Annotated in this window: 51 protein-coding genes (2 of these 51 cut by a window edge); 29 read left to right on the top strand and 22 right to left on the bottom strand. The window is 66.8% G+C overall.

Going from position 1 to position 57671, the window contains the following annotated elements; translation table 11 throughout:
* Positions 1 to 645, bottom strand: the 5' portion of a protein-coding gene (efeO, locus tag ACFVTM_RS07480) for an iron uptake system protein EfeO (protein ID WP_390202755.1). 546 nt of this gene lie to the left of the window's left edge; only the first 645 of its 1191 coding nucleotides appear in the window; its start codon is at positions 643 to 645; its stop codon lies beyond the left edge, outside the window.
* Positions 646 to 822: 177 nt separating this feature from the next.
* On the opposite strand from efeO, the gene ACFVTM_RS07475 reads away from it, so the two are divergent.
* The gene (locus tag ACFVTM_RS07475; protein ID WP_390202754.1) at positions 823 to 3399 is read left to right on the top strand and encodes an AMP-binding protein; all 2577 of its coding nucleotides are present in this window, start codon (positions 823 to 825) and stop codon (positions 3397 to 3399) included.
* A gap of 174 nt (positions 3400 to 3573) precedes the next feature.
* Entirely contained in the window at positions 3574 to 4362 is a 789-nt protein-coding gene (locus ACFVTM_RS07470; protein ID WP_390202753.1) for a GNAT family N-acetyltransferase, read from the top strand.
* 61 nt (positions 4363 to 4423) lie between these two features.
* Here ACFVTM_RS07470 and ACFVTM_RS07465 read toward each other — a convergent pair whose 3' ends face one another.
* Complete coding sequence (locus tag ACFVTM_RS07465) at positions 4424 to 5881, bottom strand: AAA family ATPase (RefSeq protein WP_390202752.1); 1458 nt, start codon at positions 5879 to 5881, stop codon at positions 4424 to 4426.
* Between the two features lie 58 nt (positions 5882 to 5939).
* A complete protein-coding gene (locus ACFVTM_RS07460; protein ID WP_390202751.1) occupies positions 5940 to 6572 on the bottom strand; it encodes a VOC family protein in 633 nt (210 codons plus the stop codon).
* Positions 6573 to 7320: 748 nt separating this feature from the next.
* On the opposite strand from ACFVTM_RS07460, the gene ACFVTM_RS07455 reads away from it, so the two are divergent.
* Positions 7321 to 7509, top strand: a complete 189-nt coding sequence (locus ACFVTM_RS07455; RefSeq protein WP_390202750.1) for a hypothetical protein — start codon at positions 7321 to 7323, stop codon at positions 7507 to 7509.
* A 375-nt stretch (positions 7510 to 7884) separates the two neighbouring features.
* Here the strand turns inward: ACFVTM_RS07455 and ACFVTM_RS07450 are convergent, their stop codons facing one another.
* Positions 7885 to 8202 (bottom strand): hypothetical protein, encoded by a 318-nt coding sequence (locus ACFVTM_RS07450; RefSeq protein WP_390202749.1) that lies wholly within the window; start codon positions 8200 to 8202, stop codon positions 7885 to 7887.
* On the opposite strand from ACFVTM_RS07450, the gene ACFVTM_RS07445 reads away from it, so the two are divergent.
* Positions 8201 to 8593: an ANTAR domain-containing protein gene (locus tag ACFVTM_RS07445; protein WP_390202748.1), complete on the top strand. Its 393-nt coding sequence runs from the start codon at positions 8201 to 8203 to the stop codon at positions 8591 to 8593. The genes ACFVTM_RS07450 and ACFVTM_RS07445 overlap by 2 nt on opposite strands.
* 37 nt (positions 8594 to 8630) lie before the next feature.
* Here the strand turns inward: ACFVTM_RS07445 and ACFVTM_RS07440 are convergent, their stop codons facing one another.
* On the bottom strand, positions 8631 to 9131 hold the full coding sequence (locus ACFVTM_RS07440; protein WP_390202747.1) for a DinB family protein: 501 nt from the start codon (positions 9129 to 9131) through the stop codon (positions 8631 to 8633).
* Between the two features lie 130 nt (positions 9132 to 9261).
* Complete coding sequence (locus ACFVTM_RS07435; RefSeq protein WP_011692168.1) at positions 9262 to 9519, bottom strand: mycoredoxin; 258 nt, start codon at positions 9517 to 9519, stop codon at positions 9262 to 9264.
* Between the two features lie 164 nt (positions 9520 to 9683).
* On the opposite strand from ACFVTM_RS07435, the gene ACFVTM_RS07430 reads away from it, so the two are divergent.
* On the top strand, positions 9684 to 10430 hold the full coding sequence (locus ACFVTM_RS07430) for an SOS response-associated peptidase (RefSeq protein ID WP_390202746.1): 747 nt from the start codon (positions 9684 to 9686) through the stop codon (positions 10428 to 10430).
* A 66-nt stretch (positions 10431 to 10496) separates the two neighbouring features.
* On the opposite strand, the gene ACFVTM_RS07425 is transcribed toward ACFVTM_RS07430, so the two are convergent.
* A complete protein-coding gene (locus ACFVTM_RS07425) occupies positions 10497 to 10919 on the bottom strand; it encodes a VOC family protein (protein WP_390202745.1) in 423 nt (140 codons plus the stop codon).
* 14 nt (positions 10920 to 10933) lie between these two features.
* Here ACFVTM_RS07425 and ACFVTM_RS07420 point away from each other — a divergent pair, with 14 nt between their 5' ends.
* Positions 10934 to 11260 carry a chorismate mutase gene (locus ACFVTM_RS07420; RefSeq protein ID WP_390202744.1) on the top strand — a complete coding sequence of 109 codons (327 nt, stop codon included), beginning with the start codon at positions 10934 to 10936 and terminating at the stop codon, positions 11258 to 11260.
* A gap of 23 nt (positions 11261 to 11283) precedes the next feature.
* Here the strand turns inward: ACFVTM_RS07420 and ACFVTM_RS07415 are convergent, their stop codons facing one another.
* Positions 11284 to 11670, bottom strand: coding sequence for a hypothetical protein (locus ACFVTM_RS07415; RefSeq protein WP_390202743.1), 387 nt, complete (start codon positions 11668 to 11670; stop codon positions 11284 to 11286).
* 202 nt (positions 11671 to 11872) lie between these two features.
* Here ACFVTM_RS07415 and ACFVTM_RS07410 point away from each other — a divergent pair, with 202 nt between their 5' ends.
* The 6 genes from ACFVTM_RS07410 to pdxS all read left to right on the top strand — a co-directional run bounded on the left by ACFVTM_RS07410 (position 11873) and on the right by pdxS (position 20268).
* Complete coding sequence (locus tag ACFVTM_RS07410; RefSeq protein ID WP_390202742.1) at positions 11873 to 12208, top strand: DUF6504 family protein; 336 nt, start codon at positions 11873 to 11875, stop codon at positions 12206 to 12208.
* A complete protein-coding gene (locus ACFVTM_RS07405) occupies positions 12205 to 15705 on the top strand; it encodes a DNA polymerase III subunit alpha (protein WP_390202741.1) in 3501 nt (1166 codons plus the stop codon). Before ACFVTM_RS07410 ends, ACFVTM_RS07405 begins: the two co-directional genes overlap by 4 nt.
* A 147-nt stretch (positions 15706 to 15852) precedes the next feature.
* Positions 15853 to 17862: a threonine--tRNA ligase gene (gene thrS / locus ACFVTM_RS07400; RefSeq protein WP_390202740.1), complete on the top strand. Its 2010-nt coding sequence runs from the start codon at positions 15853 to 15855 to the stop codon at positions 17860 to 17862.
* Between the two features lie 19 nt (positions 17863 to 17881).
* Positions 17882 to 18502, top strand: a complete 621-nt coding sequence (locus ACFVTM_RS07395) for an HIT family protein (RefSeq protein WP_390202739.1) — start codon at positions 17882 to 17884, stop codon at positions 18500 to 18502.
* Positions 18495 to 19133 carry a phosphatidylinositol phosphate synthase gene (gene pgsA / locus ACFVTM_RS07390; protein ID WP_390202738.1) on the top strand — a complete coding sequence of 213 codons (639 nt, stop codon included), beginning with the start codon at positions 18495 to 18497 and terminating at the stop codon, positions 19131 to 19133. The genes ACFVTM_RS07395 and pgsA overlap by 8 nt, the downstream gene beginning before the upstream one ends.
* Positions 19134 to 19341: 208 nt before the next feature.
* Positions 19342 to 20268 carry a pyridoxal 5'-phosphate synthase lyase subunit PdxS gene (gene pdxS, locus ACFVTM_RS07385; RefSeq protein ID WP_390202737.1) on the top strand — a complete coding sequence of 309 codons (927 nt, stop codon included), beginning with the start codon at positions 19342 to 19344 and terminating at the stop codon, positions 20266 to 20268.
* A gap of 133 nt (positions 20269 to 20401) precedes the next feature.
* Here pdxS and ACFVTM_RS07380 read toward each other — a convergent pair whose 3' ends face one another.
* Complete coding sequence (locus tag ACFVTM_RS07380; protein ID WP_390202736.1) at positions 20402 to 22414, bottom strand: M3 family metallopeptidase; 2013 nt, start codon at positions 22412 to 22414, stop codon at positions 20402 to 20404.
* Between the two features lie 131 nt (positions 22415 to 22545).
* On the opposite strand from ACFVTM_RS07380, the gene ACFVTM_RS07375 reads away from it, so the two are divergent.
* Together ACFVTM_RS07375 and ACFVTM_RS07370 are read left to right on the top strand one after the other, a co-directional pair.
* Positions 22546 to 23409 (top strand): alpha/beta fold hydrolase, encoded by an 864-nt coding sequence (locus ACFVTM_RS07375; protein ID WP_390202735.1) that lies wholly within the window; start codon positions 22546 to 22548, stop codon positions 23407 to 23409.
* A gap of 42 nt (positions 23410 to 23451) precedes the next feature.
* Positions 23452 to 24258, top strand: a complete 807-nt coding sequence (locus tag ACFVTM_RS07370; RefSeq protein WP_390202734.1) for an alpha/beta fold hydrolase — start codon at positions 23452 to 23454, stop codon at positions 24256 to 24258.
* 64 nt (positions 24259 to 24322) lie between these two features.
* On the opposite strand, the gene ACFVTM_RS07365 is transcribed toward ACFVTM_RS07370, so the two are convergent.
* The 3 genes from ACFVTM_RS07365 to ACFVTM_RS07355 are packed head-to-tail and all read right to left on the bottom strand — an operon-like array spanning position 24323 to position 26900.
* Positions 24323 to 24811, bottom strand: a complete 489-nt coding sequence (locus tag ACFVTM_RS07365; RefSeq protein ID WP_390202732.1) for a GNAT family N-acetyltransferase — start codon at positions 24809 to 24811, stop codon at positions 24323 to 24325.
* A 5-nt stretch (positions 24812 to 24816) separates the two neighbouring features.
* Positions 24817 to 25614, bottom strand: coding sequence for a type 1 glutamine amidotransferase (locus ACFVTM_RS07360; RefSeq protein ID WP_390202731.1), 798 nt, complete (start codon positions 25612 to 25614; stop codon positions 24817 to 24819).
* Positions 25611 to 26900: a MurT ligase domain-containing protein gene (locus tag ACFVTM_RS07355; RefSeq protein ID WP_390202730.1), complete on the bottom strand. Its 1290-nt coding sequence runs from the start codon at positions 26898 to 26900 to the stop codon at positions 25611 to 25613. Before ACFVTM_RS07355 ends, ACFVTM_RS07360 begins: the two co-directional genes overlap by 4 nt.
* A 103-nt stretch (positions 26901 to 27003) precedes the next feature.
* Here ACFVTM_RS07355 and pdxT point away from each other — a divergent pair, with 103 nt between their 5' ends.
* From pdxT to ACFVTM_RS07310, 9 genes are all read left to right on the top strand, one after another.
* Positions 27004 to 27705, top strand: a complete 702-nt coding sequence (pdxT, locus tag ACFVTM_RS07350) for a pyridoxal 5'-phosphate synthase glutaminase subunit PdxT (RefSeq protein WP_390202729.1) — start codon at positions 27004 to 27006, stop codon at positions 27703 to 27705.
* Between the two features lie 3 nt (positions 27706 to 27708).
* Entirely contained in the window at positions 27709 to 28464 is a 756-nt protein-coding gene (locus ACFVTM_RS07345; protein ID WP_390202728.1) for a YebC/PmpR family DNA-binding transcriptional regulator, read from the top strand.
* Positions 28465 to 28498: 34 nt separating this feature from the next.
* Positions 28499 to 29086, top strand: coding sequence for a crossover junction endodeoxyribonuclease RuvC (gene ruvC / locus ACFVTM_RS07340; protein ID WP_390202727.1), 588 nt, complete (start codon positions 28499 to 28501; stop codon positions 29084 to 29086).
* Positions 29087 to 29179: 93 nt separating this feature from the next.
* Positions 29180 to 29833 (top strand): Holliday junction branch migration protein RuvA, encoded by a 654-nt coding sequence (gene ruvA / locus ACFVTM_RS07335; RefSeq protein WP_390202726.1) that lies wholly within the window; start codon positions 29180 to 29182, stop codon positions 29831 to 29833.
* Positions 29826 to 30950, top strand: coding sequence for a Holliday junction branch migration DNA helicase RuvB (ruvB, locus tag ACFVTM_RS07330; protein ID WP_390202725.1), 1125 nt, complete (start codon positions 29826 to 29828; stop codon positions 30948 to 30950). Before ruvA ends, ruvB begins: the two co-directional genes overlap by 8 nt.
* Before the next feature lie 260 nt (positions 30951 to 31210).
* The gene (yajC, locus tag ACFVTM_RS07325; protein ID WP_390202825.1) at positions 31211 to 31633 is read left to right on the top strand and encodes a preprotein translocase subunit YajC; all 423 of its coding nucleotides are present in this window, start codon (positions 31211 to 31213) and stop codon (positions 31631 to 31633) included.
* Between the two features lie 105 nt (positions 31634 to 31738).
* Positions 31739 to 33514 carry a protein translocase subunit SecD gene (gene secD / locus ACFVTM_RS07320; RefSeq protein WP_390202724.1) on the top strand — a complete coding sequence of 592 codons (1776 nt, stop codon included), beginning with the start codon at positions 31739 to 31741 and terminating at the stop codon, positions 33512 to 33514.
* A complete protein-coding gene (secF, locus tag ACFVTM_RS07315; RefSeq protein WP_390202723.1) occupies positions 33515 to 34534 on the top strand; it encodes a protein translocase subunit SecF in 1020 nt (339 codons plus the stop codon).
* Between the two features lie 272 nt (positions 34535 to 34806).
* Positions 34807 to 37125, top strand: a complete 2319-nt coding sequence (locus ACFVTM_RS07310) for a RelA/SpoT family protein (protein WP_390202824.1) — start codon at positions 34807 to 34809, stop codon at positions 37123 to 37125.
* Positions 37126 to 37153: 28 nt separating this feature from the next.
* Here the strand turns inward: ACFVTM_RS07310 and ACFVTM_RS07305 are convergent, their stop codons facing one another.
* The 3 genes from ACFVTM_RS07305 to ACFVTM_RS07295 form a co-directional block, all read right to left on the bottom strand.
* Positions 37154 to 37792: a hypothetical protein gene (locus tag ACFVTM_RS07305; protein ID WP_390202722.1), complete on the bottom strand. Its 639-nt coding sequence runs from the start codon at positions 37790 to 37792 to the stop codon at positions 37154 to 37156.
* Between the two features lie 102 nt (positions 37793 to 37894).
* Positions 37895 to 39631 carry a DUF349 domain-containing protein gene (locus ACFVTM_RS07300; RefSeq protein WP_390202721.1) on the bottom strand — a complete coding sequence of 579 codons (1737 nt, stop codon included), beginning with the start codon at positions 39629 to 39631 and terminating at the stop codon, positions 37895 to 37897.
* A 61-nt stretch (positions 39632 to 39692) separates the two neighbouring features.
* Positions 39693 to 40499, bottom strand: a complete 807-nt coding sequence (locus tag ACFVTM_RS07295; RefSeq protein ID WP_390202720.1) for a peptidylprolyl isomerase — start codon at positions 40497 to 40499, stop codon at positions 39693 to 39695.
* Between the two features lie 275 nt (positions 40500 to 40774).
* On the opposite strand from ACFVTM_RS07295, the gene hisS reads away from it, so the two are divergent.
* A complete protein-coding gene (hisS, locus tag ACFVTM_RS07290; RefSeq protein ID WP_390202719.1) occupies positions 40775 to 42115 on the top strand; it encodes a histidine--tRNA ligase in 1341 nt (446 codons plus the stop codon).
* Here the strand turns inward: hisS and ACFVTM_RS07285 are convergent, their stop codons facing one another.
* On the bottom strand, positions 42116 to 43450 hold the full coding sequence (locus ACFVTM_RS07285) for an APC family permease (protein WP_390202718.1): 1335 nt from the start codon (positions 43448 to 43450) through the stop codon (positions 42116 to 42118).
* Between the two features lie 120 nt (positions 43451 to 43570).
* On the opposite strand from ACFVTM_RS07285, the gene aspS reads away from it, so the two are divergent.
* Both aspS and ACFVTM_RS07275 read left to right on the top strand, forming a co-directional pair.
* Complete coding sequence (gene aspS, locus ACFVTM_RS07280; protein WP_390202717.1) at positions 43571 to 45355, top strand: aspartate--tRNA ligase; 1785 nt, start codon at positions 43571 to 43573, stop codon at positions 45353 to 45355.
* Positions 45356 to 45531: 176 nt separating this feature from the next.
* Positions 45532 to 46332, top strand: coding sequence for a GNAT family N-acetyltransferase (locus tag ACFVTM_RS07275; protein ID WP_390202823.1), 801 nt, complete (start codon positions 45532 to 45534; stop codon positions 46330 to 46332).
* 20 nt (positions 46333 to 46352) lie between these two features.
* Here the strand turns inward: ACFVTM_RS07275 and ACFVTM_RS07270 are convergent, their stop codons facing one another.
* The 6 genes from ACFVTM_RS07270 to ACFVTM_RS07245 all read right to left on the bottom strand — a co-directional run bounded on the left by ACFVTM_RS07270 (position 46353) and on the right by ACFVTM_RS07245 (position 55034).
* On the bottom strand, positions 46353 to 47573 hold the full coding sequence (locus ACFVTM_RS07270; RefSeq protein ID WP_390202716.1) for a glycosyltransferase: 1221 nt from the start codon (positions 47571 to 47573) through the stop codon (positions 46353 to 46355).
* A gap of 25 nt (positions 47574 to 47598) precedes the next feature.
* On the bottom strand, positions 47599 to 49245 hold the full coding sequence (locus ACFVTM_RS07265) for an ArnT family glycosyltransferase (RefSeq protein ID WP_390202715.1): 1647 nt from the start codon (positions 49243 to 49245) through the stop codon (positions 47599 to 47601).
* A gap of 38 nt (positions 49246 to 49283) precedes the next feature.
* Positions 49284 to 50573, bottom strand: a complete 1290-nt coding sequence (locus ACFVTM_RS07260; RefSeq protein ID WP_390202714.1) for a glycosyltransferase — start codon at positions 50571 to 50573, stop codon at positions 49284 to 49286.
* A gap of 127 nt (positions 50574 to 50700) precedes the next feature.
* Entirely contained in the window at positions 50701 to 51429 is a 729-nt protein-coding gene (locus tag ACFVTM_RS07255) for a hypothetical protein (RefSeq protein ID WP_390202713.1), read from the bottom strand.
* A complete protein-coding gene (locus ACFVTM_RS07250) occupies positions 51426 to 53939 on the bottom strand; it encodes a galactose oxidase-like domain-containing protein (RefSeq protein WP_390202712.1) in 2514 nt (837 codons plus the stop codon). The genes ACFVTM_RS07255 and ACFVTM_RS07250 overlap by 4 nt, the downstream gene beginning before the upstream one ends.
* A 450-nt stretch (positions 53940 to 54389) precedes the next feature.
* The gene (locus ACFVTM_RS07245) at positions 54390 to 55034 is read right to left on the bottom strand and encodes an acVLRF1 family peptidyl-tRNA hydrolase (RefSeq protein WP_390202711.1); all 645 of its coding nucleotides are present in this window, start codon (positions 55032 to 55034) and stop codon (positions 54390 to 54392) included.
* Positions 55035 to 55135: 101 nt separating this feature from the next.
* Here ACFVTM_RS07245 and ACFVTM_RS07240 point away from each other — a divergent pair, with 101 nt between their 5' ends.
* The 3 genes from ACFVTM_RS07240 to rpsD form a co-directional block, all read left to right on the top strand.
* Positions 55136 to 56656 (top strand): replication-associated recombination protein A, encoded by a 1521-nt coding sequence (locus tag ACFVTM_RS07240; RefSeq protein ID WP_390202710.1) that lies wholly within the window; start codon positions 55136 to 55138, stop codon positions 56654 to 56656.
* A 244-nt stretch (positions 56657 to 56900) separates the two neighbouring features.
* Positions 56901 to 57299 carry a cupin gene (locus tag ACFVTM_RS07235; RefSeq protein WP_390202709.1) on the top strand — a complete coding sequence of 133 codons (399 nt, stop codon included), beginning with the start codon at positions 56901 to 56903 and terminating at the stop codon, positions 57297 to 57299.
* 210 nt (positions 57300 to 57509) lie between these two features.
* On the top strand, positions 57510 to 57671 hold the 5' portion of the coding sequence (gene rpsD, locus ACFVTM_RS07230) for a 30S ribosomal protein S4 (protein ID WP_018773157.1). The gene runs 465 nt beyond the window's last position; 162 of the gene's 627 nt are visible here — the first part of the coding sequence; the start codon lies at positions 57510 to 57512; its stop codon lies beyond the right edge, outside the window.

Raw genomic sequence — 57671 nt, 5'->3', positions numbered from 1 at the left:
GGGGTCAAGGTCCCCAAACGACTCGGCCACCGGCTCGATGCGTTCCCAGTGCATGCGGGTGGCGGCGTAGAGTCCGCGGGCCTTCGCCGCGTCGCCGGCGGCGTAGGCCTCCGCGAACGCCTTCGTGCCGTCCACCAGCTGATTGGTCTGGTCCTTCACATACGCGGTGTACTGCCGCGTGCCGGTCTCCAGCAGTTCCTGCAGGCCGGCGTCGACGGCGGGATTCGTTCCGGAGTCGGTGACGTCGAAGCCTGCGCGGATTCCGTCGCCCTGCGTTCCGGGCTTGCAGGCCGTGGTGTACTTGCCGGCAGCCGCCGTGACCACCAGGTTGCGGCTCAGTCCGGGGCCGATGTTCTCCACTTCGCCGATGACCCGCAGCCCGTCCTCGGCCAGGAGATAGAAATCTGTCGCCTGTGTTCCGTCGTTCGTGACGGCGAAGGTCAGGTGGCCGCTGGGGACCTGGCCGGTAGAGATCTTGCATTCGGTCTGGGTGCTGGTGACCTGGATGGTTCCGTCCGCTGCGGCCAGGGTTTTCGCGTTGTCCGTGCAGCCGGCCAGGGCCAGTGGAGCGGCGGTCGCCGCCGCCGCCAGGGCCAGCGCTCTCCGGAATCGCGGAGTGTTTTTGGGCAGGGTGATACTGGGCATGGGGAGTCCTTCGGTCGGTGGGGCGGTTCCGTGGCGGGGTGGATTTCCCCAGCGACGCCGTTGAAGAAACCCTGAGTTAGGGGCACCTAAATAAGGAGAATACTCATTCGGGACGATTACGCAAACATTTCATACCCTAATTTTGATTAGGTAAGCCTAATCTAATAACATGGTCGGGTGACCACGCAGCTTGATTTCAAGCGGGTGCCCTTTGCCGCCGATCTTGCGAGCTACGGGGACAGGCCCGCCATCCTCACGGACACCCATTCACTGACCTACCGGGAGCTGGCAGAGCGCGTCGATGCTTTGGCTCTGCGGCTCGGCACTGAACGGCGCCTCGTCGCGCTGCCCGCGACCAACGACCTCGATTCGATAGTGGCCTACCTGGCTGCCCTGGTGGGCGGACACCCCCTGATTCTCCTGCCCGAGGACAAACCGGCCGCCCTGGAATCCATGGTGGCGGCCTACGACCCCGATGTCGTGATGCGGCCCGGGAACGGGCGGACGGTGCTCGAGGAGCGCCGGGCCGGCACCCGCCATGAGCTGCATCCGGACCTGGCGCTCCTGCTCAGTACGTCCGGATCCACGGGCTCACCCAAGCTCGTTCGCCTCTCGCACACCAACCTGCAGTCCAACGCCCAGTCGATCTCCGAGTACCTGTTGATCGGCCCGGATGACCGCGCCGCGACGACGCTGCCCATGTCCTACTGCTACGGCCTGTCCGTGATCAACAGCTACCTGCTCCGCGGTGCCGGACTGGTGCTCACTGACCTCTCCGTGGTTGATCCATGCTTTTGGGAACTCTTTCGACGCCGTGGGGCCACTTCCCTGGCGGCCGTTCCCTACACCTTTGAACTGCTGGACAGGGTCGGGTTCGCCGAAATGGACCTGCCCAGCCTGCGCTACATCACCCAGGCCGGGGGCCGGCTGGCGCCGGAAGCGGTGAGGAAATACGCCGGGCTGGGCCGCCGCAACGGCTGGGAATTGTTCGTGATGTACGGCCAGACCGAGGCGACAGCCCGCATGGCGTACCTCCCTCCGGAGCTGGCGGCCGAAGCCCCGGGTGCTGTTGGCATTCCGGTGCCCGGCGGTTCGTTCCGCATCGACTCCGTGCCGGGTCTGGAGGACGGCGAGCTCGTCTACACCGGCCCAAACGTCATGCTCGGCTATGCCGAGAGCCCGGCGGACCTTGCCGCGGGCCGGACCATCACCGAACTCCGCACCGGCGACCTTGCCCGGAAGCACCCGGCAGGTGTCTACGAAGTCGTGGGCCGGCGCAGCCGGTTCGTCAAGATCGTGGGACTGCGCGTTGACCTGGGCCAGGTGGAGCGGCTCCTGGCGGACCTCGGTGTGCAGGCGGCCAGCGCGGGGACGGACGACGGCGTCGTTGTCGCCGTTGAAGGGGACCAGGACACGCAGCTGCTGGCCAAGGTTCTCGCCCAGGGCGTGGGCCTGCCGCGCGCGGCCCTTGAGGTACACGCCGTCGAGCATCTCCCGCGTTTGCCCACGGGCAAACTGGACTACCAGGCCGTCCTGGCCCTGTCGGGGCCAAAGCCAGGGCCGGCACCTGAGCCGACGAAGGAAGGCGGCTCTCCTGACAGAGGCACTGAGGACAGCGTCCGGAAGATTTTCGAGGATGCCCTGGAGTGCGCCGAGATTGGGGACGGCGACACCTTCGTCTCCTTGGGCGGGGACTCGTTGTCCTACGTGGCCGCCTCGGTCCGGCTCGAACAGGCCCTGGGCCACCTCCCGCCGGACTGGCACGTGACTCCGGTCCGGGACCTGGAACCGCGGCCCCAGGCTGCCCCGGTCCGGAAGCGGCGGCGGTTCTTTGCGCCGCTTGAAACGAGCATCGTGCTGCGGGCCGTGGGGATCGTCCTGATCGTCAGCACGCACGTCGGCCTGTTCAGCTGGCAGGGTGCTGCGCACGTGCTCATGGCCGTGGCCGGCTACAACTTCGCGCGCTTCCAGCTCGCCGGGAAACGCATCCCGCGGCTGCGGCGGCAGCTGGCCAGCGTGGCAAGGATTGTGGTGCCGAGTATGGCGTTCATCGCGCTGGCTTACCTGGTTACTGACAAGTACACGCCCGTCAATATCCTGCTGCTAAACGCCATCCTCGGGCCCGAGGCGGTGACCACCCAATGGCACTTCTGGTTCATCGAAGTCCTTATCTACCTGCTGGTGGCAGCGACGGCGCTGCTGGCCATTCCGTGGGCGGACCGTGCCGAGCGGCGCTTCCCCTTGCTCTTTCCGCTGGCGCTGACCGGTCTGGGGCTCCTGACACGCTATGAGCTGGTCAACCCCGGAGTGCCGCACACGGCGCCCGCCCTCTGGCTCTTCGCACTCGGGTGGGCAATCGCGCGGTCCCGGACCATTGCCCAGCGTTGCCTGGTCTCGGCCATGGCCGCACTGACCGTTCCGGGATTCTTTGAGAACGCGAGCCGGGAGTGGACGCTCCTGGTCGGAATCCTGCTGCTCATCTGGCTGCCCAGTATCCCGGTGCCGACGGGCTTCCGCCGCCTCACTGTGGTGCTGGCCAGCGCCTCCCTCTACGCATACCTGGTGCACTGGCTGGTCTACCCGCCGCTGGCCGAGATAAGCCCCGCGCTGGCCGTCGCCGTCTCGCTCGCCGTCGGGGTGGCCTACTGGGCGCTGTGCATGCGTGTGGTGGGAACACTCAACCGGCGGCGGGCGCGCTCCAAGGCCGCCGCCGCCGGAGGGTCGCAGCCGGCCTCACGCGAGGTTCCTGCCTAGGAAGGAAATGACCCTCCGGGAGGATGGAACGCCAGGACGCCGCCCGCACCCAGTTCGTCGAAGACCATGCGGTGGTCCGCGCCCGTGCCATGTTTGGGCGACGAGTCAATACGCTCGCAAAACATCTGGCCGCTATCGGCAGGACCGAATCCGGACCCTGTACGGTGGGTTCCGATGACTCTTTCTGAAGAACTTCTCCTTGCCTACGACCAGCAACTCCGCACAGATGCGGAGACTCCCAGTGCCATCGCCGTGGAGCGACTTGGCCCGCTGCGCCTGGTGACCTTCCCCGGGGGCAGGGGCTTCGTGACGTATCAGAACCTCGACGGGGCCAGCGCCCAGACGATCGCGCAGTGGGTGGCCGAGGCGCTCGCCTATTACTGCGACGATCCCGAAATCGTAAGGGTTGAATGGAAAACCCGGGGTCACGACCATGCGCCCGGGCTCCACGAGGCCCTGCTCCAGAGCGGATTCGAGCCTGATGAGTCCGAGTCGATCATGATCGGGCCGGCCACCGCATTGGACGTCGAGGTGCCGCTCCCGCCGGGCATCAGCCTCCGGCGGGTGACCGAAGAACGGGACATCCGCGCCATGAGCGCCATGCAGGACGAGGTCTTCGGTGACTCCGTTTCCGACGGCAATGCCGACGCAATCCTGCGTCGCGTGGCATGCGACGACGGGATGGAACTGTGGGTAGCGGAACATGACGGGTTGATCGTTAGCGCGGGCCGCCTCGAGCCGGTACGGGACACGGAGTTTGCGGGCATTTGGGGCGGGGCAACGCGTGCCGACTGGCGCGGCCGGGGTATCTACCGGGCCGTCACCGCCGCCAGGGCTCGAGCAGCTCTGGCGCTGGGCAAGAAACTCATCCACAGCGATTCCACTGACTACTCGCGGCCGATCCTGGAACGCTACGGGTTGCTGCGGGTGTCAACAACCACCCCGTACCGCTGGCGGCGCTGACGCCTTCCCGCCCGTCAGGTGGGAAAGCTGGCAACCGGCAGGATTTCAGCCGGGTATTGTCCTAGCTCCCGGGATAAAAACCCCCGGGATAGGAAGCTGCTGGCGGCCCGGGGAAGGGTCCTCCATTGTCCCCGGTATCGCCCCCGGTACGGCTGCCGAGGAGGCTTCGGGTGAGGGCGGCACTGTCGGCCATCAGGTCATCCACAGCCTTCACCAGATGATTGTCCGCGACAGGCGCGCTTTCCAATGCGCCGGCAACCACCGCCCGGCGGACGAGTTCGCGTGCGAACGAGGCCGTGGTGCCTTCGGTGCGGACTGCGGCATCTTCAATCGAGTTCGGGCTGAACGGAATACCGCGGGCATACAGTTTGATCAGCGCGACCCGCTCCGACTGAGCCGGCAAGGGAATTTCCACTGCCAGGTCCACACGTCCGGGACGCTGTGCCAGGGCGCGTTCGAGCATGTCAACGCGGTTGGTGGTGAGGACGAACGCCACGTCGGCGTCGCTGGCTAAACCGTCCATGGCGTCCAGCACCTCGAATAGCAGCGGCTGGGGTCCGTGCCCGAAGCTGCGGTCCTCGGCGATGAGATCACAGTCCTCAAGAACGACGATGGAGGGCTGCAGGGCCCGGGCCATGGTGGCGGCTTCTGAGATTCTGGCGAGCGATCCCCCCGAAAGGAGGATCGCTGTGACACCTTCGCTCCGACTCAACAAAAACCGCACCGTGTGAGTTTTGCCGGTCCCCGGCCTGCCATAGAGCAGGACGCCGCGTTTGAGGTGCTGGCCGTACTTGTTGAGGGAGTCCCGGTGCTCGGCGATACCCAAGGTGTGGTCCGACACTCTCTCCAACACACCATCGGGCAGGATGACATCGGACGCGGCAAGGGCCGGACGGGCGTGAAAGGTGACCCCGGCCGCGCTAGGACCATACTCGCCCATCACCAACGAAATGACCTGCCCCTTGAGCACGCTGCGGTGCTGCATCCGCCGGCGGAACTCCGAGAGGAAGCGTGCGGCCTTATCCGTAGCGTCGGCCAAAACTTCAAGGGACGCTGACTGTCGGCCATACCGGGGGTTGGCGTCCCGCTGCAGCACCGCGATTGGGCTGCCTCCGTGGCTGAATAGCCACAGTCCCAGTGCCACGGCCTGCCGCTGTTGGTCCGGGCCGACAGCGAGGTTGGCGTAGTCCGGCTGAGACAGGGGATATTGGGGGAATAACTGGGACTGCTGCAACATGTCGCTCAGCGAATGATGGTGCCTCTGGTCTCCGCCGCCGATGCCCACGAGCCGGAACTCCGGGTCCTCTGCGGCGAGTTCCGCCATCAGGATGTCCGCGTCCACGAAGCGATGCGGCGGAATCTCCTCAACCACCACAGCCACTGATTCCGCCTGGACACCCAGATGGTTGGTGAGCGTGGTCAGCAACTGGGTTCCCCGTTGCACCCGATGCTGCCCGGACTGCGCGAGCTCCACCAAACGCGCGAAATTGTCGATGAACTTCCCCAAAATTTCATCCATGGGCTGACCCTACCAGCACCGCTATCGGGTGTTGACGCCAAGAACAGCAAGGGCAGCCTCATCCCGTGGTTGCGCTCACCGCGATGACTCCACCTTGCGGGTCCCGGATCACGGCGCTGCGGAATCCCGGTGTGTCCATGGGCGCCATCAAGATGCCGCCACCGAGAGCGACGGCGTGCCGGGCGGTGGCGTCCGCGTCGCTTACGGCGAAATTGACGCTCCAATGCGGCGGGACCGCGACGCCGTCCGTGGCCGTCACGGCCGCCACGACGCGGCCGGCGCGCAGCCACAGCGAGAAGGGAGCGTTCGGCACCGATTCGAGTTCCCAATCGAACAGTGCGCCGTAGAATGCCTGGGCCTGTCCCAGATCAGTGGTGTGCAGCGAGCTCATTGCCCAGGAGTTCGGCTCATTGGCCAGCTCTGCGCCGTCGTTCTCGCCTGCCTGCCGCAGGCAGAAAGGGACGCCAGTGGCGTCGGTGAGTACAGCCGTGCGGGCGTCGGAACCGGCGTCGAACGGCTCCAGGCGCTTGCCGCCCGCACGCTCGGCACGAGTCAAGGTTTCCCCGACGTCGTGCACCCGGACGTGGGTGATCCACCCTGGAGGCGATAGCGGCGGCGCCTGTCCGATGCCCGCGACCAGCTTCCCGCGGAGCCGCGCGGTGTAGTAGGAGCCGTCGAGACCGGATGGCATCGGCGTCGCCTCGTCGAAACTCCAGCCGAAGAGGGGACCATGCACCGATTGAAGAGGAGTCCCGCTCTGTCATGGATCAAATCCTTTCGACTGGGCAGGGTTAGGCGGGAACATTGTTTCCCGACCCGGCGCATTCGGGCAAGACCGAACGCGCCGGGCGCATGGCTTTACCGCTCTGGGACAGCTCGCGTTGTTTGCGCGGACGGTGATATGCGGGCTGTCCGACCGTCGGTGATTCCGGCACAGGCTGCAGGGCCGGCGACTCGTCCGCTGCTTCATCCTGGGCCCAGCCGGACAGCAAGGCGACGAATGCACACAACGATTCATCGTCGGCGCGGCGAACGCGCTCAAGAACTAAATGAGTCGTTCGGGATCCGTGGCCATTTCCTCGATGTCAGCGCCGCGACCGATACAGAACTGTATCAACGGGGCATAGCCTGCGACGCGCCTGACCCTTGCCGCGATACCCGACCCTGACCGATAGCGCGATATGCCGTGCGCTGTCGGCGCCGGATATTCGACGGGCGACCCCTCGAACAATCGCTCTCTCGACCCATACCACGATCCTAAGTCGAAGGCCAACCTGTGACCCTGATCCAGCTGGGATAAATTCTGAGCAACGATTTTGGGATTCGGAAAAGTCGCATATGAATTGTTACTCTCTTTTCCTTTGATGCAGCAAGTGCGATTGATAGTCTGAATTTGGTCAGGAAGAGGCCGCTCACTTCGTTGCGGGAGCCCCAGCCTCATGCCTTTCAGAACCGATGTCACCGTCAGCTCCTACGCCGACTCGCTGACGGTTGCGTTCGGCCACCTGACTGCCCGCAGCGCCGTCGCCCCGCTCCCAGCCTCAGGCACCAGTACCCGCACGGCAGACGGCCTGCCCGGCTCCCTGCACGGGCCGTCGTCGATGTCCGGTTGGTGCGGTGCCGCATGATCGGTACAGGATCTCAGCGCCCGATCACCAGGATCTATTACACGTTCCGGCAATGGCCTCAAGTGCCGACCGGCGACCTCCTTCAACTCCGGCAGGCCTTGGCGCAATGCCACGAGCCGGCGGCCGGGGACGCGACGTCCGAGCTCTTGCGGCTCGTCGATGCGGAACTGCGCTGCCGCGGCCGGCGTCGTGAGTGGCGTCTGGGCATGCTCGGTTCGCGATCACGGCGCTGGCGCGCGGGCGGACGCCAGGGCAAGCAGGACAACAGCCCCGATCCGGGGCTCCAATAGACCAGCGCGGATGCGGCCCTGTGAAAACGCATCGGGGGTGGGCCGCATCCGCGCTAAACACGCACCTACGGTGCAAAACGATTAACTACACGGCAAGCGGCCGGCGGCGGAGGCTGGCCGGTCCCCGCGGAGCGACGATGTCACGGGCGCTGGTCCGTTCGGCGCCCTCGTCCGCGGTACCAGTGGCTAACCTGCTGCAGGGGGCTCGCGACGCGGGGGAGTTCAGTGCGTCCAAACGCTCGTTGACAGCGTGGGCCAGGATGTCGCGCTGGAGCTCGAACTCGCCGGCCTGTCCGCCCAAGGTGAAGTACTTCAGCCAAACCTCATCGAGGCTGAGCCCGGTGTAAGGAAGCGAAGCAGCAATCCCACGACGTTGCTCGCTTTCTTCATTGCTCAAGGCCATGGTGCCGCCTTGTAGTTACGAGTCGAACGACGCAGAGAAACGAACCAGGGCCGCTGCAGTCTCATGCAAAGTTTCCCCTGACCGGCGGGACATGGCGATCAGTGTCCGGAAGGCGTCGCCCTCCCCGGTCTCACGGCCCTTGCGCATGGCTTTGCGGATCGGTCGCCTGCAGGAGGCCCGCGACGACCTCGAATCGGCCATGAGATCACGTATGGTTATCGACATCGCAATCGGCGTGGTCATGACCCAGAACAGATGCCGCCCGGACGAGGCATTCACGTTGCTCCGCAAAGCCTCCAACGCCCGCAACACCAAGCTGCGCGAGGTCGGGGGATCCATCGTCGCGGCGATCGCCGGCACAACAGATCTTCGCTCACGCTTCGACCTGTAGGGAACGGGAATTACCGGGAGCCCGCGGTTTGGCGCCGTCAGGAGCGCGCTGCGAGGATTTGCTCGCGCAGAATGTCCGCGTGGCCGCAATGCTGGGCGAGTTCCCGGAGCATGTGCAGGTAGACCCAGCGCAGGGGCAGCGGACCCCGCCGGTTGCCCCTGACAAGGTCGTCCAGATCGAGTGGAGCGGCCCGACGGCGTGAATCCTCGCAGGCCTGGACGTAGGCGGACTGGAGGCCCTCGATGGTGTCGCCCTCTTCGAGGATGAACGATTCATCGGGGGTGGCCGGAATGCCAATCTCCAGCCGCGTCCTGCCCGTGATGGCCTCGTCAAACCAGACCTTTTCCACGACGGTGGCGTGCTTGAGAAGCCCCAGGAGGGTGGTTCGGGAGGGTACGAGGGACGCACGGGCCTCCTGCTCGGTCAGCCCGTCGAGGCAGGCATGCAGATCGGCGCGATGCTCATCGAGGAAGGCATCGAACTGGGTCCGCGTGTCCGCAGTGAAGGTTGCCGGGTCCATGCTGGCGTTTGGTCTCATGGCCCCAAAGCCTAGTACCCTGCGGCTGCGTTTCGAAGGACCCGGACGCGGCTTGCTCGCACAAACGGAACGGCGCGGCCCCTGGGAGGCCGCGCCGTCGTGGTTTGTATCGTTTATGAATTAGGAGAGGCTAGGCCGCGAGCCTGCTCTTGACCTCTGCAGCGGAGGGGTTCGTGGCGGCCGTGCCGTCCGGGAACAGCACCGTGGGGACGGTGCGGTTGCCGCCGTTGAGCTGCTCGACGAGATCGGCTGTGCCTTCGACTTCCTCGATGTTGATCTCGGTATACCCAATGCCCTGCGCGTCCAGTTGCTTCTTCAGCCGGTTGCAGTAGCCGCACCACGTGGTCGAAAACATGGTGATGGTGCCGGATTCGGGGGTGAAGTCCACGAAGTTCTCCTCAAGGTGGTGGTTGGGGCCGACGTCTAGCGCCGGCGCCGACGGGCGTCGTAAGTCACTGCCAACAACCGTACCCCGCGGTCCACTATTCCCGCAGGCATGCGGCTGAACCGGGCGTGGATGACAGGGGATGGGTGCGGTGGCATGCTGGTGCCATGTGTGGACGCTACGTGATGGCCCGGGCCGTCGGAGACCTGCTGGCCGAATTCGATGCCGGACTGGAAGATGAGATCGCGATCCCGCCGTCGTGGAACGTGGCCCCGACGGCGGATGTGCCGATCCTGCTCGAACGGCTGGTGGACGGGGATCCGGTCCGTCAACTGCACATCGCCCGCTGGGGCCTGGTGCCCTCCTGGGCCAAGGACCCGGGCATCGGGTCGAAGATGATTAATGCGCGCAGCGAAACGGTGCTGGAGAAGCCCGCATTCCGGAAAGCCACCCGCTCCCGCCGCTGTGCCGTCCCGGCGGACGGCTACTACGAGTGGAAGGGCGAGGGCCGCGGCAAGCAGCCCTACTATGTGCACCCAAAGGACGGGCGCCCCATTGTCTTCGCAGGTCTCTATGAGTGGTGGAGGGACCCGTCCAAGGCTGAGGGTGACCCGGAGAGATGGATGCTCTCGACCTCGATCATGACCACCGACTCCCCGCCGGAGGGCTACGCCGGGGGAATGCTGGCCGAGTTGACCGCACTGCATGACCGGGTCCCGCTGCCAATGAACCGCGAGACTATGCAGACATGGCTGGACCCGCAGGCCGATGACGCGGCCGGACTCGTGGACCTGGTCCGGGCCGGGGCGCACGACGTCGCCGAAGGCTGGATGATCGACGCCGTCGGCACCGCCGTCGGGAACGTCAGGAATGACTCGCCGGAACTCATCGAGCCGGTGGGGAGCCTGTTCTAGCGTGTCCGGCCGGAAACCGAGCTGGCCTCCAGTGGTGACATCGTCCTGTGGTTCTGCGTCTTAGGGTTACAGCGTCACTTTGCCGCCGCCGTCGACCGCCCAGCCGGGGTTGAATGCGACCTCCCAGCGGTAGCCGTCGGGATCGGCGAAGTAGCCGGTGTAACCGCCCCACGGCTGGGTCTTCGGTGCCGCGACGATGAGGGCCCCTGCGCTCTCGGCTTCGGTCATCACCCAGTCGACTTCCGCCGCGCTGGCCAGATTGTGGCTCAGGGTGATGCAGGGAACGCCCACGGGGGCGTCGGTGGCCGCTTCGGCCTGCATCTGGCCCGCGTCCCAGAGCGAGAGGAGGAGCCCGTGGTTCACCTGGATGAAGAGGACCTCGCCGGGGACTTCCTGGTGCACCGGCCATCCGAGGCCATCAACGTAGAAGCTGCGTGAGGCGTCAACACTGCGGACACCCAGCGAAATTAAGTCGACTCGTGGCTGCATCTTTCGATACTGTCATGGACATGCCCACAAATCACGCAGACGACAAGACCGCCCAGGCCGACCGGGAACAGCTCGCCGCCGTGCGGGTGGCTGTTGACGAGGTGGACGAGCAGATCGTGGCCTTGATCGGGCGTCGCGAACGGCTGATCCGGATCGCCGGGACCCTCAAGGCGGACAGCGCCGAGGTCCGTGCGCCCGGGCGCGTGGAGCGGGTCATCGAACACGTCCGCGCCACCGCGGAACAGAAGGACATCGACGTCGATCTCGTTGAAAAGACCTACCGGGCGATGATCGATGCCTTCATCACGCTCGAGCTGGAAGTGTACAAGTCCACCTCGTAGCAGGTGGCTTCATTGGGCAGGGGCTAGAGAGCCTCTTCGACAGGCACATTGGCCTGGTAGTCCCGGCCGTCACAATCGCTGAACGCCGTCATGAGGTGGCCCTTGGGCAGGCCAAGCACCGTCGCGATGGGGAAGTTGCCGGTGATGGTGTTTCCTGAGTGTTCCACGCCTTTGAGGTCGAAATTCTCTTCCGTGCCGTCATGGTTGAAGAAGTAGAAGGAGACGGCCTCGCCGTTCATGAACTCAATACCCAGTCTGCGCTGATGGGAGTAGTCCGGCTCTGTCGCCAGTAGGCCGACAACGTAGGCGCCTTGCCCCGGGATATTTCCGTCTATATCGAAGGTCGCCACCAAGGTTGAATTCTTGGCGGCGATCTTTACGTGCTTCAGAAGTGCGATATGGGAGCTCATGGCTCAATCCTGCTACCTGTATCTGCGTCCGTCCACCCCCATCTGGGTTTTGTCGCCTCTCCGTCGTAGACTGGTTTTATTCGAAGATATGTTCGAATAAAACAAGTTTGATTAGACACTGAAGCGCTGGAAGCGGAAACACGCGTGGGAAGTCGAAGCGGGGACTGGGCAGGCTCCAGCCCGGACTGGGTCGGGAGGCAATGTGGGCATGTTCAGCGAGTCCGTGGATGTTCTCTGCACGCCCTCAGGCCAGCCCCTGCGCCTTGACTGGGCGGGCCGTCGATACACGGTCTGTGCGGAACCTGTCCGCTGGTTTGAACGCCGCCAGTGGTGGGCGGAGGAAACCCGGGCGCCGCTCGGGAGCGGGCCGGGTCTGGTGGATCACGAGATCTGGCGGGTCCAGGTCCGTGCCGCCGGTGACCATGCCGCTGCCTCCACCCTCACCGTTGACCTGACCCGGCATATTGGCAGCGGCCGCTGGCGGCTCCTGAGGATCCACGACGCCCTGCAGCCCCTCCGGAAGCCGGAGACAGCATGACCTTCACCCATCTGCACGTCTCCACCGCCTTCAGCGCCCACTATGGCGTCTCCTGGCCGGATGAACTGGCCGCCGCGGCCGCCGCCGACGGCGCCACCGCGCTGGCCTGCACGGACCGCGACGGGCTCTACGGAACCGTCAAGCACCTGAAGGCGTGCATGGCCGCGGGCCTGGACGCGATCGTCGGCGTGGACCTCGCGGTCTTTGACGACGACGGCGACCTCCGCACCCAGCTTGGGGGACGCGTCGTCGTGCTGGCGCATGGACACAACCACGGCGCCGGCTACCGGGCGCTGTGCCGGCTGATCTCCGACGCCCATGCCCGCACCACGGGCAAGGCCGGGGGAACGGTGCCGGTGGCCGTCACCCGGGCGGAGCTGGCCTCCCGCACCCTGCACCCGGAAACCCTGCAGCCTGTCCTGACGGTGCTGATCGGCCCGGACTCCGACGTCGGCCGTGCCATGGGCGGCCGGCGGTACCTGCGTCCCCGCACCCTGTTCAAACGCTGGCTGGACGCCATGCCCCCCGGGACGCTGGCCGCGGAAGTCGTGTCCCAGCTCAGCCCGCCCGGGGAACCGCTTAGCACCGCCCACGCGGTGCGCATGCTAAAACTCGCCGCAGAACACGGCGTGCCCGCCGTGCTGAGCAACGCCGTGCGGTATGTAGCCGAGGACGGCGCGGCCACCGCCGATGTGCTGGACTCGGCCCGGACACTCAAGTCCCTCCCCGAGCTCTCCTCCGCCCCGCTGCTGCAACCCAACGGGCAGGGCTGGCTCAAATCGGCGGCCCAGATGCTGCAGCTGGGCAAGGAAATCATCCATGCCGCCGGCTACGGCACGGCGGACCTCAAACGGCTCCTCGCCCAGACCAAGGCGCTCGCGGACCGCTGCCGGATGGATCCCGTAGCAGACATGGGCTGGAAACAGCCCGTGGTCCCGGAAGCCTCCGTGATCGGGATCGACGGCGACGCGCTCGCAGAGCTGACCCTGCGCTGTGAGGCCGGCATTGGCCGCCGCTTCCCGGGAATTGCCGGGAGGCAGGAACAACAGATGCGGACCCGGCTGGAGCACGAGCTCCGTATCATCGACTCCCTCGGCTTCGCCTCTTACTTCCTGACCGTCGCCGAGGTCTCACGGATGATCCTGGACCTGGGCGTCCGGGCGGCCGCCCGCGGTTCGGGCGCCTCCAGCCTGGTCAACTACCTGATCGACATCAGCCAGGTAAACCCGCTCCAGCACGACCTCATCTTTGAGCGCTTCCTCTCCCGCGACCGCGCCACGCTGCCGGACATCGACATCGACGTCGAAAGCGCCGAACGGCACAACGTCTACCGTAGGATCTTTGAGCGCTTCGGAGCCGAGCGCGTCACGCTGATGAGCATGCAGAACGGCTACCGCGCTCGCGGTGCCGTGCGCGATGCCGGCCTGGCCCTGGGCATGGACGACGGCGAGGTCGGGGAAATCGCCAAGCAACTCTGGCGGTTCTCGGCCCGGCACTTCCGCGAAGCCCTCGTGGAGAAACCCGAGCTGAAGGAGTTCGCGGACCGGGTGGAGCAGCGCGGCTCCACAGAAAACCAGCAACTGGACCTGCTGGTGGACCTCACGGAACGGCTGGACCGGCTGCCCCGGCACATCTCCATGCACCCGTGCGGCGTCATCCTCGGCGATGCCACCCTGCTGGACCGCACCCCCGTGCAGCCCAGCGGCCTTGGCCTGCCCATGAGCCAGTTCGACAAGCACGACATGGACCCCATGGGGATGCTCAAGCTCGATGTCCTGGGTGTCCGGATGCAGAGCGCCATGGCTTTTGCCGTCCGGGAAGTCATCCGGCTCCACCCCTCCAAGGCCGAGGTGGTGGCCGCCGGCGCACACCCGGCCGGCGCGGACGGGACCGGTCCGGATTACATTGCCGAGGACGGGCACATCGACCTCAACGCTGTCCCGCTCGATGACGAGCCAACCTTTGAACTGATCCGCAGCACCCACACCCTGGGCTGTTTCCAGATCGAATCCCCGGGCCAGCGCGAACTGATCGGCAAGATGGCGCCACGGGATTTCAACGATCTCATCATCGACATCTCGCTGTTCCGCCCCGGTCCGATGAAATCCGACATGGTCCGGCCCTTCCTGGAGCACCGGCACGGATTCGCCCCGGAGGTCTACCCGCATCCCGACCTGAAACCGGTCCTCAAGGAAACCCACGGGGTCACCGTTTTCCACGAACAAATCCTCAAGACCTTCGATGTCATGACCGGGTGCGGGCTGGCACGCGCCGACGAGTTCCGCCGGGCGCTCGGCAACGAGGTGCTGGAAGCAAAGGTGGAGGAGTTCTTCCGGAAGGAGGCGAGGGTCCGGAACTACAGCCCCGAAGTGGTGGACAAGGTCTGGGGCACGCTGAAGGCCTTTGGCAGTTTCGGGTTCTGCAAGGCCCACGGCGCCGCCTTCGCCGTGCCCACCTACCAATCGGCCTGGCTCAAGGCGCACCATCCGGAGGCGTTCCTCGCCGGGCTCTGGGAACACGACCCCGGCATGTACCCCAAGCGCCTGCTCGTGGCCGAGGCGCGCCGGCTGGGCATCCCCATCCTTCCCCTCGATATTAACCGGAGCCGGGCTGAATACCGGGTGGAGCCGGTGGAATCCGGGCCGGAACGTGGCAGGCTGGGCATCCGGCTGAGCCTGAACGGCATCTTCGGACTCTCCGGCGCCGAGCTGAAACGGATTGTGGCCGGCCAGCCCTACGATTCACTGGCCGACCTGCGCGCCCGGTCACGGCTGAGCAGGCCCAACATCCAGCGCCTGGCGCAGCTGGGCGCCTTCGATTCGCTGCACAAGGCGTCCGGGGGAGCCGCCAACCGGGCGGACCTGGTCCAGCACCTGCAAAAACTCCAGGCCCGGACCCCGCGGAAGGGCGTGGAAGTCATTGAAGGCCAGCTGGCGCTGCCGCTGGGGGACGTGGAACTGAAGAACCTGAAAGCGGTGCTGCCGGCGCCCAGCCTGGTGGACAATGTCCGGGCGGAACTGGACCTGATGGCCGTGGACGTCACCGAGCACCTCATGACCAGCCACCGGCCCCTGCTGGACCGGCTCGGCGTCACCACCGCGGACAAGCTGCTGGGACTGCGCAACGGCACGGAGGTGCTGGTTGCCGGGGTGCGGGTGGCCACCCAGACCCCACCCATGCGGGGCGGAAGGCGGGTGGTGTTCATCAGCGTCGACGACGGCACGGGCTGCGTGGATTCGGTCTTCTTCCACGAGGCGCAGGAGAAGTCCGGATCCCTGCTGTTCGGCACCCGCCTGCTGCTGATCCGCGGCACCACCCGGCGGACCGGGCCGCGGGGGATCAGCATCAGTGCCAGCATGGCCTGGGACCTTAGCCGCCCGGAAACCCTGCCGTTCCCGGAACCGGCGCCGGGCACGCCCGCCTACTGCGGGCCGGACCTGCCCGGTCCCCTGGACGGGATCAGCAGGAACCTCGCCATCACCGGGCTGGGCGGCTGAGCGTGCTTCGCTGCGCCCGCCGCGGCGGTTCGGCCGGGCCCGTGGCGCGTTGGTTGGCCCCTTGGTAAACCGATAGCATGGACGAGGCTGGCTGTGGTCCCCGTACGCCACAAGCTACGAAGCCTTAACTTTGAATAGGAGACACCCGTGTCAGATGCCCAGCAGATCACCATTCTCGTCGACGGCGAAGAGACCAAGGTGACTACCGGGACCACCGGCGCGGAACTCTTCTTTGAGCGCCGCGACGTCGTTGTGGCCCGCGTTAATGGCGAGTTGAAGGACCTGGACCAGCCCCTTCCCGAGGACGCCGCCGTCGAGGGCGTCACCATCGACTCCCCGGACGGGCTCAACGTCCTGCGCCACTCCACGGCCCACGTCATGGCCCAGGCCGTGCAGCAGCTGCGCCCCGACGCGAAGCTCGGCATCGGCCCCTACATCACGGACGGCTTCTACTTCGACTTCGACGTTGCCGAACCGTTCACCCCGGAAGACCTGAAGACCCTGGAAAAGATGATGCTCAAGATCATCAACCAGAACCAGAAGTTCGTGCGCCGCGTGGTTTCCGAGGACGAGGCCCGCGAGGCGATGAAGGACGAGCCCTACAAGCTCGAACTCCTGGGCAAGAAGAACGAGGCTGCCGACGCCGGAGAGGGCGTCAACGTCGAGGTGGGTGCCGGCGACATCACCATCTACGACAACGTGGACCGCAAGAGCGGCGACAGCGTCTGGTGCGATCTGTGCCGCGGCCCGCACCTGCCGAACACCAAGCTGATCTCCAACGCCTTCGCCCTGACCCGGTCCTCGGCCGCCTACTGGCTGGGCAACCAGAACAACCAGCAGCTGCAGCGCATCTACGGCACTGCCTGGCCCACCAAGGATGCGCTCAAGGCCTACCAGGAGCGCATCGCCGAGGCCGAGCGCCGCGACCACCGTAAGCTCGGCGCGGAGCTGGACCTGTTCTCCTTCCCGGACGAGCTCGGCTCCGGCCTGCCGGTGTTCCACCCTAAGGGCGGCATCATCCGCAAGGCCATGGAGGACTACTCCCGGCAGCGGCACGTCGATGCCGGCTACGAGTTCGTCTACACCCCGCACATCACTAAGGGCCACCTGTACGAGGTTTCCGGCCACCTGGACTGGTACCGCGAGGGCATGTTCCCGGCGATGCACATCGACGCGGAATTGAATGAGGACGGCACGGTCCGCAAGCCCGGCCAGGACTACTACCTCAAGCCGATGAACTGCCCCATGCACAACCTGATCTTCCGCTCCCGTGGACGGTCCTACCGCGAACTGCCGCTGCGACTCTTCGAGTTCGGCTCGGTCTACCGCTACGAGAAGTCCGGCGTGGTACACGGGCTGACCCGTGTCCGGGGCATGACCCAGGACGATGCCCACATCTACTGCACCCGCGAGCAGATGAAGGACGAGCTCACCGGCACGCTGAACTTCGTCCTCGGGCTGCTCAAGGATTACGGCCTGGACGACTTCTACCTCGAGCTTTCCACCAAGAACGAGGACAAGTTTGTCGGCGACGACGCCGCCTGGGAGGAAGCCACCCGCACGCTCGCCGAAGTGGCCGAGGCCTCCGGGCTTGAGCTCGTCCCGGATCCGGGCGGAGCCGCGTTCTACGGCCCCAAGATTTCCGTCCAGGCCAAGGATGCGCTCGGCCGCACCTGGCAGATGTCCACCATCCAGCTGGACTTCAACCTGCCCGAACGCTTTGAGCTCGAGTTCCAGGCCGCAGACGGCACCCGCCAGCGGCCCGTGATGATCCACCGCGCCCTGTTCGGCTCGGTGGAGCGCTTCATGGGCGTGTTGACCGAACACTATGCCGGTGCCTTCCCGGCCTGGCTGGCGCCTGTGCAGGTGGTGGGCATCCCGGTGGCGGAGGCCTTCAACGACTACATGTTCGACGTCGTGGACCAGCTCAAGGCGGCCGGCATCCGCGCCGAGGTGGACATCTCCTCGGACCGTTTCCCGAAGAAGATCCGCACGGCCAGCAAGGACAAGATCCCGTTCGTGCTGATTGCCGGCGGGGACGACGCCGAGGCCGGAGCCGTGTCCTTCCGGTTCCGCGACGGCAGCCAGGACAACGGCGTGCCCGTGGCCGAGGCCGTTCAGCGCATTGTCGACGCTGTCCGAAACCGGACCAGCTAGGCAGACGGAAGGGCAGCGCGTGCAGGATTCCACAGGGGCCGGGCCGGAGTATCCGGGCGACCACGCCGTAACGGACGACTTCGGCCTGGCCGGGGTCCCGGACGCTTTCCAGCGCCTGTGGACCCCGCACCGGATGGCGTACATCAAGGGCGGCCAGCAGCAGTTCAAGAACCCTGACGACTGCCCGTTCTGTGCTGCTCCGGAGCGCGGGGACGAGGACTCCCTGATCGTGTACCGGGGACGGACCAGTTATGTGGTGCTGAACCTCTTTCCTTACAACCCGGGACACCTGCTGGTCTGCCCCTACCGGCACATTCCCGACTACACGGACCTGACGGTCGAGGAAACGGCGGAATTCGCCGAGCTGACCCAGACGGCCATGCGGGTGCTGCGCAAGGTCGCCAACCCGTCCGGTTTCAACCTGGGCATGAACCAGGGCGTCACCGGCGGGGCAGGCATCGCCGGGCACCTGCACCAGCACGTGGTGCCGCGCTGGGGCGGGGACGGAAATTTCTTCCCCATCATTGCCCAGACCAAGGCGATCACGCAGACCCTCGGCGAGGTTCGCCAGCAGGTCGCCGACGCCTGGCCGCAGGAAATGCCGGCGCCCCAGGAAGCAGCCGGAGAGAAGGATGCTTAACAGGCACGCCCGGGGGTTCTTCACCGCCCTGTTCTCCCCGGTTGCCCGCTGGCTGCTGCGGATCGGGGTGTCGCCTGACGCAGTGACGGTGGTCGGCACACTCGGCGTGGTGATCGGCGCTCTGGTGTTCTACCCGCTCGGGCAGCTCTGGTGGGGGACCCTCTTCATCACGGCGTTCATTTTCTCCGACGTCATTGACGGCATCATGGCCCGGATGCAGCACCGTGGCGGCAGGTGGGGCAACTTCCTGGACTCCACCCTGGACCGCGTGGCTGACGGCGCCCTGTTCGCCGGCCTGGCCGTGTGGTTCTTCACCGGCGGCGCCAACCCGCCCATCGCCATCGCGGCCATTGTCTGCCTCGTGCTGGGCATGGTGGTCTCTTACGCGCGCGCCAAGGCCGAAGCCCTGGGCTTCCACGCCAACGTCGGCATCGCCGAGCGTGCCGAGCGGCTCGTGTCCGTGCTGGTGGTCACGGGATTCACGGGCCTGGGCCTGCCCGTCGTCGTGCTTTTCGTGACCCTGTGCCTCCTCGCGGCGGCAAGCCTGGTAACAGTGATCCAGCGCATCGTGACGGTCCACCGCCAGTCGCTGGCGGAACCCGAGGGCACCACCCCGGAACGGGCCGGCTGACCACGCCGCACGGCGCTAGGGCGGACGCGCCGAACGCCCGGCCCTGCGCGGGATCCGGCAGCTGTAACCCGAATTCTGCGGCGCCACGGCCGGGGGATAGTATTAGTTTTACCGGCCAATGGATCCGGTAATCCGGTGTGTGCGAGACACGGCATGAACGTGCCGTCCGCGCCCCGGCGAGGTCATCTATCTACCCATAGGGGTTTTTGTGTCTACACCTGATGTAAGCAGCGAAGCCGGCGCGTCCGCGAAGAACGTCACGGGCAGCAACCGCGTGAAGCGCGGCATGGCGGAGATGCTCAAGGGCGGCGTCATCATGGACGTCGTCAACGCCGAGCAGGCCCGCATCGCCGAAGACGCCGGTGCCGTGGCCGTGATGGCGCTGGAACGCGTTCCGGCCGATATCCGCGCCCAGGGCGGCGTGTCCCGCATGTCCGATCCGGACATGATCGACAAGATCATCGCGGCCGTGTCCGTGCCGGTCATGGCCAAGGCCCGGATCGGCCACTTCGTCGAGGCGCAGGTCCTACAGTCCCTCGGCGTGGACTACATCGACGAGTCCGAGGTCCTGACCCCGGCCGACTACACCAACCACATCGACAAGTGGAAGTTCACCGTTCCGTTCGTCTGCGGTGCGACCAATCTCGGTGAGGCCCTGCGCCGCATCAACGAGGGCGCGGCGATGATCCGGTCCAAGGGCGAGGCCGGCACCGGCGATGTCTCCAACGCCACCACGCACATGCGCCAGATCCGCGCCGAGATCCTCAAGCTCGCGGCCCTGCCCGAGGACGAGCTCTACGTCGCGGCCAAGGAACTGCAGGCCCCGTACGAACTGGTCAAGGAAGTCGCCGCCACCGGCAAGCTCCCGGTGGTGCTGTTCACCGCCGGCGGCATCGCCACCCCGGCCGACGCCGCGATGATGATGCAGCTCGGCGCCGACGGCGTGTTCGTCGGCTCCGGCATCTTCAAGTCCGGCAATCCGGCCCAGCGCGCCGCCGCCGTCGTCAAGGCCACCACCTTCTACGACGACCCGGACGAGATCGCCAAGGCCTCCCGCGGCCTGGGCGAGGCCATGGTCGGGATCAACGTCGACGAGATCCCGCAGCCGCACCGCCTCGCCGAGCGCGGCTGGTAACACCAGCAGGCATCAACCTCGGCGGCGGCCGGTCACCTTCCCAGGTGGCCGGCCGCCGTCGTTCCCCATCGATTGCTCCGCAACTGCCCTTATGAGGGTCGAAAAGGGCGTCTACGGAGCAATCGATGACGGGTCAGTCCAGGCCACGGCGCTTGAGGAGCGGCTCGAGCTGGGCGTCGCGGCCGCGGAAGGTCCTGAATGACTCCAGCGGGTCGCGGCTGTTGCCGCGCGAAAGCAGCTCAGCGCGGAAGAAATTGCCATTGGCCCGGCTGAGGCCGCCGTTTTCCTTGAACCATTCCACGGTGTCGGCGTCCAGGACTTCGCTCCAGATGTAGGAGTAGTAGCCGGCCGCGTACCAGCCGCCGGCAAAGATGTGCTGGAAGTAGCCGGTACGGTAGCGCGGCGGGATCAGGCTGTGCGCGACGCCGGCCGCTGCCAAAGCTTTCGCCTCGAATTCAACCGCGTCCTCCGGGATGTCGGAGCCGTCCAGCACGTGCCACGCCAGGTCCAGCAGGGCAGCGCCAAGGTATTCGGTGGTGGCGAAGCCTTCGCCCCAAAGCCGTGCGGCGTTGAGTTTGTCCACGGTGTCCTGCTGCAGAGGCTCCCCGGTGGCATGGTGCCGGGCGTAGTTGGCCAGGACCTCGGGCCACATGATCCACATTTCGTTGACCTGCGACGGGTACTCCACGAAGTCCCGCGGCACGTTGGTGCCGGAGAACCGAGGATACGTGACGGCGGAAAACAGGCCGTGCAGGGCGTGGCCGAACTCGTGGAATGTGGTGCGGAGTTCGTCCAGCGTCAACAGGGTGGGCTCGCCGGCCGGCGGCTTGGAGATATTGAGGTTGTTGATCACCACGGGTCGGGTGTTCAGCAGCCCGGACTGTTCCACGAGGGAATTCATCCACGCACCGCCCCGCTTCGTGTCGCGGGTGTAGTAGTCGCCCAGGAACAGGCCCAGGTCCGTGCCGTCGGCATTCTTCACCTCCCAGACGCGCACGTCCGGGTGGTAGCCGGCGAGGTCGGCGCGTTCGTGGAACGTGATCCCGTACAGGGCGTTCGCCGCGAAGAACACACCATCGTTCAGGACCCGGTCCAGCTCAAAGTACGGGCGCAGGGCCTGCTCGTCCACGGCATAGCGCTCACGCTTGACCTGGGCCGAGTAGTACGCCCAGTCCCAGGCCTCGAGCGGGTGGCCGGCGGCTTTGGCCAGCGCCTCAGCCTCGGCATCGGCGTTGCGGACGGCGGCCGGGGCCAGCCGGCTCATCATGGCCTGCACGGCCTGGAAGTCCGGTGCCGTCTGGCGGTCCACACTGAGCTCGGCGAAGTTCGCGAACCCCAAAAGGTTGGCCTTCTCGGCGCGGAGCCGGACCATGTCCTTGACCAGATCGAGAACATCGAAGCTGCCGCCGTCGCTGCCGCGGCCAATCGAGGCCTCGTAGAGCCGCCGGCGGACATCCCGGTTCGCCAGGGCGGCCATGGCGGGCTGGTTGCTGGGCTGGATCAGGGTCAGCAGGAACTTGCCCTCATGCCCGGCGGTGCGGGCAGCCTCGGCGGCGCTGGCGACGTCGTCGGCGGGCAGCCCGGTGAGGTCGGCGGCGTCGTCCAGCAGGAGGGCAGCGGACTTCATGCCTTCCTTGACCCGCTGCCCGAACTCGGTGCCAAGCCGGGAAAGCTCGGCGTTGATGTCTTTGAGCCGTTCCTGCCCGGCGTCGTCGAGCTGGATGCCCGAGGCACGGAACTCCTTGAGGTATTCCTCCACGAGCCGGGCGGACTCCGCGTCCAGGACGGCAGTGTCCAGCGCAGCGAAGCGTTCGTAGAGACCGCGGTTGAGGTAGACGGCGTCCTGGTGGGCGGCAAAGAGCGGGGACAGGCGGGTCTCGAGGTCCTGGATGGCATCCGAGGCGTCCGCGGAAACGAGGGTGAAAAACGACGCGGCGGCGCGTTCCAGGAGCCGGCCGGAGCGTTCCATAGCCAGGGCAGTGTTTTCGAAGGACGGGGCCGCGGGGTCGTCCACAATGGCCTGGATTTCGGTAAGGTGCTCGGCCAGGCCCGCCTCCACGGCCTCGGCGTAGTGCGCGTCCTCTATGTCCGCGAAGGGAGGCAGTCCGTAGGGGAGGGTGCTGGAGCTCAGGAGGGGATTGGTCATGAAGTGACTCTTTCATGCACGGCCCGGGTTCTCAACGATCACTTTGGTGTTTTGTGCTGGCGCCGGTTTGTGCTGGCGCCACCGTAGGATGGGGACCTGTGGGACCGGCGGTACATGTGGAGACGGAGCATATGGAGACATTGAACGAACGACGCCGGGCCGTCGCCGTGCCCGGTGCGGAGCTGGCCGTCTACGAGTTTGGCCCGGAACCGGGCCCGGGCGTATCAAGCCTGCTCCTGGTGCACGGCTACCCGGACGATCATCGGGTGTTCCTTCCGGCCATCCGCGAGCTCGCGCAGACGCATCACGTGGTGGCCTATGACACGCGGAACGCGGGCGCCTCCGCCGTCCAGGGCCCGGGCGGGGACTATTCGCTGAATGCCCTCGTGGACGATGCCTTCGCCGTCCTGGCCGGGGTCGGCGCCCGGGCGGTCCATCTGGTGGGGCACGACTGGGGGTCCATCCAGGGCTGGGCCGTCATCCAGGACCCCAGAGCCGGCAGCAGGATCGCCCGCTACACCAGCATTTCCGGCCCGGACCTGGGACATTTCGCCCGCTGGATCCGTCGGCGCGTCCGGAAGCCGGGGGCCTGGCAGCAGTTGGGCGGCCAACTCCTGCGCAGCTGGTACATCGGAGCGTTCCTCGTCCCGGTCCTGCCGGAGGCCGCCTGGCGGCTGCTCCTCACCCCGCGCTATGAGAAGACGGCCAAGCGCGACGTCGGCAACGATCCGGTCCGCGGACTGGCCCTGTACCGCAGCAACTTCCGCTTCAACTTCCGCCGTCCGCGGAACCGGCCCGCCCCAAACCGGGTGACCATGCCCGTCCATGTGGTGGTGCCGCTGAAGGATCCGTTCCTCGCGCCGGCCCTCGTGGAGGGGCTCGAAACGTGGGTGGACGATCTCACAGTGACTAGGGTCGACAGCGGCCATTGGTGGCCGGCCACCCGGCCGGCAGAGTTCGCGGCCTTGCTGCGGCAGCCGCAGACGACGCCGTAAGCCGGGGTTGTGGTGGCGCGGGCAGCCTGGTTGGACCAGGCAGTGCGGAAGGGGGAATTCCGCAACGGGATGGAATACCTGACGTGGGGCCGAGGCGCCAAGTCCCTGCTCTTCGTCCAGGGCGGTCCGGGGAGCTTCGTGCCGCAAGGGGTGCTGCGCGGATTGTTTCGGCGGGAGTTTGCCGCCTACCAGGAGGCCGGCTACGCGATCTGGATTGTCACCCGACGGCGGAACATGCCGGGGACCCACACCAGCGCCGACATGGCGGACGACTACGCGGAGTTGATCGCCGACGAGTTTGGCGGCCGGGTGGACCTGGTGGTGGCCGAATCATTCGGCGGGATGATTGGCCAGTACCTGGCAGCCCGCCATCCACAGTCCTTCGGGCACATCGCCATGGTGGTTACTGCGGCCGAGCTCAGCGCCTGGGGAAAGGACGTGGACGAACGGATGGCCGCCGCCGTTGCCGCCGGAGACTCAAACCGCGCCGGGACAGTCCTGGCCGAATACTTCCTACCAGGCCCGCGTACCCGCTGGCTGCGGGAACTGCTGGGACCCGTCGTCGGCCGACGGGTGCTCGGCAACTCCGGCTGCCCCGGCCCGGACGTGCTGACGGAGGCGCGGGCCGAGTTGGCATTTGATGCGCGGGCGGTGCTGCCGCTGATCCGTCCGCCCGTCCTGTTGCTCTGCGGCGGCCGGGACACGTTTTTCCCGCGGGCCGTGGCGGAGGAGACCGCGCGACTGATTCCGGACTGCACCCTGATCGTCTATGAGCGGTGGGGGCATGTCCGGACGGGATCCAGCCGGCGGGTGCCGCGTGACGTCCTGGCCTTCGTCCGGAGCCGGTAGTGGCGGGCTGGGCCGCTCCCTCAGGCGTCGGCGCCCTCAGCCGCCAGCCGCTGGCGGCAAAGAGTTACCCGGCGTCGAGGCGCAGGGTCATGAAGACGCTGTTGGGATCCCGCTCGTAATCGGCAAACGGCGGGCACTCCACGAATCCGTGCCGCCCGTACAGCCGCCGCGCGGGGGCGAAAAATTCCTGGCTCCCCGTTTCCAGGAACAACCGCCGGTACCCGCTGCGCCGGGCCTCCGCCAGGAGGTGGCGGAGCAGGGCCGAGGCAACCCCGCGCCCGCGCGCCGCTTCCGAGGTCCGCATCGACTTGATCTCGGCGTCGCCGGGAGCCACGCGTTTCAGCGCCGCGCAGCCCAATAGCCGCGAGTCCTCCCGGGCCGTCCAGAAGCTGATGCCCGGACCGGCCAGTGCCGCGGGGTCAAGGGCGTGGACGCTCTCAGGCGGGGAGGTCGCGTACATGTCGGCGAGGTGCTCGCCCAGAAGCTGCAGGACGTCCTGGCGTTCCGGGGTGTCACGCCCGATCAGGACCGTGCCGCGAGGAGTGCCTGCCAAGGGAGTCAGCGGGGCCGGCGGGCGGCGTGCTCACGCGCCAGCACCGCGTAGGAGTCATCCGGGGTGCCCGGCGTGAAGCTGCCGTATTTGCGTTCGACGGCGGTCCGGATCAGGAAATCCGCGAGGGCCGGATTCTTGGGCAGCAGTGAGCCGTGCAGGTAGCTCGCCACGATGTTGTTGTAGCGTGCGCCTTCCTGGCCCTCGGTGCTGTTGTTGCCGGTGCCTTTGGCGGTGGTGCCGAGCGGTTGGACGCCGGGTCCCAGCGTGGTCTGGCCGCTGTGGTTCTCATAGCCCAGGATGCTGCCGAACTCGGGGGAGGCGACGGTGACGTTGCCGATCAGGCGCTCGTCGGTGCCGTGGGTCTCGACATCCAGGATGCCGATGCCCGGCAGGACCGAGCCGAGCCGGGTCTTGAAGAATTTCCCGAACAGCTGGTACAGCCCGCAGATCACGAGCATCGGCGTGCCGCCGTCCGCCAGTTGCTTCAGCGTCGACTCGCGCGAGAGGAGATCGTCCTGGATGACGAGCTGGCCGCTGTCCTGCCCCCCGCCACCGACAATAAGATCGACGTCCGCCGGGAACTCGTCGCCCACGTTGTATTCGAGCAGTTCCGGAGTGTAGCCATGCCAGCGGAGCCGCTGAGCGAGAACCAGGGCGTTGCCCCAGTCGCCGTAGATGTTCATGTCCCGCGGATAGAGCTGCAGGACCCGGATGATGCCCTTGCTCGGGGCCGCGGAGTGTTCGGGCGGAAGCTCGTGCCCGAAGGAGGGCTCGTGCGGGGTTTCGGGGGACCGGGGGGTCATGAGACCACCTCCACTGTGGTGATTTTGGACAGCTCGCGGCGGATGGCGAGCATCGCCGTGTAGGTGCAGAAAATCCTCTTCGGCTTGCCCTGGCCGCCGCGGATGAACGCCGCCAGCGCCGGCGCGATCTCGGTGTCGACGGCGCCGATGGCGACGTCGTCGTACTGCAGCCGCAGCGCCATGTCGTACGCTCGGGAACCAGTCAGCTGGTCCACGCCGCCGTCGCGGAGGGTGTCGAATTCGACGTCCCAGAGCCAGGACATGTCCCGGCCGTCCGCGTAGTTGTCATTGATCGCGATCATGGTGGCGTACCCGGCGGCCGGGAAGGATTTCAGCCCGAGACGGAAACCGCTGGGGTTCTTGACCAGCACCAGCTCCAGCGGCAGGCCATCGACCACCAGGCTTTCGCCCCGGCCGAACGCCGGCGCCACCTTGGACAGCGCCGTGAGCAGGCCCGCCTGGTCGGTACCCGTGCCGCGGGCACCCGAGATCGCCCGCGCCAGGGTCAGCGCTGCGGCGGCGTTGAAGATGTTGTAGACCCCGCGCAGCAACATGGGCGTGGTGACCGTCGCGCCGTCGTACTCGAAATCGGCGTCATCGGCGCCTACCCGGCGCAGCACGACGTCGGCGGCCTCCCGGGCGGGGGCGGCCGGCACCGGGCTCCCCGGGGCGGTGCGCATGTCGTCGTCGTTGGGGAAGGTGCTCAGCAGGGAATCGTCCAGCCCGAAGTAGAGCACCTCCGGCCCGTCCACGCTCTGGGCGATCCGGGCGACGCGGGGGTCTTCCCGGTTCAGGACCACGGTCCCGGTGGTCTTGGAAGCGATGTGCTGGAGCAGCTCGGCGGTCTTGTCGATCTCGCCGAAACGGTCCAGCTGGTCGCGGAGGACGTTGAGCAGGAGGCTGTAGCGCGGCGGGACCTTGTTGACGAAGTGCACCGCATGCGCCTCATCCAGTTCCAGGACCGCGACGTCGGCATCGAGCCGGCCCCGCCAGTCCACCTCGCCCAGGAGCGCCGCGGCCACGCCGCGGGTGAAGTTGCTGCCGGTGCGGTTGGTGAAGACCTTGAGCCCCTGGCTCTCGAGCAGCTCCACCACCATTTTTGTGGTGGTCGTCTTCCCGTTCGTGCCACTGACGACGGCGACCCCCAGCGGCAGCGTGGACAGTGTCCGCTGCATGAAACCGGGATCGATTTTTTCGACCACAAGCCCGGGAAGGGCCGAGCCTCCGCCCCTGAGCCGGGAGACCCGGCGGACGAGCTTGCCGAGCGGAACGCTGAAGTAAAGCATGCTCTGTAATATATCCCAGCAGAGGCATGGAACCCGGACGCAGTGCGCCGGTGCATGCGATCTCCATGCGTACCGCGCAGGCGCAGCGCATTATGCTGTGGGGATGACCACCCCCTCTTTCCTCCCTGAATCCCGCGTGGGTTCGGGCCTCCGGATTGGCGTCCTGGCGCTCCAGGGCGATTTCCGGGAGCACCTGCACGCCGTCGAAGCCGCTGGTGCCACCGGCGTCGGGATCCGCCGCCCCGCCGAACTCGACGGCTTGGACGGCCTGATCATCCCCGGCGGCGAATCGACCACGATCGACAAGCTTTCCAGGATCTTCGGGCTCCGGGATCCACTGCGCGAACGCATCCAGGCCGGCCTGCCCGTCTACGGCTCGTGCGCCGGCATGATCCTGCTTGCGGACCAGATCGCGGACGCGGCCACGGACCTTGCCGGCAACCCGCAGCAGACGTTCGGCGGACTCGACATCACCGTGCGCCGCAACGCCTTCGGCCGGCAGCGGGAGTCCTTCGAGACGGACCTTGATTTCCGGGGGCTCGACTTCAGCGCCGCCGGCGGCGTCGTGGCACCCGTCCATGCCGTCTTCATCCGCGGGCCCTGGGTTGAGCGCGTCGGGGATGGCGTGGAAGTCCTCGCCCAGGTGGAACCGTCTAAAGCCGGCCACCCCGAATCTTTGGACGGGACGGCTAGAATTGTTGCTGTGCGTTCCGGCAAGCTGCTGGCCACCTCCTTCCACCCGGAAGTGACGGGGGAGAAGCGCGTGCACGAACTGTTTATTCGAATGATCAGAGGAGAAGCGTAAAGCATGTCAGGCCACTCCAAATGGGCGACGACCAAGCATAAGAAGGCCATCCTTGATAGCCGCCGGGCCAAGTCGTTCGCCAAGCTGATCAAGAACATCGAAGTCGCCGCACGCATGGGCGGCCCGGACCTTTCCGGCAACCCGAGCCTGGAACTCGCCGTCACCAAGGCCAAGAAGACTTCGGTACCCGCTGACAATATCGACCGCGCCATCAAGCGCGGCGCCGGCCTCACCGGCGAGGTCGTCGACTACACCGAGATCATGTACGAATGCCGCGGCCCGCAGGGTTCCGCGCTGCTGATCGAGTGCCTCACGGACAACAAGAACCGTGCCGCCTCCGAGGTCCGGCTCGCCATCTCCCGCAACGGCGGCACGATCGCCGATCCGGGTTCGGTCAGCTACCTCTTCAGCCGCAAGGGTGTCGTCTCGCTGCCGAAGAACGGCCTGAGCGAGGACGACGTCCTGATGGCAGTCCTCGACGCCGGCGCCGAGGAAGTCAAGGACAACGGAGACACCTTCGAGATCCACTCCGAGCCGACCGACCTCCAGGCCATCCGCGACGCGCTCAAGGAAGCCGGAATCGATTACGACACTGATGAGGCCGAGTTCGTGCCGTCCATGCAGGTGCCGCTGGACCTGGATGCCGCCAAGAAGTTCATGAAGCTCGTGGACGCCCTGGAAGAACTCGACGACGTCCAGAACGTCTACAGCAACGCCGACCTCAGCGACGAAGTGCAGGCCGCACTGGAAGCCGAGTGACACGCTCACCTAACCGTGATTTCGAGGCCCGGTCTTGACCCTGCGCGTCTTGGGGGTTGACCCGGGCCTCACCCGTTGCGGGATCGGCGTCGTCGACGTCGAGAAGAACCGGCGGGCCACCATGGTGGCCTTCGGCGTCGTGGGAACCTCCCCCGAGGAGAGCCTGGACCAGCGGCTGCTGGTCATCGCCACCTCCATCGATGAATGGCTGGACCAATACGAACCCCACGTCCTCGCCGTGGAGCGGGTGTTTTCCCAGCTCAACGTCAGCACGGTCATGGGGGTGGCGCAGGCGTCCGGCGTGGTAATTGCCGCCGCCGCGCGCCGCGGCATCCCGGTGGCCCTGCACACGCCGTCCGAAGTCAAGGCCGCCGTCACAGGCAGCGGAACGTCGAACAAGGACGCCGTGACCAAACTGGTAACGAAGATCCTCCGGCTGGATGCGCCCCCGCGCCCGGCCGACGCCGCCGACGCTCTGGCGCTGGCAATCACCCACGCCTGGCGGTCTGGCAGCGGCACTTCCACCAAGGATGCAGTGACGACGGGGCCTGGCAGCCAGTCCCTCACACCGGCCCAGCGGGCATGGGCGGACGCGGAAGCAAAAGCGCGCCGTGCGCGCTGAACGTCTGCTGCGCTTGCTAGGGTATTCGTAGATATGTTCGGATAGCCGGCTTGCCATCTTTATGCGGCCGGCTGCAGACCCAGGAGCCCGGCCTTGATTAGTTTTCTTCGCGGAACCGTAGCGCATGTTGGCCTGTCCTCCGCCGTGATCGACCTGAACGGTGCCGGCATGAGCGTCAACGCCACGCCGCAGACCCTCAGCGGGCTCCGCGTGGGCGAGGAAGGGAAGCTTTTCACCTCGCTGATCGTGCGGGAGGACTCGCTGACCCTGTTCGGCTTCGCCAGCGACGACGAGCGGGAAGTGTTTGACGTGCTGCTCAGCGTCAGCGGCGTCGGGCCCCGCCTCGCCCTGGCCGTTCTGGCCGTTCACGAACCGGAAGCCATCCGGGTGGCCGCCCACTCTGGCGATGGCAAGGCCTTCACGAAGGTCCCCGGAATCGGGCCGAAGGTGGCCGGCCGTATCGTACTGGAACTCGCCGGCAAACTCGTGCCGCACGGCACCGCCGGTGCGCCCGGCGCGCCGCTCCCTTTGGCTTCCGCGGAATCCGTCTGGAAGCCGCAGGTCGTCGCCGCGATGACAAGCCTCGGCTGGTCCGAAAAGGACGCCACTGCCAGCATCGAGAAATCCCTGGCCGATTCCCCGGACCTGGCCGAGAACGGCAACGTGGCCGAAATCCTCCGCGCAACACTCCGCTGGCTGGGGCAGGACGGTGCCCGCGCCGGTAACCGGGTAGGCGCGCGTGGCTGAGCAGTCGATTGTTGCCGGGGGAGAGGAACCGGAGGAGCGCGTCATTGAAGCCGCCCTTCGGCCCAAGAACCTGCACGACTTCGTGGGCCAGCACCGGGTCCGCAAGCAACTCTCCCTTGTCCTGGAGGCCTCGCGCATGCGCGGCCGCAGCGCGGACCACGTGCTGCTCTCCGGCCCTCCCGGCCTCGGCAAGACCACGCTGTCCATGATCATCGCCGCCGAGATGAACGTCCCGCTGCGGATCAGCAGCGGCCCGGCCATCCAGCACGCGGGCGACCTCGCGGCCATCCTGTCCTCGCTCTCTGAAGGCGAGGTCCTGTTCCTGGACGAAATCCACCGGATGTCCCGGCCGGCCGAGGAAATGCTGTACATGGCGATGGAGGACTTCCGCGTCGACATCGTGGTCGGCAAGGGCGCAGGCGCCACAGCCATTCCGCTGGAGCTGCCGCCCTTCACCCTGGTCGGTGCGACCACGCGGGCCGGACTGCTTCCCGGGCCGCTGCGGGACCGCTTCGGCTTCACCGGCCACCTGGAGTTCTACTCCGTCGAGGAGTTGGAACTGGTCCTGCGCCGGTCCGCAGGCCTGCTGGACCTGAAGGTCAACTCGGCGGGATTCAGCGAGATCGCCGGCCGGTCCCGGGGCACGCCGCGCATCGCCAACCGGCTCCTGCGCCGGGTCCGCGACTGGGCGCTCGTGCACGGTATCGAGCAAATTGATGCCCGGGCGGCGTCCGCGGCGCTGGACATGTACGAGGTAGACAAGCGCGGCCTGGACCGGCTGGACCGTGCCGTCCTGGAAGCCCTCATTACCAAGTTCGGCGGTGGGCCCGTTGGCCTGTCCACCCTCGCGATCGCCGTTGGCGAGGAGACGGAAACCGTGGAGACGGTCGCCGAACCCTACTTGGTGCGCGAGGGGCTGCTGGGCCGGACGCCGCGGGGCCGCATTGCCCTGGCGCCGGCGTGGACTCACTTGGGTTTCGCTGTTCCGGCCGGTGTCTTCGGGCAGGATCCGCTGGCGTTGTTCCAGGCTGATGAGCTGGGAGAGGGTCCGCAGGGCGAGTCCAGCGGGGATCTCGGTGAAGAAACCGGTCCGCAGTGGATTCGAAACGGCCGCTAGCACCGTTCCTTCAGCTTTTCCCTTTAGACTGGAATGACGCTCGGCACGTTCGGGTTTTGTTTCCGTGGGCGGAGGGCAAGTAGCCGCCGGCGGCTGGGGATGGTCTCTCTGTCAGCTTGCTGTGCAGACTCCTGCCCGCGCCGCCCGGAGCAAACGGACGTTGCTGAAAAACAGCTATGCAAGTACAGAACGGAACAATCCCTGTGTTCGGACTTATTTCTGCCCAGACCCAGCCGCAGGCCGGCGGCGGCATCGACATCATGACGATTCTCCTGTTCGTCCTGCTCGGACTCTTCGTCTTCATGATGTTCCGCCGCAACAAGAAGACCCAGCAGCAGCAGGCACAGCTCCAGTCCAAGTTCGAGCCCGGTGTCGAGGTCATGACGAGCTTCGGCCTGTTCGGCCGGATCGTCGCGATCGACGAAGCGGAGAACAAGGTCACGCTGGAACTGTCCCCGGGCAACACGGCCACCGTGCACCGCCAGGCCGTCACCAAAATTGTGGAGCCGGTTGTCGCAGCCGAGGAGCCGACAGTGGTTCCCGACGACGCGTCCTCGCTGACCGCCGACAAGCTCAGCGCCGAGGAGACGGACGGCACCGCCCCCCTCCGCGACGCGCCCCGCAACGAAACTCCCGAGGAAACCTTGCGCCGACTCAATGACGAAGGCAAGAAAGACAGCTAGTCTGCCTACCTGAGCTATCCCGCGAAGCAACGGTTGCGGGCATCCGCCGGCGGGGGCCCAGAGCCCGCGCCGGCGGATCCGCCGCAAATAGAAGAAAGATCGACAATGGCACGAACTGGCCCCAAAAACTCAGCCATCAGGATGCTGGTCTGGCTTGGCGTACTCATCGCCGCCATGACGGCTGTCCTGGCGGGCGGCACCATTGCCGGCCAGGCCAGCTGGGCTCCCAAGCTCGCCCTGGACCTGGAAGGCGGCACCCAGATGATCCTGGCGCCCAAGGTTGAGGGCGGTTCGGGCATCACCGAAGACCAGCTGAACCAGGCCGTGGCGATCATCCGTCAGCGCGTGGACGGCTCCGGCGTCGCGGAAGCGGAAATCAGCACGCAGTCCGGCCGCAACGTCGTGGTCAGCCTGCCGGGAACTCCCGCCAAGGAAACCCGCGCCCTGATCCAGGCCTCCGCCGACATGAACTTCCGCCCCGTGATCCAGACGGGCGCCGGCGCAGCTGTCCCCGAGGCGTCCCGGACCCCGGAGGACCAGCTGCCCAAGCCGACGGCCGCGCCAGCGAACAGCAGCGACGAGAACTGGATTACCCCCGAGGTCTACAAGCAGTTTGAGGCACTTGACTGCGTCAATCCTTCCCAGGACAAGCAGCAGCGCTCAGACCCGACCAAGCCCCTGGTGACCTGTGAGCCCGCGACAGCGAATTCGCCGGCCATCAAGTACATCCTCGGTCCGGTCGAGGTGAAGGGCTCGAACATCAAGTCCTCCTCGTTCCAGCTGCAGCGCGGCGCCCAGGGTGCCGTGACCAATGAATGGGCCGTCAACATCCAGTTCGACGACGCCGGCACCGCCAAGTTCAAGGAAGTCACCGAGCGCCTGTACCAGTTCTACGCCGCCGGCGGCGGCCAGAGCGGCTCGGACCCTAAGGCCCAGTTCGCCATCGTCCTGGACGACCAGGTCATCTCCGCCCCGCGGTCGCTCGCAGTCATCACCGACGGCCGGCCGCAGATCACCGGCGGGTTCACCGAAGAATCCGCCAAGGCCCTGTCCGACCAGCTGCGCTTCGGTGCCCTGCCGATCAGCTTCGAAATCCAGAGCGAACAGCAGATCTCCGCGACCCTCGGCGGAGAGCAACTGCGCATGGGTATGCTTGCCGGCCTGATTGGTCTGCTGCTGGTGGTGGTCTACTCGCTCTTCCAGTACCGGGCCCTCGGCCTGGTGACCGTGGCATCCCTCGTGATCGCCGGCGTGCTGACGTTCCTGGCGATCGCGATCCTCGGCTGGACAGAGAACTACCGGCTGTCCCTCGCCGGCGTCGCCGGCCTGATCGTGGCCATTGGCCAGACAGCGGACTCGTTCATCGTCTACTTCGAACGCATCCGTGACGAGCTCCGTGAAGGCCGCGGCCTGGTCTCGGCCGTGGAGAACGGCTGGAAGCGGGCCAAGCGCACCATCCTGGCCTCCAAGGCCGTTAACCTCCTCGCAGCCGTGGTGCTGTTCTTCGTGGCAGTGGGCAACGTCCGCGGCTTCGCGTTCACCTTGGGCCTCACTGCGATCGCCGACCTCATCGTCGTCTTCATGTTCACCCACCCGACGCTGCAGCTGCTGGCCCGCACCAAGTTCTTCGGCGAAGGCCACAGGTTCTCGGGCCTGGACCCGAAGCGCCTGGGCGCGGTCCCGCTGTACCGCGGAGCCGGACGGGTCCGCACCCCGGAGGACAAGCCCGTGGTGGTGCGCGCGAAGAACACCGGCGCCGCGGCCGAGGCCGAGCGCCGGATGACCATCGCAGAACGCCGCCTCGCCGAAAAACAGCAGGAACAGGCACAACAGGCACAGCTCGCCGGTACCTCCAAGAGCGCGTCCAAGGAGGGCAAGTAAATGGTCAACTTCTCAACGTTCGGCAACGAGTTGTACACGGGCAAGCGCTCGTACGACTTCGTCGGCTACAAGAAGATCTGGTTCCTGATTGCCGGGATCGCCGTCGCCCTCTCGATCCTGATCCCGATTGCCAAGGGTGGTTTCAACCTCGGCATCGAATTCCGCGGCGGCTCCGAGTTCACCGTCTCCAACGTGAAGACCACCGACGCGGCCCTCGGCGAAAAGGCCGTCCAGGCAGTCGTGGCGGGGTCCGTGCCACGTGTGGCAAATGTCGCCGGCACCACCATGCGCATCCAGACGGACAAGCTCAGCGACGACGAAACCCTGCAGATCAAGGAAGGCCTCACCACGGCCTACGGTGTGACGGATAACGAAGTCACTTCCACCTTTGTCGGTCCCACCTGGGGCGCGGACGTCACCAAGCAGGCACTGATGGGCCTGGCCATCTTCGTGGGCCTGGCTGCAGTCCTGATGGCGCTGTACTTCCGGACCTGGAAGATGTCGGTCTCGGCGCTCGTCGGCATGGCCGTCACGATGTTCATTACCGCCGGTGTTTACGGCCTCAGTGACTTCGAAGTAACGCCGTCGGCCATCATCGGCTTCCTGACCGTGCTCAGCTACTCGCTGTACGACACCGTGGTGGTGTTCGACAAGATCCGCGAGAACACCTCGGACATCCAGGCCTCCACCCGGCGGACCTTCGCCGAAGAGGTCAACCTCGCCATCAACCAGACCCTGGTACGGTCCATCAACACCATGGTGGTGGCGATCCTCCCGGTCGGCGCGATCCTCTTCATCGGTGCCGGGCTGCTGGGCGCCGGAACCCTGCGGGACCTGTCCCTGGCGCTGTTTGTGGGCATCCTGGTGGGCACGGCGGCTACGATCTTCATCGCGGCCCCGCTGTACGCCGCGCTGCGGCAGGGCGAGCCTGACCTGCTCAAGCAGGCCAAGCGGGTAGAACAGCGGCGCGCCGAGACGGCAGCCAAGACCACGTCGCCGGCGTCGTCGGCCACGGCCTGAGCGCAGGCACCAAGCCGCTGCCGTGATACCCCGGTGACGCCGGGACCAGTGCCTTGACCGTCCTGAGCGGACAGCAGGCGGGCCGGAGACCGTCCTTTGCGACGGACTCCGGCCCGTCGTCGTATCACGGCCGGTTATCGAAGTATCCTGCTGCGGGAATACACTTGAATAATTGACCGGTCGCGAGAGGTGCTCCATTGGAAGAACGTTCGACGCCGGTGCCGGAGGCACCAGCGGACAAGGGCCAAGGCCAGGGTTCTCAGACTGACCTTGTGGTTCCCGGACGCCCCAATGTTCCCGTGCCCGTTGACAGTTCCGGCGCCCGGCCGACGTTTCCGGGCCGGCGCGAACGCACAAGGTCACGCCTTGCCCGGCTGACGGGCCGCGGCGCTCCCGCGTACTCCCCGATTCTTGAGCCGTTGCTGCGCACGGTCCGTGCCAACAACCCCAAAGAGGACTTCGACCTCATCCAGCGAGCCTTCGTCGTCGCCGAGCGTTGCCACCGGGGCCAAAAGCGCAAGAGCGGGGACCCGTACATCACGCACCCGGTCGCGGTTGCCACCATCCTCGCCGAGCTTGGCCTCAGCGGCACAACCCTGGCCGCGGCCCTGCTGCACGACACCGTCGAAGACACCTCCTACACGCTGGCTGACCTGAAGTCCGAGTTCGGCCCGGAAGTTGCCATGCTGGTGGATGGCGTCACCAAGCTGGACAAGGTCAGTTTCGGCGAGGCAGCCCAGTCCGAGACCGTGCGCAAAATGGTCGTCGCCATGGCCAAGGACATCCGGGTCCTGATGATCAAACTCGCCGACCGGCTCCACAACGCCCGGACGTGGCGCTTCGTCTCCGCGGAATCCTCGGCCCGCAAGGCGCGCGAAACCCTGGAAATCTTCGCACCCCTGGCCCACCGGCTCGGCATGAACACCATCAAGTGGGAGCTGGAGGATCTGTCCTTCGCCGCGCTGTATCCGAAGGTGTACGAGGAAATCGTGCGCATGGTGGGGGACCGGACCCCGGAGCGTGAGAAGAACCTGGCCGTCATCCGCAACCAGATCACCGAGGACCTGCGCGCGGCGAAGATCAAGGCCACAATCACCGGACGGCCCAAGCACTACTACTCGATCTACCAGAAGATGATCGTCCGCGACAAAGACTTCGACGACATCAACGACCTCATGGGCGTCCGCGTCCTGGTCGACTCGGTCCGGGACTGTTACGCGGCCCTGGGCGCCATGCACTCGCGCTGGAACCCCCTGCCCGGGCGGTTCAAAGACTATATCGCGATGCCCAAGTTCAACATGTACCAGTCGCTGCACACCACGGTGATCGGTCCGGGCGGCAAACCGGTCGAAATCCAGATCCGCACCCATGAGATGCACCGGCGCGCCGAATACGGCGTGGCCGCGCACTGGAAGTACAAGGACCAGCCGAACCGGACGGCCGCCGGTCCCGGAAGCCCGCGCGACGGCGACATGGGCTGGTTGCGCTCCCTCGTGGACTGGCAGCAGGAAACCTCGGACCCAGGCGAGTTCCTGGACTCGTTGCGGTTTGAGATCAACGCCCGCGAAGTGTTCGTCTTCACCCCCAAGGGCGAGGTCATGGCCCTCCCGGCCGGATCCACCCCCGTGGACTTCGCCTACGCCGTGCACACCGAGGTGGGCCACCGGACCATCGGCGCCCGCGTCAACGGCAAACTCGTCCCGCTCAACAGCGAACTGAACCACGGCGACTGGGTTGAGATCTTCACCTCCAAGGCCGAAGGCGCCGGGCCCAGCCAGGACTGGCAGCACTTCGTTAAGAGCGCCCGGGCCCGGAACAAGATCCGGCAATGGTTCAGCAAGGAACGCCGCGAGGAAGCGATTGACCGCGGCAAGGACCTGCTGACCAAGGCGATGCGGAAGCAAAACCTCCCGCTGCAGCGGCTCATGACCCACGACGCCCTCGCGGCGATCGCGGAAGACTTCAAATATGCCGACATCTCCGGGCTCTACGCCGGCGTGGGCGACGGGCACACCTCCGCGCAGTCCGTCATGGAACGCCTGGTGGAGAGCATCGGCGGGAACGAGCACCCGGACGATGCCCTCGCCGAGGTCTCCATCCCCACCCAGGTCACCAAGGCCCGTTTCTCCGACTCCGGTGTTGTTGTCCGCGGCGTGGACGACGTCTGGGTGAAGCTGGCCCGGTGCTGCACGCCCGTCCCGCCGGACCCGATCCTGGGGTTCGTCACACGTGGCTCTGGCGTCTCTGTGCACCGGACCGATTGCACCAATGTGAGCGGCCTGATGGACCAGCCGGACCGGATTGTGGAAGTGGACTGGGCACCCACGCAATCCAGCGTGTTCCTTGTGGAGATCCAGGTCGAGGCGCTAGACCGCAAGTCGCTGCTCTCCGACGTCACCCGGGTGCTTTCGGAAAACCACGTCAACATCCTGGCGGCGAGCGTCCACACGTCCACTGACCGGGTGGCCATCTCCAAGTTCGCCTTCGAGATGGGCGACCCCAAGTACCTCAGCCACGTGCTCAGCGCTGTCCGCCGGATTGACGGTGTTTTCGACGTGTACCGCACCACCGGAAACCGCCGCCGCAGCTGACCCGCCGCGGCTGGGAACCACAGGTGTCCTAGCCTGCGTTCGGGGCCTCTGGCTGTGCTGCGAGGGCGGCGAGCTTGGCCAGCGCCGCCCGTTTGTGGGGCAGGCGCGGGCTCGCGTCAACGGCGAGCCGGAGCAGCCGGAGGCGCACACCCAGTTCGGGCCGGCCCAATAGGGCCCTCAGGGCCGGCACGGCCCGGTCCGCATCCACGTGCAACGCTATGTCCTGGGCCGTGCGCAGCGGGCTGGACACCATCAGGCCACCCATGCTGACGACGTCGAACGGTCCCAACCGAACTTCGTGGAACGTGCAGCCGCGCACGGACCTCAGGCTCGAAATCCGCCGGTTGGCGTCAACCAGCAACGCAAGACGGTCCGGCTCGGCTGCGCAACCGTAGATCCACGCCGCGGTCATCCGCCCCGCCACCACGCGCTGCCGGATCGCCGGCGCCACCGCAAGGGACGCGGCGCGGGCACGCAGCTGCGGACTGGCGTTGGCGCCAGGTGCCAGGTAGCCGCGCTGATAGAGCTGCGTGAGCACGCCGTCGGCGGCCATGGCCTGCAGCTCCGGCCAGGAGAACAGGGCGCCGGGGGAGTAGAGCTCGCAAGGCTCAGGCCCCCGCGCAGGCGGCCCCGGAACAGCAGCGGGGGTGCGGGGCGTGAGTACCATTCCGCCATCGTTGCCCGTTCCGCGGGCATAGAACAGGCCCCGCTCCGGTCATGTGGATAAACCGAAACGGGGCCTGGACAGGCTTGCTGCTGTGCCCTGGGGCTAGGAGAGTTCGCTCGCCGAGCGCTCGAGCTGCTCCAGCCAGGCCTGGCGTGCCTCAAGGGCCTCCCGGGCTGCCTTGATCTTGCGCTCATCGCCAGCCTTCTCCGCCTTGGACAGGTCCTCCTTGAGACCGGCAATGGCGGTTTCGAGCTGGGTCAGGGCGCTGTTGGTGCGTGCCTTGGTCTCCGGGTTGGAGCGCTTCCAGTTTTCTTCCTCGGCGTGGCGGACGGCGTCCTCCACCTTCCGCAGGCCGGCCTCGATGCGGCCCATGTCCGCGCGCGGAACCTTGCCGGCTTCTTCCCAGCGGTCCCGGATGGACTGCAGCGCCTTCTTGGCGGCCGCGAGGTCCTTGATCGGCAGGAGCTCGTTGGCCTCCACCAGGAGTGCTTCCTTCACCACGAGGTTCGCACCGTATTCCTGGTCGATCTCGTCGTTAGCTGCCTGCCGGTTGGTGAAGAAGACGTCCTGCGCGGCGCGGAAGCGGGCCCACAGAGCGTCGTCGTCCTTGCGGCTGGCGCGCGGTGAGGCCTTCCACTCGTCCATCAGGCGGCGGTACTCGCCGGCGGCATATCCCCAGTCGGTCGAGGAGGAAAGGGCCTCGGCTTCGGCGATCAGCTTCTCCTTGGCGGCCTTGGCTGCCGAATTGTTGCTGTCCAGCTGCGAGAAGTAGGCGCGGCGGTGCCGGTCGAACACCGTGCGGGCGGCGCGGAACCGCTTCCACAGCGCGTCCTCGTTGCTGCGGCCGAGCCGGACGCCGCTCTTCTGCGCGGTCTTCCAGCTCTCGAAGAGTTCGTTCATCCGCGCGCTGGAGGTCTTCCACTGGACCTGCGCGGGATCGTGGCCGGCGATTTCCTCGGCCTCGGCCACGATGGCCTCACGGGCGGCAAGCTCAGCGGCACGGACGGCATCGTGTTCGGCCTTCTCGGCCTTCTCGAGCTCGCCGATCTGCGTCACGAGTGCGTCCAGGCGGGCCTCGGCGGAGCGGAAGTCACCCACCATGTTGCGCTCGGCGAGCTGCTCGCGCAGGTGCGTGACGGTCTTCTGCATATCCGTGGTGGGCGCCTTGGAGCCCACGCGCTGTTCAAGCAGGTCGATCTGGGCGACGACGTCCTCGAACTTCCGGGCGAAGTAGCCCAGGGCCTCGTCGGCGCTGACGCCCGGGTACTGGCCAACGGGATATTCCGTGCCGTCAACGGTCAGGAAGACGTGGCCGTCACCTTCAACGCGGCCCCAGCGGGCTGCCTCCGCCAGCGAGGCTGCGGAGGACACGGCTGCGGGCGCGGGGGCCGGGGCAGCAGCAGAGGGCTTGGCCTTCGGCCGGGCAGCAAACGCTGCCGGGCTCGGCGCGGGCCGAGCGGGCGGCGCGGGAGTGGGCGACGGCGACGGGGCAGCAGCGGCCCCGGCATCGGCAACAGTCTCAGGAACAGCCTCAACCGCAGGGGCGGCTGCCGTCTCTGCCGGAGTTTCCGCCGGTGCGGTCTCTGCAACGGCCTCTGCAACGGCCTCGGCCGGCGCCTCGGCCGACGGTGCCGTGGTTGGCTCCGCGGGCTCGGCTGACGCTGTGGGCTCCGCGGATTCGGCGGCGTCCTCGCCTGCCGCGGCTGGGGCTGCGGATGCTGCGGTGTCGCCGGCCGCATCTACTGCAACGCCGGCACTCTCGGCTGGGGTTGCCTCGGCTTCGGTTTCGTTGGCAGCTGCTGTTGCCAATGTTTCGTCGGATTTCTGACTGTCTGTCACCGCTAGAAGTCTTTCGCTTGGAGGGAAATACCGGGACCACGGCCTTCAGGGCCGCGGCTGGTCACTTCAGTGAGAACGAGTCTATCGTGACTGGTTCCACAGGTGCGCCGTCGGTGGCGTTGTCGCCAGGCTTCAGTCCGGCGGCGGCAATGCCGCCCACCACATCGAGGCCGGACGTCACCTTGCCCACCACCGTATAGCCGCCGGCGGCATCCGCCGGAATGACGGTGTCCTTGTACACAATGAAGAACTGGGTGCCGTTGCCGTTGGCGTTCCCGCTGGTCCGGGCCACGGCGATCGTGCCGGCGGGGTACTTATTGTCCGGCGGGGTGTTTTCCAGCGGGCCCCACGTGTAGTTCGGGTCGCTGCTGCCGTCCCCGGCCTTGGACCCGCACTGGAGCACGCCGAACGTCTCGGCCGTGGTCAGCCGGTGGCAGCTGACGCCGCTGTAGAAGTTTTGGTCGGCGAGGGACTTGAAGACCGCCGCAGCCTGCGGGGCCTTGGTGCCGTCGAGCTCGACGCCGAGCGTGCCGCGGTTCAGCTTGAGCTCACCCGTGAAGGTCTTGCCCGCGGCGGTTTCCGGCTTGGGGATGTTCTCGGCATTCGTGGGGGCAGCTGTCGGTGTGGCGGACGCCGAAGGGCTCTGCAAACCCTCCTGCGCGGCCGCGAACTCTTCTTCGCTCGGGTTGGATGCGAAGGCCGTGAGCTGCAGGACCAGGGCCAGGCCAATCGCTGCTGTGCCGGCGCTGATGGCGAGGACGTTGTCGCGCTTGCGGCGCTTGTCCTGGTCCCGGCGCAGGCCGCGCCTGGCCTCCATCTGCTGGACGCGCCGCTTCGCCTCACGTGCGCTGCGTGAACTGGCCGCCAATGGTCCTCCTGGTTGTATGGCCGCGGCCGTGACGGGCCGGAGGCGCCATCGCGGCAGCGGCAGCAAGCTGCCGGCAGTCCCGCCAGGCCAGCTCCGTTGGAAGAAGCGGGCGCCGAACGCATAAACTGACTGCCGCACACAGTTTATGCACGACTGGCCGGTCTGCCGCTTATCTTCGTTACGTTTCGACGGAGAATGCCGCGTGACGCCTGCGCCCGAAGATGCTGCAGTAACAACGCGATACTGCAGTGGTACCCAGAGGAGAAAATTTCACCATGGCACGCACAGCCTCCCTGTCAGGATTCCCCGAGTGGCTTCCCGAGGAGCGGCTGGTGGAACTCCATGTGCTGGACACGCTGCGCCGGACGTTCGAACTCCATGGTTTCTCCTCGATCGAGACCCGCGCCGTGGAAACTGTGGGGCAGCTGCTGCGCAAGGGAGAAATCGACAAAGAGGTCTACGGCCTGAGCCGGCTCCAGGACGACGAGGACTCTGCGGCCAAGTTCGACCCGCATGCCCTGGCCCTGCACTTTGACCTCACGGTGCCCTTCGCCCGGTACGTCGTGGAGAACGCCGGCTACCTGGCGTTCCCGTTCCGCCGCTACCAGATCCAAAAAGTCTGGCGCGGCGAACGTCCCCAGGAGGGCCGCGCCCGCGAGTTCACCCAGGCGGACATCGATGTGGTCGGCGACGGCGAACTGCCGTTCCGCTACGACGTGGAAATCGCGCTCGTGATCGCCGAGGCGCTCAACGCGCTGCCGATCCCCGACTTCCTGCTGCGGATCAATAACCGCAAGCTGGCCGAGGGCTTCTACACCGGGATCGGGCTCACCGACACCGCCGGCGTCCTGCGCAGCATCGACAAGCTCGAGAAGGTCGGACCCGCAAAGGTGGCCGACTTGCTCAAGGACGAACTCGGCGCCACCGACGATCAGGCGCAGGCCGCCCTGAAGCTCGCCGGCATCCGCACGACGGACACGTCCTTCGTGGAGCAGGTCCGGGCGCTCGGCGTCACCAACGAGCTGCTGGAAGAAGGACTGAACGAGCTGGAACAGGTCATCGCGGCCGCCGTCCAGCACGCCCCCGGACGGGTGGTAGCGGATCTCAGCATCGCCCGCGGCCTGGACTACTACACGGGCACCGTGGTGGAAACCGTCCTGGTGGGCCACGAACAGCTGGGCTCCATCTGCTCCGGCGGCCGCTACGACGCCCTGGCCAGCAAAGGCAACCGCAAGTTCCCCGGCGTCGGCCTCTCGATCGGCGTGACCCGCCTGGTGTCGCGGATCCTGAGCCAGGACCTCGCCAAGGCCACGCGCTCCGTGCCCACCGCCGTGCTGGTGACGCTCAATGACGACGGCAGCTGGGCCGCGGCGCAGGATGTCGCGGCGCAGCTGCGCAGCCGAGGCATCGCTACGGAGGTCGCCGCGAAGGCCGAGAAGTTCGGCAAGCAGATCAAGTTCGCCGACCGGCGCGGCATTCCTTTTGTGTGGTTCACCGACGACGACGGCAAGCACCAGGTCAAGGACATCCGCACGGGCGAGCAGTACGACGCCGACCCGGGCGCCTGGATGCCCGCCGAGGAGGACCTGCACGTGCGCGTTACCGCCGCGGGCTAGCTACCTGCGCGCCCGCTCGACGAGGAACCGCCCGGCCACTCCGGCCGCCAGCACCGCTGCCATGAACAGCACCGAGGCCGGCGGCAGGGTGACGGCCAGGACCAGGCAACCGACAAAGCCCAGCACATTGAGCCAGCGCGGAGCATGCCAGGGCCGGCCGGCCAGTGTGAAGGCCGCGGCGTTGGTCACGGCGTAATAGATCAGCACGCCGAAGCTGGAAAATCCGACCACGGTCATTACGTTGGTACTCAGCAGCAGGATCACGACCGCGGCGCCGACGGCCAGTTCCGCGACGAACGGGACGCTGTGGCCGCGGCCCACCAGGGCCAGCGGACCGGGCAGGTCCCGTTCCCGCGCCATGGCCAGGGTGGTTCGGCCCACCCCGGTGATCAGTGCCAGCAGTGCGCCAAGACAGGCGGCTGCCGCCCCCGCCTGGACGAACGGGACGCCGCCGCTGAGGCGACTGGCCGCCACCGCGTCCAGCAGCGGCGCCGTCGAACCCGCCAGCTGCCCAGGCGGCAGGTGCCACTGCAGCAGCACGGCCAGGCCGAGATAGATCACGAAGGCGCCGGCCAGGGCGGCCAGGATGGCCCGCGGAATGGTGCGCGCCGGGTCCTTGACCTCCTCGCCCAGGGTGGCGATCCGCGCATAGCCTGCGAAGGCGAAGAACATCAGCCCGGCCGCGGGCAGGACGCCCCAGCCGCCGGAGGGCGCCGCAGGGTAGGCCGGTGCCGCCGACACGGCGGGGGCGCCGGCCGGGTGCGGTCCCAGCAGCGACGCCACGGCGACGAACACGACCGTGGCCAACACCACGGCCAGCAGGACCCTGGTCAGCAGCGCTGTCCGCGTAATCCCGAGGAGGTTAACCCCCGTCAGTACCACGACGGCGGCGACCGCCAGGGGCGTCGCGTAGGCCGGTGCAACGTAGTGCCCGAACGTGAGCGCCACCGCCGCGCAGGACGCCGTCTTGCCCGTCACGAAACCCCAGCCCGCAATGAAGCCGGGCCACTCGCCGAGCTGCCGGCGCCCATATACGTAGGTGCCCCCGCTGTCGGGGTACCTGGCTGCCAGTTGCGCGGAGGCGACCGCGTTGCAGTAGGCGATGGCGCCGGCTACTGCCACGGCCAGTGTCAGCAGCGGCCCGGCCAGCGCGGCGGCGGGGGAGAACACGACGAAAACGCCGGCGCCCAGCATGGAACCCAGGCCGATTGCCGTGGAATCGAACACGCCGAGCCGGCGCTGCAGTCGCTGGTGCGGCCGCTGCGGGACAGGCCGGTGACCCGGCCGCCGGCCACGCCGGCCACTGGGCCCGGTTCCGTTGTGCCGGGTTGCCATGGCAGGAGGGGCCTTTCCACCGGGTAAACTCGAACGGGATCGTTCTTGAAGCGATCCTATTGAACTTCATTTTTAATGTCGCTTTTGATTTTCCCTCTGTCTTCTTCAGAAAGGCGTGCTGTGCTGCGCACACATGACCTCGGATCTCTTCGCTCCGAGCACATTGGACAAACCGTAACCCTCGCCGGCTGGGTCGGCCGGCGTCGTGACCACGGTGGTGTCGCATTCGTTGACCTGCGCGACGCGTCCGGCGTCGCCCAGGTTGTGGTTCGCGAAGAAGAGGTCTTCCACGGCCTGCGCAACGAATACGTGCTGCAGATCGTCGGCACGGTGTCCCAGCGTCCCTCGGGCAACGAGAACCCGGCCCTCCCCACCGGCGAGATCGAGGTGATGGCCGAAAAGGTCACCATCTTGAACACCTCGGATCCGCTGCCGTTCCAGATCGACGAGCACGTCGAGGTGGGCGAGGAAGCGCGCCTGAAGCACCGCTACCTGGACCTGCGCCGCCCCGGCCCCGCCCGCAACCTGCGCCTGCGTTCGGAGGCCAACCGCGTGGCCCGCGAACTGCTGCACCAGGACGGCTACGTGGAGATTGAAACCCCCACGCTGACCCGTTCGACGCCGGAAGGCGCCCGCGACTTCGTGGTCCCGGCCCGCCTCGCGCCGGGTTCCTGGTACGCGCTGCCGCAGTCCCCCCAGCTGTTCAAGCAGCTCCTGCAGGTGGGCGGCTTCGAAAAGTACTACCAGATTGCCCGCTGCTATCGCGATGAAGACTTCCGCGCGGACCGCCAGCCGGAATTTACGCAGCTGGACATCGAGGCCAGCTTCGTGGACCAGGACGACATCATCAGTTTGGGCGAGAACATCGTCAAGGCCCTGTGGAAGCTGATCGACGTTGAGATCCCGACGCCGATCCAGCGCATCACCTACCACGACGCCATGGCCCGCTACGGCTCCGACAAGCCGGACCTGCGCTTCGGCCAGGAGCTGACCGAGCTCACCGAGTTCTTCAAGGACACCGACTTCGGCGTCTTCAAGGCACCTTACGTCGGTGCCGTTGTCATGCCCGGCGGCGCTTCCCAGGCCCGCCGCGCCCTTGACGCGTGGCAGGAATGGGCCAAGCAGCGCGGCGCCAAGGGCCTGGCGTACGTTCTGTACAAGGAGGACGGCGAGCTCGCCGGTCCCGTCGCCAAGAACCTGACCGACACCGAGCGTGCGGGTCTCGCCGCCGCCGTCGGTGCCAAGCCTGGTGACTGCATCTTCTTCGCCGCCGGCGAGAAGACCCCGTCCCGCGCGCTCCTCGGCGCTGCCCGCGTGGAGATCGGCCACCGTACCGGTCTCATTAACCCCGCCGACTGGGCTTTCTGCTGGGTCGTGGACGCGCCGATGTTCGAGCCGGCCGCCGCGGCAGTCGCCTCCGGCGACGTCGCCGTCGGTGCCGGCCAGTGGACCGCCGTGCACCACGCGTTCACCTCGCCCAAGCCCGAGTTCATCGACTCTTTCGACAAGGATCCCGAGTCGGCGCTGTCCTACGCCTACGACATCGTCTGCAACGGCAACGAAATCGGCGGCGGCTCGATCCGTATCCACGAACGCGACGTCCAGGAACGGGTGTTCGAGCTCATGGGCCTGGACAAGGCAGACGCCCAGACCAAGTTCGGCTTCCTGCTGGAGGGCTTCAAGTTCGGCGCCCCGCCGCACGGCGGCATCGCCTTCGGCTGGGACCGCGTGGTTGCCCTGCTGGCAGGTGTGGAGTCCATCCGCGACGTCATCGCCTTCCCGAAGTCCGGCGGCGGCTACGACCCCCTGACCCAGGCTCCGGCACCGATCACGGCGCAGCAGCGCAAGGAAGCCGGCGTCGACTTCAAGCCCGAGGCCAAGAAGCCCACGGACGGCAAAAACTAGCCTGGCAGCATCAGCAGCAGGGGTTCCCCGGGTAACCGGAGGGCCCCTGCTGTCATCATCGGCCGCATCATGTTCCGGACGGAGAGACTTTGATGGACCCGGGTCCGAACCCCGCAGCCAACGCCGCAGCCAATCCCGCAGCCATTCCGGCGGCCGTTCCGGATCTTGAGGCGCTGATGGACGCCGCGTGGCCCGCCGCCGACCGGGAGGAGTCCGGCGGCTGGGTGCTGCGGGCTGCCTCCGGTGTAACGCAGCGGGCGAACTCCGTCTGGGTCCGTGATCCCGGCGATGACGACCCGCACCGGCAGCTGGCCGCGCTCCGGGAGGCGCGGCTCTGGTACCGGAACCGCCGGCTTCCGCTGATCTTCCAGGTTTTCGACGGCGTGGGCCAGGCGCCACTGCACGCTTTGCTCGACGACGAAGGATTCACCCGGCAGTCCGAAACCCTGGTCCTGGTCCGCCGGCCCGGGAATGAGCCCTCAGCGGAAGCCAGCGCAGAATCCGGCGCGGAACCCGGCGGCGACCCCGATCCGGCCGTGGAAATATCGGCCGGGCCGTCGGCAGAGTGGCTCGAGCTGTGGTGGAGTGTCGACGGCCGCGGCGGAGCGGCCGAGCTCGCCGTCGCCACCCGCATCCTCGAAGGGTGCCCGGCCCTGTATGCCCTGATGCGCGACGACGGCGGCGCGCCTGCCGCCGTCGCCCGCCTCGCTTTGCCAGACACGGGCCCCACGGGTCCCGGCTGGGGTGGCCTGTACTGCATGGCGACCCGCCCGGAGGCCCGGCGCCGGGGCTACGGCGGCCGGATAATCCGGGCCCTGCTGCGTGAAGGCGGCGCCCGCGGCGTGGCGGGGTTCTGGCTGTTGGTGATGGCATCGAACACCGGCGCCCGGGCCCTGTACGCCACCGCCGGCTTCCAAGAGGCCGGCCGGTACCTCTACCGGCAGGAAAAGCCGAAGCGGCACCTGACCGGCTGCTAGCGCGGGCCGTCCGCCGCCCGTCAGGCCCCCGCTCCGGGCCGCCCCGTCCGGAGGTTGCGCGCGAGCTGCCGGCGGAGGCGCAGGCGCCCGCGGTCGAACCCCGGGCCGCCGCCGTTCGCCGCCCCGGTGCCGGCGGCGCGGGCCGGCCGGGCGGAGTAGACGATCCTCGAGTGGTACAGATACCGCACCACGAACGCCGCCACGAGCGTCGCGGCCTGCGCCAGGACGGCGTCGATGATCAGGACGTTGACGGCAAGCATCAGCACGGGAAGCCGGGCCAGGGCCTCCAGGTTGTTGAAACAGAACGACTGGGCAAACCTGGTCCGAAACCCATTGGCCTTCTGCGGCAGGGTGCCGAAGACGATGTTTTCCTGCATCAGGAAGTTCGAGACAATCGTCAGCTCCGCGGCCACGATGGCCGCCGCGATGTAATTCGTGCCGGTGGAGAGCAGGAACGCCATGATCAAAAGATTCAGCACGGCGCCCACGGCCCCCACGGCGGCAAACAGCATGGCCGTTCCCGCGCGGAGCTCGCCGAGCTGCCGGAGGAAGCGCAGCCCCTGGCCAACGCCCGCCTTGGACCTGCCGGCGGTCCGAGGCCCGGGGGTGAACGGGACCTCGGACACCGTGAGGTGGTGCCGGGCGAGGATTTCCAGCAGGATCTTGAACCCGCTGGGCCGCAGCGTGCTGCACTCAATGGCCGAGCGCCGCAGACCAAAGAACCCCGTCATGGGATCCGAACAGCCCCGCAGCCGCAAGGGAAACAGTGCCAGAGTGATGCGCGTGGCCCCGGCAGAGACAACCCGGCGGGACCAGGCCCCCGCGCCGCGGCTATCACTGGCGCCCCTCCCGCCGTCGCCGCATCTGCCGCGGGCGCCGTAGCGCGAGGCGACAACGACGTCGGCGTCGTTCCCTTCGAGCTCAGCGAGCAGGACGGGGATGAGCTCGGGCGGGTGTTGGAGATCGCCGCTCATCACCATGCAGAACTCGGCGGCGCTGGACCGCACGCCATCCACGACGGCGCCACTCAGGCCGCCGGTGGGTGCCTCCCGGTGGATCACCCGGATGCGCATGGGCTCCGTCGCTGCGGAGGCCGCAATGATCTCCGGGGTATTGTCCGTGGAGTCGTCAACGAACACGAGCTCCGCGTCGATATCGCGGCAGGCCTCGGCAGCCCGGCCGATCAATTGCTGGACGTTCGGGGCCTCGTTGCGGGTGGGGACGATGACTGAAAGTTTCATGACTGCCGTCCTGTTGGTCTGCGTCCTAAGTGGACGGAGGAATGATGACGCGGTGTACGCTCCATTCGCCGAAGGTCTGGACTTGCTCGGAGTTCTGCAGGGCCGTCTTCACCCGGCTCAGTCCCAGGGAATCGATGTTGGCGGTGACGGACGGGCCCACGATGATCCAGCGGATCTCCTTCCAACCGCCTGGCCGTTCGATGTCGAACTGCTTGTCGAGGTCGGGTTTCTCCGTGGCGATCATGGTCCACGCGTTGTTCCACCCGCTGGAATTCAGGTCGTGCCACATCGAGTAGGGGGCCAGCACGACGTCGTTGCGGGAGACATTGTCCTGGACCCAGGTCATGGTGCTCCGCCAGTTGGAGTTGGTCTGTGCGGTGAGGAGGGTCCTGTCCTGCTCAAACCACTGCGGCAGCGACATCAGGAGCAGCGATGCCGACAGCACGGCGATGAACGCCGCCCGCAGGGGTTGGGCCAGGCGCGGCGCGCGGTGCACGAGTCTTTCCACACCGCTCCAGGTGATGTCCACGGCCGACCCGCATGCCAGCGCGAGGAACGGGATCACGCCGATGATGTACATCGCGGGGAGATAGCCCTGGCCCAGCACGATCGGGGTGGCGAAGGAGGCAATGGCGATGAACAGGATCCGGGACCGCCGGCGCAGCAGGCAGACGACGGCGGCGGCCAGCCCGGCGGCGATGAGGTACTTGTCGAAGTAGAGCCAGCCCGAGAGCAGCTCAGCGCGGCTTGATCCGGCCTGGAAGATGGTGCCGGAGCCCGACCGGTTCAGGAGCTGGTAGGCGAGGGCGTCCTGGAGCGAGACGTGGTCGGGTCCCGAAAGGAGTTCATTGCGAAGCAGCGCCGACAGCGGGTAGAAGGCCAGCAGCAGTCCGCCGGCGGTGAGGAACCCAACCACCGAAAATGACCGGTTGCTCCATTTGGGCCGGTACATCAGGGCAAGCAGCAGGGCGGGGCCAAAGATGGACAGTGTCTCCTTGGAAAGAACAGCGATCGCGAAACAGAGCCCGGCGCCCACGTGGTGCCATAGCGCGTCCCGCGACGACAGCGCAAGGTAGAAGGCCAGCAAGAGCCAGGGCACACCGATGTTGTCGAGGTAGATCTGCCGCCCGAGCACAAGGGAGAGTGGGGACAGGATGAAGAGCACCGTGGTCAGGGCCGCGAACGGAATACGCAGGCCCATGCGGCGGGACACCATGTAGAGCAGCACCGCGCTGGCCACGAAGTACACCGAAATGACGTATCTGGTGGCGCCGATGGTGGTGCCGTCGCCGAGCCTGAGCAGACTCGGAAACCAATTCAGCGCCGCTATCTGGATCCATCCGAGAGGCGGGTGGTCGTACCAGTACGTGTACGGGGCAAGGGACCCCGAGTGCACCGCGAAGGCCTGGGACGTGTAGGTGCCCTCGTCGTCCTGGTAGCTTGGCGCCCCGTCGAGGTTCCACAGGCTGAGGGCGGCCGCGGTGACCGTGAGCGCAGCCAGCGTAATCCTGTCCCATAAGGGGAGGTGCCTCAGGTTGAACGGGGCGGCGTGTGCCGTGCCGCGGTGTTTGGGGGTCCGTACGGCCAAAGTACCCGGCTGGCCGACCGGCGCCGCCGGCGGCGCCGTGGGTGGCGCTGCGGGTGGACCGGCTTGAACTTCCGTGGCTGCCATGACTGCCTCCTAGGGGGCTGTTGAAACGAAGGTGGCTGCTACTGCCGTGCCGGTTCGGCGGCGCCGGGGACGAGGTAGGCCAGATGGGATCCGGAATGGTCTGTCTTTTCCCAGGCAAAATCGCGGCGCATGAACTTGAACAAGGCCCGCAGGGCGGAGAACGCCAGGACCATCTGGTACAGGGGAGTGCCGGCAATCAGCCGGAAGTAGTCGTACCAGCTGATGGCGAACTTATGGTCGCGGCCGAATTCGTGGAGCATGCAGACATCGAACGCGACCGTCACTAGCGTGGGAATCAGGGGCAGGAAGGTGACCAGCGTGACCACCAGCGGGAATTTACCCCAGATGGCGGCGGCGATGGCGAGGGGGATGCAGAGCCCGGCAAGCGCCATGAAGTGCTGCTGCATCAGTGTCCACCAGGCGATGGTCCGCATCCGCCGGGACGGCAGGGCCTTCCAGTCGCCCTTGGCGAAAACCTGCATGAAGCCGAGGGACCAGCGGGTGCGCTGCCGGATCAGCCCGGAAAGGCTGTCCGGCGTTTCCTCACGCGTGACCAATTGCGGCGAGTACGCCACCACGATCTTCCTGCGGAGCGTCGACAGGCGCACCCCGAGATCGCAGTCCTCGGCGAGGCAGGAACCGTCCCAGCCGCCCACTGCCGTGAGCAGTTCCCGCTTGATGAACACGGTGTTGCCGCCGAGGGGAATGAATCCCTGCCGGGAATGGGCGTGCAGCCTGGACCGGAACCACGTGAAGTACTCAAGGCAGTTCCGCAGCGAGTACCACGTGTCCTTGTAGTTGATCAGCTGCACGGCGCCCTGGACGACGTCGGCGTTCTTGGTGGTGAAGACGCTGTCGATGTGGGCCAAGAGCTCTTCGGCGGCGATCGACTCGGCGTCGAAGACTCCGACAACGCTGTTGCGGCACAGCGACAGCGCCTTGTTCAGCTGCCGCGGCTTGTTCTTCCTCTCGCTGACGTCGACGCTGACCCGGACGAAGTCCGGAAACTCCCGGGCGAGCCGGTGCGCGATCGCCACCGTCTCCGTGTCGTCATGTCCGACCGAGATGATGATCTCCTTGCGCGAATGGGTCTGTACCAGGAGCGCCACCAGGGTGGCACGCATGACCTCTTCGCGTTCGTTCCGGCAGGGCATGATCAGGGAAAACGAATGCCCCTCCGTTGACTGAAGCCCGGAGTAGGACGTCCGGACCTGCGTCTTGGGGTCCCACCACGCGTAGGTGTTCAGGTAGAGGGTGGACACGGCGATGGCAAAGAGCGCTATGGCGATGATCAGGACCAGGGCGCTGGCCAGCAAGGTAGCGGACATGACGGAGCTCCAATGGGGTGGGTGGACGCAGGGGATCTCGACACGGGCGGGATCGTCAGTCGGGTGGATAGTGAGTCGGGTGGATAGTCAGCCGGACCGTGGAAGCATCCGGGAGCTGGCGGGGCGTTTAGTCGGCCGCGCCGCAGGCGACGCCGTCATGGTTGGCGTCGAGCCTTTGCGGATCGACATGCGCCTTGCGCACTGCCAGTCCGCTCTTGAAGTAGGTACGGACCTCGGTGCAGGTCCAGGAATGGGGCATCGATCCGGGATCAAGGCCCGCGTCTTTCATTTCCTTCAGATGCCGGCTCATGCTCGGCGGAATGGCGGGAAGGCACTGTCCGTCGGCGCCGTACTGGGGTAGACAGCCGCCCAGGGATATGCTGGCGCCGGACAGCACCGCCGCCGGGTCAACGGGGCCCCGCTGCTTGAGGCCGGTGGAATTGCCGCCCTCCGGCGCGGCCGCGGCCGCACCGGTTTCCGTCCGGGCCGCTTCAGCCAGGGAGACTTCCGGTGCGTCCCCAGCTGCCTTGGATGCCTGGTTCGTGGGGGCCGGTGGCATGGGCCCAAGCTTCGGCGCTTTGCCTGAGCCGGCCGTGTCCTTGGCCGTGTCCTTGGTGGTGTCCCTGGTGGCGGACGGCCCCGGCCGGGCGCTTGCAGACCCCGGGGCCTGCTTGGCCTGTGGCACCTGGCTCGCGCGAGGACCGGCGTTGACGGCACTGACGGTGGCGATGGCGGACATCCCGCCCCACACCATGGCTGCCGTGGCTGCCAGACCCGCCGCCGTGAGGGCGACGATGACGCGTGCCCCGCGCCCTCCGCGTGCTGAGCCTGCTGGGGTATTCGTGCCGCGCTTCATGAAACCCACACCCAACGGGCAACGCTCGGGATTCCGTCAGCGGACAACACAGTGAGCATGTACGGCCCGGGCGGCAGGAGGTTCGGATTGCTGGGGATTTGCGCAGTGCGGCCCGCACCCGTGCCCGCCAAGGGCAGATCGACGACGCGCGCGTTCGTGTCTGTCTGGTGCGTCTGGGACATCGGCGGTATGAGGGAAGCGGCCGTGACATCTCCTGTCACACCGATCTGCACGTTCTGCCCGTACCCAATCTGGCTCGGGGCGGCGGTGATGGCCGGCCGGGGTCCCTTGAACAGATAGGGGGGACTGTAGACCGAGATCCTGGCCTCGAAGGAATTATCCAGCGGATTGGAGCCCAGGACCGCCACGCGGCCGTCCGGCAGAAGGATGGACGTCGAGTGGTAATTTCGGCCAACAGGGTCCGCCGCCACAGTCTTCCAGGAGTTCGTCGACGGCGTGTAGATGGCCGCCGTCTGGATGTTTCCCGAACGGTTCAGCTGTGCGCCGTTGGCGGCCAGCACCGAGCGGTCCGGAAGGTTGAGGACGTTGACGTACATCTTGCCGGGGCCTGGGAGGTCCGGTCCGGGTACATAGTGCGGGCTTGGCTGTTTGAGGTCGATGAGGTCCACGAGGTTGATGCCCGGCGTGTTTCCGTCGGCATTTCCGCCGCCCACGATCATGAGCTTCTGGTCCTGGACCGGACCGACGAACACGGAGCCGGCCTGGTCCCTGAGATCCTTTTGCCGCAGCCCGGGAACATCCCAGATCTGGGCGGTTGTCCAGTCGTAGATCGACGAACCCGTTCCCGGCAGCCCGTTGCCGAAGGTGTGGGCCCCGGAGTAGAACATCCTCCCGTTTTCGAGCAGGAACATGTGCGGGTACGTGCCCCAGAAGCTCCACGTCTGTGGCACCTGGTTCTGCGGCAGCCACTTCATGGCCGAGGTGTCGAACATCTCCGTCAATACGGTGCCTTGGGCCTTCTCATCGAGCCCGCCGGCGGACCAGATGTCGCCGTTGCCCAGTTTCGTCAGCGACGGATACCAGTGGGCCCCGGCCATGTCGGAGAGCTGATGGAAGGTGTCGTCAGCGGGGTCGAAGTAGTAGCTCTTCTTTGACCCCTGGAAGGTCGTCGGCCCCACGTTGGAGGCGGGGTACGCCTGGGTACCGCCGGCCAGGAGGACTTTCCCGTCCGGCAGGGTCACGTGTCCGGCACAAAACATGTCGTAGGGCACGGGGATGTCTTTGAAGACGTTGGTGCTCGGTGACCAGACCACCGCCCGGAACGAGCCCGCATTGAAGTTCGGCTCATCGTTGCCCGAACCGGCGATCAGCAGCACGCGTCCGTCATGGAGCAGGGTTGAGTGAAGCGCCCGGATGGGAAGCTGCGAGGAAAGAGTTTCCCAGGATCCGACGGCGTCCGGGCCGCCCGACGGGGGCGGGCCCGCTGCGTCGTATTTAACCAGTGAGTAGTTGGTGGTCGAGACCGAGCCGTTGCCCGCGATGGACACCCCGACGGAAATCCGGTCGACGCCGTTTGGGATCGCCGGAGTTCGTGCCTGGCCTGTTGTCCAGCCGGAGACGGGCGGCAGTTCCTTGAGGTCGGTCCAGTACTGCCAGCCCGCGGCTGTGTGGCTGAAGACCGTCAGGCCGGACGGGCCCGCCGCGGTGGACTTGTAATCGACCTTGAGGTCGTATTGTTCCCCTGGCGTGACAGCGGGTGCGCAGCCCGGCGCGTCGGACTGGATTAGTTTTGCGTCCCCGGACTGATAAGCCGTGACATTAATTGCGAAGGACCGGGCTCCAGCGGGTGAATTTGCCGGAACATCATTTGATATTGATGTCTCTATTTGTCGGTTTCCCCAGCCGGCCAGCATAAAGCATTCCGGTGTTGGAGCGCCATCGGCAAGATTCCCATTGATTATCAATTCGCTGGTGTTTTGCCCTGGTGCAGCGATTTCGGTCAGGGAATAGTCGTCGGTGGCCAGGGTCCCGTCGGTTCCAAGCGAAAGTCCGAAACTGATGTAGTCCGTTCCGTCCGGGATCGCGGGTGTGGGGGCAGTGACGAGGCTCCAGTCCGTTGCCGGCGCCTGTTGCGCGACGTCGCCCCAGTAACTCCAACCCTGGGCGGAATGGCGGAACAGGGTGAGCGACGCCGGCGCAGTGGACTTGTACCAAAGTTGAATGGTGTAGCCGCGGCCCGGGACCACGGCCGGTGCGCACTGGGCGCTCTCCTCCTGGAGCAGCTTTCGGTCGCCTGCCGTATGGCCCTGGAGGGTGACCGAGACCGCCCGGCCGCCGAGCCGTCCGGCGACGAAATTCCAGCTGCCTTCAGTTCCCCAGCCGGCCCGCTTGAAGCAAGTGGCGTCCACGGTACCCTCCTCCAGAGACGGGTTATTCACGAGGTTGACGGCGTCGGCCGCCACGGCGACGGCGCCCACTAAGAAGTTCAGGGGAATAAGGAGCGCCAGGATGACTGCAATGAATCGCCGAGGGCTTTGGTGGTTATTCACCGTCGGTCGCATTCTGTGCGTTGCATATTCTGCTGTTGCTGATGCGGTTTGCGGCGGGAGATGATTCCGTATTTGTCATTCTGGGAATCGGTTGGTCAATGTTGGACATTGAATTCCCCAATAGCGATTGATTTCAGTGACAAGGGATGTGCTCGAGTCTATGGTCGGCAAAAAGGAGGGGAAACGAGTAGGAATTACTCGAATTCACACGGCGCCGGACAGGGGCGGGTACTCAGGTGGTGGTGGCGGACGCCGCTGAACTACTTGGACATCGGGTGGAAGCCAAGGTCAGCGCCCTCTCCGGCAGGCCCGCGTCCGGCCGGCGCCAGTGGGCAGCGAAACGGCGGGAAACGGCCGGGACGCAGCAATACGGCGGAAACGCAGCGAAAATGGCAGAAATGCGGCAATGTAACGGTTTCCGGCAGGACGGGTACCACGTGGCGGGGACAGCTACTCCGGGTCGGTCACCAGGATCCGCACCGAGCACAGGTCCGTGGCGGCCTTCTTCAGGATGGCCGCGCGTGGATCCGGGACGTCCAGGAAGGCCAGCCGGGCCAGCCCCGCGTAGCGCTTCAGCACGGGCTCGGCGAGCACTTGCTCGGCCAGTGTCCGGTCGCCGCCGGGCGCTACGTATTCGACCCGATGCCCTGCGAAGATCCTTGCGGCGTGCTCGGCGACCGCTTCCACGAGGGCATCTGCCTGGTTGGCGCGGCGCCGGGCAAAGCGCTGCTGGGACCAACCACCGGCCGCCGTCCGTGACTGAACGTGGCGCGTGCCGGTCTTGGACGCCAGTACAGCGCCGGCGCTCACCACGGCCACCGAGTATCCGCCGCGGCGGACCAGCACGGCACCGATGCTCCGGGGCTGGCCGGCCAGGGAAGCCAGCCGGGAGACGGCATCGGGGCCGGTCCCGGGCCGGCCGTCCACGGGCCAGGGTGCCCGCAGCACGGCCTCAGTGCCGTCCGCGGCGCGCAGCTGCAGGCCGGCGTCGGTCTGCTCCTGCGTGAGCGCGCCGTGGCTCGCGGCGAAGCGGTCCACCCAGCCGGGCAGCCGGGCGCCGGAGACAAAGGCCAGGCGGGTCTCGGGGCTGGGCATGGCATGGCTCTTTCGTCGCGGGGTGAGTTGCGGGGTGAAGGGTACGGCGTGAGTGATGGAGGAGTGACAGGACGGGCAGGAACTAGAAGTAGCCTATCTATGTGGAAGATCTCTTTGGCGCAGGGCGGGACAACGCCGACGGAAGCGACGACTCCGGCGGAGATGACAACGACGGCGCCGACGAATCCGGCCGCGCCCGGTCGGCAACCCGGTCCGGCGCCGGGGCAGCTTCGCCGCGCAGTCCGCTCGCTGTCCGGATGCGGCCGCGCACGCTGGATGACGTGGTGGGCCAGCAGCACCTGCTCGGCCAGGGCTCCCCGCTGCGCCAGCTGGCTGCCGGCTCCGACGCGACCGGCCCCGCCGGGCCGAGCTCGGTGATCCTCTGGGGTCCTCCCGGCACCGGCAAGACCACCCTTGCCCACGTGATTGCCAAGGGTCCCGGCCGGAAATTCGTCGAACTCTCCGCCATCACCGCCGGCGTCAAGGACGTCCGCCGCGTGATGGATGAGGCCCTGACTGCGCGCGACCTCTATAAGACCACCACGGTTCTCTTCCTCGATGAGATCCACCGCTTCAACAAGGCCCAGCAGGACGCGCTGCTTCCCGGCGTCGAGAACCGCTGGGTGGTGCTGGTGGCGGCCACCACCGAAAACCCGTCGTTCTCCGTCGTGTCCCCGTTGCTGTCCCGTTCGCTGCTGCTAAGCCTCAAACCGCTCACCGACGCCGACGTCGAGGGTCTGCTGCAGCGTGCCGTTACTGATGTCCGTGGACTTAACGGCAAAGCGGTGCTGAGTGTCGATGCCCTGGCCCACCTGGTCCGGCTCTCCGGCGGCGACGCCCGGCGCGCCCTGACCGCCCTCGAGGCGGCCGCCGGCGTCGCCTTTGGCGACGCGGACGACGCCGACGCAGTAGTCATAGACACTGCCGCGAAGGATGCTGCCGTTAGTGAGGCGGGCGTTGGGGACACCGCCGGGGCGGCGGAGCCTGTCACCATCCAGTTGCGGCACACGGAGCGGGCCCTGGATGTCGCCTCCGTTCGCTACGACCGGGCCGGGGACCAGCACTACGACGTCGCAAGCGCGTTCATCAAGTCGATCCGGGGCTCCGACGTCGACGCCTCGCTGCACTATCTCGCCCGGATGCTCGAAGCGGGGGAGGATCCCCGGTTCGTGGCCCGCCGGATCGTGATCTCGGCGGCCGAGGACGTCGGCATGGCGGACCCGACGGCGCTGCAGACCGCCGTCGCGGCGGCCCAGGCCGTCCAGCTGATCGGCATGCCGGAAGGCCGCATCGTCCTGGCCGAGGCGGTGGTGCACCTGGCCACCGCGCCGAAGTCCAACGCCGCCTACATGGGGCTCAACAAGGCGATCGCCGACGTCCGCGCCGGCCTCGGCAACGGGATACCGGCCCACCTGCGCGATGCCCACTATCCGGGCTCGAAGCAACTGGGGCACGGTGCGGGCTACAAGTACGCCCATGACGCACCGCATGCCGTGGCCACGCAGCAGTACCCGCCGGACGACCTCGTCGGACGGAACTACTATGTCCCCACCGGCAACGGAGCCGAACGCGACATCGCCACCCGGCTCGAGCGGCTCCGGAAGATCATCCGCGGTACGTGAGCGGCACCTGAACGGCCCTGACCAGCGGCTGCTCCTCCGCGGCACTGCAACCCCGGAATCCGGCGTTGACATAGGGGCCAAGAGGTCTAACGTGGAATTACGTCAGCATTGATCTGCTGACTACCCGTGCGGCGCAGGGGACAGCGCGGCTAATGTCGCCGGCTCGATACGCGGACCCCAACGCGGCCGGCGTAGCCCAACCCTTTTCCAGTGCGAGCGTCCCCCCGGCCCCAGGTAGTGTCCCATGAGTATCAACTTCGTTACAGCCATGGCAGTCAAGTCCTTCGATGTCCCCGACAAGAAACGGTGCCCGGACAAAGCGGAATTCGATCTCTGCACAGTAGACGACTATTCGGTGACGAGACTGATCCTGGGCCCTGGCTGGAGGTGGTCGGAGAACACCAGGCCCTACGAGCAGACCGACGCCTGCCAGCACCACCATCTGGGCTTCTGCATATCCGGTGAAATGGAAGTCGAATCCGAAGAAGGGCTGCGCTCCACGATCCACGCCAACGACACCTACGCCATTCCGCCGGGGCACGACGAATGGGTTGTGGGCCCGATGCCGTTTGTGGCGGTCGAATTCCTGGGTGCGGCGTCCTTCGGGCGCCGCGGCGGCCGGGGCATGCACGCCAGAGCCTGACTGCGGCCCTGACTTCGGGCCATGGACCCGTTCGTGGTAGGCTGGTCCGTTGTCTGGCAAGGCACGGACGCACAATCCATTAAATTTTGGAAAATCCTTGAATTTGATGATGGTTGCCCTGTGCCCAGTAGCAAAAGGCAGCGGTTGGCCGATGCTCTCCATCGTGGAGGCCAGTAACACTGACACACCGCAGATATTGGAAGGACACAAGTGGCTAACAACACTCGTGCTCGCCGTACCGCACGCCTTTCGCGCGCACTCGGCATCGCTCTGACCCCCAAGGCCGCCAAGTACATGGAGCGCCGCCCTTACGGCCCCGGTGAGCATGGCCGTGCCCGCAAGAAGCAGGACTCCGACTACGCCGTACGTCTG

Source organism: Arthrobacter sp. NPDC058130 (genome assembly GCF_042884475.1).
Classification (GTDB): domain Bacteria; phylum Actinomycetota; class Actinomycetes; order Actinomycetales; family Micrococcaceae; genus Arthrobacter.
The sequence above is the reverse complement of the archived record's forward strand: the minus strand, read 5'-3'. Positions and strand labels throughout refer to the sequence as shown.

Bases quoted from the DNA above. Each gene is read 5' to 3' on its own strand.
- ACFVTM_RS07470 (WP_390202753.1), top strand. From the start codon at position 3,574: ATGACTCTTTCTGAAGAACTTCTCCTTGCCTACGACCAGCAACTCCGC.
- ACFVTM_RS07465 (WP_390202752.1), bottom strand. From the start codon at position 5,881: ATGGATGAAATTTTGGGGAAGTTCATCGACAATTTCGCGCGTTTGGTG.
- ACFVTM_RS07460 (WP_390202751.1), bottom strand. From the start codon at position 6,572: ATGCCATCCGGTCTCGACGGCTCCTACTACACCGCGCGGCTCCGCGGG.
- ACFVTM_RS07455 (WP_390202750.1), top strand. From the start codon at position 7,321: ATGCCTTTCAGAACCGATGTCACCGTCAGCTCCTACGCCGACTCGCTG.
- ACFVTM_RS07445 (WP_390202748.1), top strand. From the start codon at position 8,201: ATGGTGCCGCCTTGTAGTTACGAGTCGAACGACGCAGAGAAACGAACC.
- ACFVTM_RS07450 (WP_390202749.1), bottom strand. From the start codon at position 8,202: ATGGCCTTGAGCAATGAAGAAAGCGAGCAACGTCGTGGGATTGCTGCT.
- ACFVTM_RS07440 (WP_390202747.1), bottom strand. From the start codon at position 9,131: ATGAGACCAAACGCCAGCATGGACCCGGCAACCTTCACTGCGGACACG.
- ACFVTM_RS07430 (WP_390202746.1), top strand. From the start codon at position 9,684: ATGTGTGGACGCTACGTGATGGCCCGGGCCGTCGGAGACCTGCTGGCC.
- ACFVTM_RS07425 (WP_390202745.1), bottom strand. From the start codon at position 10,919: ATGCAGCCACGAGTCGACTTAATTTCGCTGGGTGTCCGCAGTGTTGAC.
- ACFVTM_RS07420 (WP_390202744.1), top strand. From the start codon at position 10,934: ATGGACATGCCCACAAATCACGCAGACGACAAGACCGCCCAGGCCGAC.
- ACFVTM_RS07415 (WP_390202743.1), bottom strand. From the start codon at position 11,670: ATGAGCTCCCATATCGCACTTCTGAAGCACGTAAAGATCGCCGCCAAG.
- ACFVTM_RS07405 (WP_390202741.1), top strand. From the start codon at position 12,205: ATGACCTTCACCCATCTGCACGTCTCCACCGCCTTCAGCGCCCACTAT.
- pgsA (WP_390202738.1), top strand. From the start codon at position 18,495: ATGCTTAACAGGCACGCCCGGGGGTTCTTCACCGCCCTGTTCTCCCCG.
- ACFVTM_RS07380 (WP_390202736.1), bottom strand. From the start codon at position 22,414: ATGACCAATCCCCTCCTGAGCTCCAGCACCCTCCCCTACGGACTGCCT.
- ACFVTM_RS07375 (WP_390202735.1), top strand. From the start codon at position 22,546: ATGGAGACATTGAACGAACGACGCCGGGCCGTCGCCGTGCCCGGTGCG.
- ACFVTM_RS07360 (WP_390202731.1), bottom strand. From the start codon at position 25,614: ATGACCCCCCGGTCCCCCGAAACCCCGCACGAGCCCTCCTTCGGGCAC.
- ACFVTM_RS07355 (WP_390202730.1), bottom strand. From the start codon at position 26,900: ATGCTTTACTTCAGCGTTCCGCTCGGCAAGCTCGTCCGCCGGGTCTCC.
- pdxT (WP_390202729.1), top strand. From the start codon at position 27,004: ATGACCACCCCCTCTTTCCTCCCTGAATCCCGCGTGGGTTCGGGCCTC.
- ACFVTM_RS07345 (WP_390202728.1), top strand. From the start codon at position 27,709: ATGTCAGGCCACTCCAAATGGGCGACGACCAAGCATAAGAAGGCCATC.
- yajC (WP_390202825.1), top strand. From the start codon at position 31,211: ATGACGATTCTCCTGTTCGTCCTGCTCGGACTCTTCGTCTTCATGATG.
- secD (WP_390202724.1), top strand. From the start codon at position 31,739: ATGGCACGAACTGGCCCCAAAAACTCAGCCATCAGGATGCTGGTCTGG.
- secF (WP_390202723.1), top strand. From the start codon at position 33,515: ATGGTCAACTTCTCAACGTTCGGCAACGAGTTGTACACGGGCAAGCGC.
- ACFVTM_RS07305 (WP_390202722.1), bottom strand. From the start codon at position 37,792: ATGGTACTCACGCCCCGCACCCCCGCTGCTGTTCCGGGGCCGCCTGCG.
- hisS (WP_390202719.1), top strand. From the start codon at position 40,775: ATGGCACGCACAGCCTCCCTGTCAGGATTCCCCGAGTGGCTTCCCGAG.
- ACFVTM_RS07285 (WP_390202718.1), bottom strand. From the start codon at position 43,450: ATGGCAACCCGGCACAACGGAACCGGGCCCAGTGGCCGGCGTGGCCGG.
- ACFVTM_RS07275 (WP_390202823.1), top strand. From the start codon at position 45,532: ATGGACGCCGCGTGGCCCGCCGCCGACCGGGAGGAGTCCGGCGGCTGG.
- ACFVTM_RS07270 (WP_390202716.1), bottom strand. From the start codon at position 47,573: ATGAAACTTTCAGTCATCGTCCCCACCCGCAACGAGGCCCCGAACGTC.
- ACFVTM_RS07265 (WP_390202715.1), bottom strand. From the start codon at position 49,245: ATGGCAGCCACGGAAGTTCAAGCCGGTCCACCCGCAGCGCCACCCACG.
- ACFVTM_RS07260 (WP_390202714.1), bottom strand. From the start codon at position 50,573: ATGTCCGCTACCTTGCTGGCCAGCGCCCTGGTCCTGATCATCGCCATA.
- ACFVTM_RS07255 (WP_390202713.1), bottom strand. From the start codon at position 51,429: ATGAAGCGCGGCACGAATACCCCAGCAGGCTCAGCACGCGGAGGGCGC.
- ACFVTM_RS07245 (WP_390202711.1), bottom strand. From the start codon at position 55,034: ATGCCCAGCCCCGAGACCCGCCTGGCCTTTGTCTCCGGCGCCCGGCTG.
- ACFVTM_RS07235 (WP_390202709.1), top strand. From the start codon at position 56,901: ATGAGTATCAACTTCGTTACAGCCATGGCAGTCAAGTCCTTCGATGTC.